The following is a 47869-nucleotide window of genomic DNA, read 5'->3' as shown; positions in this document are numbered from 1 at the left end:
GGGCAGCGCAGCTGACCGCCGCGCCTGCGCCCGGATCGGATCGCTGCGCGATCCGATCCGCCGGTCAAACCGGCGTGATACTGGACTTCAGAAAGGAACGTCGTCGGTGGCAGTCACGAATTTGGCCACCACTTTCTTGGGGCCTGCCTTCTCAAAATCCACTTCCAGCTTGTCGCCTTCGATCCCGGTGATGGCGCCATAGCCGAATTTCTGGTGGAACACCCGCTCCCCCAAGGTGAAGCTGGAGGTGGCGGTGAGGTCGATCACCGTGTTCTTGCTCTCCTTGGGCTGAGACATGCCGTATTGCCCTGCGCGGGCCTGCATCCGCTTCCAGCCCGGGGAATTGTAGCCGTCGGCCTGGGCTACCCTCTCGTCGATCGTCGAGCGGACCTGCCCCGCTCCGGGGGCCGCCGCGCCATAGCCGCCGCCGTAGAGGCCCGGCGGGGTCAGCACCTCGACGTGCTCTTCGGGCAGCTCATCAATGAAGCGCGAGGGCAGCTGCGACTGCCACTGGCCGAAGACCCGGCGGTTGCCGGCAAAGGAAATGGTGCAGATCTGCTCTGCCCTTGTGATGCCCACATAGGCCAGCCTGCGCTCTTCCTCGAGCCCTTTGAGGCCGCTTTCATCCATCGAGCGCTGCGAGGGGAACAGCCCGTCCTCCCAGCCCGGCAGGAATACCGCAGGGAACTCCAGCCCTTTGGCGGCGTGCAGGGTCATGATCGAGACCTTCTCGTCCGCGTCCTGCTTGTCATTGTCCATCACCAGGCTGACGTGTTCGAGGAAGCCCTGCAGGTTCTCGAAGCTTTCCAGCGCCTTCACCAGTTCTTTGAGGTTTTCCAGCCGGCCCGGCGAATCCGGGTTCTTGTCGTTCTGCCACATGGTGGTGTAGCCGCTCTCATCCAAGATGATTTCGGCCAGTTCCATATGGGTCATGTCCGCGTCGCCCGCCATATGGCCCCAGCGGGCGATGCCCTCAACCAGCTGGCGCAGGGCGCCGCCGCCCTTGCCCTTAATCTGGCCCGACTCGACCGCCAGCCGGGCACCCTCCACCAGCGAGACGCCGTTTTCGCGGGCAATGCCCTGGATGGTCTGTTGCGCCTTGTCGCCGAGGCCGCGCTTGGGGGTGTTGACGATGCGTTCAAACGCCAGGTCGTCGTCGGGCGAGACAACAACACGGAAATAGGCCATGGCATCGCGGATCTCCATCCGCTCATAGAACCGCGGGCCGCCGATAACGCGGTACGGCAGGCCGATGGTCAGGAAGCGGTCCTCAAACGCGCGCATCTGGTGGGAGGCACGGACTAGGATGGCCATGCTGTTGAGGCCGATAGGCCGCTGGCCGCGGGTGCCGCGCTGCATCGCCTCGATTTCCTCGCCGATCCAGCGAGCTTCTTCCTCGCCGTCCCAATGGCCGATCAGCCGGACCTTTTCGCCGTCGCCGGCATCGGTCCACAGCTCCTTGCCCAAGCGGCCGGCATTGCCGCGGATCACGTTGGAGGCGGCGGCCAGGATATGGCCGGTGGAACGGTAGTTCTGCTCCAGCCGCACCACCATGGCGCCGGGGAAATCCTTTTCGAACCGCAGGATGTTGCCGACCTCGGCGCCGCGCCAGCCATAGATCGACTGATCGTCGTCGCCAACGCAGCAGACGTTCTTGTGCGCGCCGGCCAGGAGCCGCAGCCATAGGTACTGGGCAACGTTGGTATCCTGGTATTCATCCACCATGATGTAACGGAACCAGCGCTGGTATTGCTCCAGCACGTCCGGATGGTTCTGGAAGATCGTCACCATGTGCAGGAGCAGATCGCCGAAATCCACCGCGTTCAGCTCACGCAGGCGGGTCTGGTACTGGGCGTAGAATTCGGTGCCGCGGCCGTTGTAGGCGCTGGCGTCGGCAACCGGCACCTTCTCCGGCGTCAGGGCGCGGTTTTTCCAGTCGTCAATGATGTTTGCCAGCATCCGCGCGGGCCAGCGCTTGTCGTCGATGCCCGCGGCCTGGATCAGCTGCTTCAAAAGCCGGATCTGGTCGTCGGTGTCAAGAATGGTGAAATTCGATTTCAACCCGGCCAATTCGGCATGGCGGCGCAGCAGTTTCACGCAGATCGAGTGGAAAGTGCCGAGCCAGGGCATCCCCTCGACCGCCTGGCCGAGCATGCCCGCCACCCGCTCCTTCATCTCGCGGGCGGCCTTGTTGGTGAAGGTGACCGACAGAATCTCATTCGGGCGGGCGCGGCCAGTGCTGAGGAGATGCACGATGCGGGTGGTCAGCGCCTTGGTTTTGCCGGTGCCGGCGCCGGCCAGCATCAGCACAGGGCCGTCGAGGCATTCCACCGCCTCCCGCTGGGCGGGGTTCAGCGTGTCCAGATAGGGCATCGGCCGCGCTGCCATGGCGCGGGACGACAGCGATGCGCCCTCAAAGGCGTCCATTTCGTCAAAACTGCTCATGGCCGTGATCCTAGCGTGATTCAGGTCCGGCGGAAAGAGGACGTTCACAGTCTGTTCACCTGCTGGGCGCGCACCCCGCAAGGCCCGGGCCGAAGCAGGTTAAAGCGCGGGCAGCAAAGAAAAATCCCTTCCTGCTTACGGCGGGTTAACGGTCCTGAAAGCAATCCTGTCTACGTTCGCGGAGACACACCGCCACCTTAATATTCATTACTTTAGGCGCAGGAATATGCAAAAAAATTTCAGATCCAGCCTTGCTGAGAAGATCCGCAGCATGTCGCTGATCTTTGTCCTGATTGCGGCAGCTTCCGCATCGGCATGGGCCGTTTTTGCGGTGCCGGAGCCGATCGTGGACCGGATGATTGAAAACGACCTGCGCAAACAGTCGGAGCATTGGCAGCGCCGGGTTGTCTTGCATATGACCAATGTCGAGACCGCCTTTGAGGACGGGCTGATCCAGCCCGAAGACGCCCGGGACCTGCTGCTGCTGCCGGATGAAACGGACGTATTCCGGTTCCGGCTGCTGACCTCCGAGGGGGAGATTTTCTGGTCCACCCGCAGCGATGAGATCGGCGAGTATGAGACCAACGCCTTTTTCAGCACGCAGGTGGCCCGCGGCGAGGTTTATTACATGCATGAGCCATTGCCCGCCTATGAGGTGGACGGGTTCCCGCTGCAATCCAACGGGTTTGACAGCAGCATCAGGCGCGAGGTTGCGCAGCTTTACGTGCCGCTGGTTCACAACGGGCATTTTGACGGCGCGATTGATTTCTACACCGACATCACCGACCTGCGCGACACGTTCATCCGCCGTGCCCGGCTGTCGCTGATTGTTCTGACCTCCATTGCGCTGCTGGCGATGACCGTGGCGGTTTATGTGGTGTTCCGGACCAACCGGTTCAGCATGAACCAGATGCGGCAGCGCAACGAAAAGGAGCGTGACATCCTGGACGAGCAGCTGCGGCTGGCACGGGAGGTGCAGCTGCTGGGGGAACTGAATGAATGGCTGCAGTCGAGCCGCTCTTTGGATGAGCTGTTTGACATGGTTGCCCGCTTCATGACCCATATCCTGCCGACCGCAGAAGGCAGCGTCTATGTTTATTCCAACTCCCGCGATGTACTGGACGGCTGTGCCAGCTGGAACGGCGGCAGCCACAAGGATCATATCCACCCTGAGGAATGCTGGGGCCTGCGCCGGGGCCGCACCTATGAGTTCGGCACATCTGAGATTGATTTTGTCTGCGAGCACGCGGAGCCGCATGACGGGCGCAGCTACTATTGCTTTCCGATTCTGGCCCATGGCGAGACTGTCGGCCTGATGCATTTGCGGGCGATCAAGGACAACTGCCCGGAGTTTGTGTCGAGCAAGAAACTGGCGCAGATGTGCGCGGAGCAGATCTCAATGGCGATTGCCAATGTGCGGATGCGCGACCAGCTGCACGACCAGTCGGTGCGCGACCCGCTGACCGGGCTTTTCAACCGCCGCCACATGACCGAAAGCCTGCGCAAATTCGTGGCCGCGAGCCAGAATAACGGCAAGCCGCTGAGTGTGGTGTCGATCGACGTCGACCATTTCAAGAAGTTCAACGACAACCACGGCCATGATGCCGGCGACATGGTTCTGCGCGCGGTTGGCGCTGCGATGGAGCAGGCTTGCGACGGCGATGAAGTGGCCTGCCGCCCGGGCGGCGAGGAATTTGCGCTGCTCTTGCCCGGCGTGAGCCCGGTGGATGCGGTCACCAAGGCGGAACTGCTGCGGCAGGTGATCGAGGACGTGGTTGTCCGCTATGGCGAAAAGGCGCTGCCGCGGATCTCTATCTCGCTTGGTGTGGCCCACTACCCCGCCCATGGCACCATGCCGCAGGACCTGCTGCGGGCATCCGATGCAGCGCTTTATGAAGCCAAGGCCAAGGGCCGCAACCAGGTTTGCATTGCCGAAGGCGCCATGCCTGAACCGCGCGGCCCGGCGGTGCAGCCGGACGGCGCGGGAAGCACCGGGGAGGACGGACCGGGCAGCAGCCAGGGCGAAGCGGCCTGAACCGCCGCCGCCGGCGGCGCGCCATGCCAGGGCGCAAGCGCGGGCAAGAAGACGGGCAAAGAGCCAGCGCTTTTCCTTGCACATCCGCGCCCGCCGCGTACCAATGCCTGCATGGATTTGCATCAGCGATACCCGGGGCTTGGCGATCTGAAGCACCGCGCCAGGCGGCGGCTGCCGCATTTCGTCTGGGAGTATCTGGACAGCGGCACCGGCACTGAGGCCGCCAAGGCGCAGAACCGGGCCGGGCTGGACCGGATCGGTATGCTGCCCTCGGTGCTGCACGGGCCGCTGGAGACCGATCTGTCTGTGAACCTCCTGGGAACCGTCCACGCCTGCCCCTTCGGCGTCGCCCCCGTGGGCATGTCGGGGCTGATCTGGCCTGATGCAGAGGGCATTCTGGCGCGCAGCGCCGCGGCAGCGGGCATCCCCTATTGCCTGTCCACGGTGGCCAGCCAGTCGCCGGAAGATCTGGCGCCGCATCTGGGAAGGGACGCCTGGTTCCAGCTGTATCCGCCCAAGGATGAAACCATCCGCGCAGACCTGCTGGCACGGGCTCGGGATGCAGGCTTTGGCACGCTGGTGCTGACGGTGGATGTGCCGGTCGCCTCGCGCCGGGAACGGCAAGTGCGTTCGGGCCTGACCCAGCCGCCGCGGCTGACCCCGCGGCTTTTGGCGCAGATTGCACGGCGGCCTGCCTGGGCGCTGGGAATGGTACGGCAGGGCCTGCCGCATATGCGGACATTGGACAAATACGTCAGCGGCGCACAGGCCAACCTGCCGCCAACGGCGCATATCGGCTATCTGCTGCGCACCTCGCCCGGCTGGGAGTATGTGCATTGGCTGCGCCGCAACTGGGATGGGCCGTTTGTCGTCAAGGGTGTGCAGCGGGCCGAGGACGCCCGGCTGCTGCAGGAGGCCGGGGCCGATGCCATCTGGCTTTCGAACCATGGCGGGCGCCAATTCGACGGCTGCCCGCCCGCCATCAGCCTGCTGCCGGAAATCCGCGAGGCCGTTTCCGTGCCAGTGATCTTTGACAGCGGTATCGAGGGCGGGCTGGACATTCTGCGGGCGCTGGCGCTGGGGGCGGATTTCATCATGCTGGGCCGCGCCTTTCACTATGCGCTGGCCGCCCTGGGCAAGGCCGGACCGGCGCATCTGATCAGCCTTCTGGCCAAGGATCTGGAGTCCTGCATGGGTCAGCTAGGTATCGCCGGCCTGGACGGTCTCAGCTCAGTTGAGATACGCGCGCTGTAGGTGTCATGCGGTCTTTTCCAGCCGTTCGAAGGCGGCCAGGAAATCCCGCACCACCTGCCGCACTGCAGTTTCGCTGCCGCGGTCCGGGCTGTTGATCGGAATCAGGTTCTGCAGGGAAAACACGTGTTTGCGCACGCGTTCCGGCAGCATTTGCGGTTCGGAAAAGGCCATCCGCCACTCCGGGAACGCCCGCTCTGCCGCTGTTTCGCTCACCAGTACCCGGATATTGCCGTGGCGCGGGTCCGCGCTGATGCGGTGAAACAGCGCAGCCAGAGCCTCTGCCGGGCCTTCGATGACCTGCAGGAACCAGCCCCTGTGGCCGACCAGCATGCCGGTCACATCCACAGCAGCATTCGCTTCCTGTGCCTTTTTGACGATCCCGCCCAGCTCTGCGCTGGACATCCTGCGGGCGGACTGGCTGACGTAAATGATACGGTGCATGTTCACTCTCCTTTGCTGCTGGCCTGGCCGCAGCCAGGCGGTTTCAGCGGGCAAGCACTTGAAGCCGCGATTGAAATCAGTTTACCCGCCCGGCGGCCGCGCAGGGCCGCCGCAAAAGGACAGGCTACCGGTTCATTGGTTGCAGGCCAGGTCCGCTTTGCTGACCTAAAGTTGAGCCTCAGTGTCCAATGCGGCTGGCGCGCACCTCTTTGCACGCCGAAAATAAGGTGCAAACCGGACCTATTGTCCGTTACCAGCGGGATATTTCCGCCGCCTGGAATGTAACAGAATTGGAAAAACAGGCCGCTTGAGAGCGCAATCATGCCGGAAATACCCAGAACTACGGTTGTGCGGTTCGATAATATCCGCCTAACACTGCACCAACTTGCACGGACCCCGAGGGTGAAATGACCGACTTCAAAAAAATCCTGATTGCCAACCGTGGCGAGATCGCGATCCGCGTGATGCGCGCAGCCAACGAAATGGGCAAACGCACCGTCGCCGTCTATGCCGAGGAAGACAAGCTCGGCCTGCACCGGTTCAAGGCTGACGAGGCCTACCGGATCGGCGAAGGCATGGGCCCGGTGGCGGCCTATCTGTCGATCGAAGAGATCATCCGCGTCGCCAAGGAAAGCGGTGCTGATGCGATCCACCCCGGTTACGGCCTGTTGTCGGAGAACCCGGACTTCGTGGATGCCTGCGCCCGCAACGGCATCACCTTTATCGGCCCCAAGGCCGAAACCATGCGCGCCCTTGGCGACAAGGCCTCTGCCCGCAAGGTGGCGATTGCCGCTGGCGTTCCGGTCATTCCGGCGACCGAAGTGCTGGGCGACGACATGGACGCGATCCGCAAGGAAGCAGCTGAGATTGGCTACCCGCTGATGCTGAAGGCCTCCTGGGGCGGTGGCGGCCGCGGCATGCGTCCGATCCACGCTGATAAAGAGCTGGAAGAGAAAGTGCTGGAAGGCCGCCGCGAAGCGGAAGCCGCCTTTGGCAACGGCGAGGGCTACCTGGAGAAGATGATCACCCGCGCCCGCCACGTCGAGGTTCAGATCCTGGGCGACAAGCACGGCGAGATCTATCACCTCTATGAACGGGATTGCTCGGTTCAGCGCCGCAACCAGAAAGTGGTCGAGCGCGCCCCTGCCCCGTACCTGAGCGAAGAACAGCGTGCGGAACTGTGCGATCTCGGCCGCAAGATCTGCCAGCATGTGAACTATGAATGCGCGGGCACCGTCGAATTCCTGATGGATATGAACGACGGCAAGTTCTACTTCATCGAAGTGAACCCGCGGGTGCAGGTGGAGCATACCGTGACCGAAGAGGTCACCGGCATCGACATCGTGCAGGCGCAGATCCTGATCGCCGAAGGCAAGACCATTGCCGAGGCCACCGGCAAGGCCGGGCAGGACGACATCCGCCTCAACGGCCACGCGCTGCAGACTCGTGTGACCACCGAGGATCCGCTCAATAACTTCATCCCGGACTACGGCCGCATCACCGCCTACCGCTCGGCCACCGGCATGGGCATCCGCCTGGACGGCGGCACCGCTTATGCAGGCGGCGTAATCACCCGTTACTATGACTCGCTTCTGACCAAAGTGACCGCCTGGGCGCCGACGCCCGAGAAGGCGATTGCCCGCATGGACCGTGCGCTGCGCGAATTCCGGGTGCGCGGTGTTTCCACCAACATCGCGTTCGTTGAGAACCTGCTGAAACACCCAACCTTCCTGTCGAATGAATACACCACCAAGTTCATCGACGAGACCCCGGACCTGTTCAGCTTCAAGAAGCGGCGCGACCGCGGCACCAAGGTGCTGACCTATATCGCCGACATCACCGTGAACGGCCACCCGGAGACCGAAGGCCGCGCAGCCCCCGCTGCCGACCTGAAGGAGCCGCGCGCACCGCACGCCGAGCCGGGCAACCTGCCCTATGGCACCCGCAACCTGCTGGAGCAAAAAGGCGCCCAGGCTGTTGCCGACTGGATGAAGGCGCAGCGCCAGCTGCTGCTCACCGACACCACCATGCGCGACGGCCACCAGTCGCTGCTCGCGACCCGGATGCGCTCAATCGACATGATCAAAGTGGCGCCGGCCTATGCGCAGCATCTGAACCAGCTGTTCTCGGTTGAATGCTGGGGCGGTGCGACCTTTGACGTGGCCTACCGCTTCCTGCAGGAATGCCCCTGGCAGCGCTTGCGCGACCTGCGCGAGCGGATGCCGAACCTGATGACCCAGATGCTGCTGCGCGCCTCCAACGGGGTGGGCTACACCAACTATCCCGACAACGTGGTGCAGGAGTTTGTGCGTCAGGCGGCGGAGACCGGTGTGGACGTGTTCCGTGTGTTCGACTCGCTGAACTGGGTTGAGAACATGCGCGTTGCCATGGATGCGGTGGTCGAAAGCGGCAAGGTCTGCGAAGGCACCGTCTGCTATACCGGCGACATCCTGGATCCGAACCGCTCCAAATACGACCTGAAATACTATGTTGGCATGGCTAAGGAGATGGAGGCCGCGGGCGCCCATATCCTGGGCCTGAAGGACATGGCGGGTCTGCTGAAGCCTGCCTCGGCGCGGGTGCTGATCAAGGCGTTGAAGGAAGAGGTCGGCCTGCCGGTCCACTTCCACACCCACGACACCTCCGGCATTGCCGGCGCCACCATCCTGGCGGCAGCGGATGCGGGCGTTGATGCGGTGGATGCAGCCATGGATGCGTTCTCGGGCGGCACCTCGCAGCCCTGCCTGGGCTCGATTGTCGAGGGCCTGCGCAACACCGACCGCGACACTGGCATCGAAATCGCCAAGGTGCGCGAGATCTCAGGCTACTGGGAGCAGGTGCGCGGCCAGTATGCGGCGTTCGAAAGCGGCCTGCAGGCGCCGGCCTCCGAGGTTTACCTGCACGAGATGCCGGGCGGCCAGTTCACCAACCTGAAGGCGCAGGCGCGCTCGCTGGGCTTGGAAGAGAAATGGGCCGACGTGGCGCAGACCTATGCCGATGTGAACCAGATGTTCGGCGACATCGTGAAAGTGACGCCCTCATCCAAGGTTGTTGGCGACATGGCGCTGATGATGGTCAGCCAGGGCCTGACCCGCGACGAGGTGGAGAGCCCGGAAACGGACGTAGCCTTCCCCGACTCGGTGGTCGATATGATGCGCGGCAACCTGGGCCAGCCCCCGGGCGGCTTCCCGGAGAGCATCGTCAGCAAGGTTCTGAAGGGCGAAGCGCCCAACACCGAACGCCCCGGCGCGCATCTGGAGCCGGTCGACCTGGAAGCAGTGCGTGCGGATCTGTCCAAGCAGCTGGAAGGCTTCAAGGTCGATGATGAGGACCTGAACGGCTACCTGATGTATCCGAAGGTGTTCCTGGACTACATGGGCCGCCACCGTCAGTACGGCCCAGTACGCGCCCTGCCGACCAAGACCTTCTTCTATGGCATGGAGCCGGGCGACGAGATCACTGCCGAGATCGATCCGGGCAAAACCTTGGAAATCCGTCTGCAGGCCGTGGGTGAAACGGACGAGAAGGGCGAGGTAAAGGTCTTCTTCGAGCTCAACGGCCAGCCGCGGGTGATCCGGGTGCCGAACCGCCTGGTGAAGGCCTCGACCGAGCAGCGTGCCAAGGCGGAAGCGGGCAATGCCAACCACGTTGGCGCGCCGATGCCGGGTGTAGTGGCCTCAGTCGCGGTACAGGCAGGCCAGCAGGTGCATGAAGGCGACATGCTGCTGACTATCGAAGCGATGAAGATGGAAACCGGCATCCACGCCGAGCGCGACGCGGTTGTGAAGGCCGTGCATGTCCAGGCGGGCGGTCAGATCGACGCCAAGGATCTGCTGATCGAGCTGGAATAAGCCGCAGAACCGGAAAGTTCAGGAAGGGCGCCCAGCCGGCTGGCGGGCGCCCTTTTCCTTTGCACTGGCGATGCGGAATTCTGCGAGAATTCCGGCCCGTTTCCCGGCGCGGAAAACAGGGGCGCCCCTCTGTGCATGACACCCGAAGATCCCCGCAGGGTTCTTGGCCCTTTCCCGCGCCGGGAAACGGGTGGTCACGTGCTGGAAACCTTAGTTTTCTGCAGCATCACGGCCTCAGCCGGACCGGCCCAGTTGTCTGTCCGCGCTGGCTTGCTATGCGCCAGCAATCCAAGGCCAATGGCTGCACCCAGGCATCCGATCCGCAGGAAATCCTTGCAAAGCATCCAGTCAATCTCCCCTGAAATTCCGATTTATGAACGGTGTTACGCGCGCGCCCCGATTCTCCGTCGCGGCCGGTGCAGATTTTTTTCTCCGCTTGCCGATTTTCCTCTTGCGGCCCGCGCGCCCAAGCCCTATTTCACCGCTCACCGGATGGCAGCGCGGGCGTAGCTCAGGGGTAGAGCATTACCTTGCCAAGGTAAGGGTCGTGAGTTCGAATCTCATCGCCCGCTCCATCGGGAAACGGACAGGCCGCCCTTCGGGGCGGCCTTTCGTTTTTCAGCATTTCCGCATAGTCTGACCCGGTGCAGAAAACCTTGTGCGGAATCGCTTTACCGCATAGGAACAGAGCAAGAACGCGAACGGACAGGCAGAGCAGAATGCTGACATCGGTAGAACTATGCGCAGGTGCGGGCGGCCAGGCCCTCGGTCTCGAGGCGGCGGGCTTTGACCACACGGCGCTGGTGGAGATCGACAAGCATTGCTGCGCCACCCTGCGCCACAACCGCCCCCAGTGGAACGTGCTGGAAGAGGACGTGCGCAAGTTCAAGGACGTGGCCGGTGACTATAAGGGCATCGACCTGCTGGCCGGCGGCCTGCCCTGCCCGCCGTTTTCCGTAGCCGGCAAGCAGCTGGGCGAGAAGGACGAGCGCAACCTGTTCGACGATGCGATCGAAATCGTGGATGCCACCCGCCCCCGCGCGGTAATGATCGAAAACGTGCGCGGCTTTCTGGATGCGGTTTTCTCCGACTACCGGGAGAAGCTGAAGAAGCAGCTCTCAAAGCTGGGGTATGAGACTGACTGGCGTTTGCTGAATGCCTCGGACTTTGGCGTGCCGCAGCTGCGGCCGCGGGTGGCGATTGTTGCCCTGCGTAAGGAATTTGCCGGCCAGTTCAACTGGCCCGAGCCGCTGCCGCACAATCCGCCGACCGTCGGGGCAACCCTGATAGATCTGATGAAGGAGCGCGGCTGGCGCGGCGCTGATGACTGGGCGGCCAAGGCAGATGAGATAGCGCCGACCATCGTTGGCGGCTCCAAGAAACATGGCGGCCCGGATCTGGGCCCGACCCGGGCGCGGCGCGCCTGGGCGGCTTTGGGCGTTGAAGGGCGCACCATCGCCAACGAGGCACCGGACCCGTTCCACAACGACATGCCGCGCCTGACGGTGCGGATGGTGGCGCGTATTCAGGGCTTCCCGGATGCCTGGCATTTCACCGGCGCCAAGACCAATGCCTACCGGCAAGTCGGCAACGCCTTCCCGCCGCCAGTGGCCGAGGCGGTGGCGCGCGAGCTGAAGGCGGCGATTGCCAAGCCGAACCTGCATGTTGTGCGGGCGTAGAGCCTCCCCCCTTTCACCTCCCCCTTCCATGACACACGGAGGGCAGCGCGCAACCGCGGGCGGAAGCGCAGCGCCCGCCCGTGGGGGCGGTTGGGCGCTGCCCGGCCTATCGGCCGGGCGGGACATCCAACAAAGTTCCTCTCCATGAAACAAAAGCTCCCTGACAGCCTGGTCCTGCCGGGCCATCCCGACTTCGGCCGCCTCTTCCCGCTGGCCGAAGAGATCGCCACCCGTGCGGGCGGCGCTTTAGCGCTGGAATACGATGTGCCGCAGATGCTGCGCCAATGCATCGACGATGTGATCATGACACCCAAGACCGGGCGGCGTGCCTACGAGGAATTGGAGAAGACTGAAAAGACCTATATCGGCACCCGGGTGGAGATCGAGCTGCGGGCACTGTTGAAACTGCGCAAAGGCCGGCTGGATACAGAGATCCTTGGCCAGGACGTGGACATCAAACACACCATGGGCAGCAACTGGATGATCCCCACCGAGGCACTGGACTGCGCTTGCCTGCTGGTCGCGGCGGATGAGGTACGGGCGCGCTGCTATCTGGGGCTGATCGTGGCCCGGCCGGAGCATTTGACCCAAGGCCAGAACAAGGATGCCAAGCGCAGCATTTCCGCCGAGGGGTTCCGCCATATCCTGTGGCTCTTGAAGGATCAGCCCTACCCCGCCAATTTCTGGCGCACCGCGGATGAGGCGGCGGTGGAGCAGATCTTTGCAGGAGAGACCGGCAACGAGCGCATGGCGCGTCTATTCCGGCTGATCCAGGGCCGCTCGGTTCCCCGCGACGTGGTGGAGGCGGTGGCGCAGCAAAAGGACTTCATGCGCCGGATCCGCGCTGATGGCGGCCACGGCACCCGGGACATTCTGGCGCGCGAGCAGATCGTACTGCTGGAGGGGCAGAAGGATGCCCAGCTGATCAAAGCGCTGGGGCTGCCGCCCTGCCCGGCCAGCGCCTTTGTTTCCTGCCGGATTGAAAGCGGCTACCATGCCCGCATGGTGGAACAATCCAGGCACCATGTGGAATGGCCGACACCCTGACACCGGAACGGCGCAGTGCCAATATGGCCAAGATCCGCGCCAAGCACACCAAGCCGGAGATGCTGGTGCGGCGGCTGGTGCATGGGATGGGCTACCGCTACCGGCTGCACCGCAAGGACCTGCCCGGCAAACCCGATCTGGTGTTTGGGCCGCGGCGCAAGGTGATATTCGTACACGGCTGTTTCTGGCATCTCCATACCTGCCGCGACGGGCGCATCCCGGCCAGCCGCCGCGACTACTGGGAGCCGAAGCTGCGGCGCAATGTCGAGCGCGATACGGAGCATCTGGCCGCGCTGCAGGACGCGGGCTGGCAGGTGCTGACCATCTGGGAATGCGAGACCAAAGATATTGCTGCACTGGAAGTCCGCCTCACGGAGTTCCTCAAAACGGAGGAATAACGCTTATCCACAGATACTTGCGCAGTTTCGAAAATTTCCTCTTGCGGCTTGATTGGGAAAATCCTAAACACCGCCTCACCGAATGGCAGCGCGGGCGTAGCTCAGGGGTAGAGCATTACCTTGCCAAGGTAAGGGTCGTGAGTTCGAATCTCATCGCCCGCTCCATTCGAAAGCGGAAAAGGCCGTCCTCCGGGGCGGCCTTTCGCTTTTGTGCATCACAGCATCGGCGGCTTTTTCTTCACCGGACCGTCATTTTCCGCTTGCGGCCCGCGCCTGGATTTCCTATTCACCGCGTCACCGGATGGCAGCGCGGGCGTAGCTCAGGGGTAGAGCATTACCTTGCCAAGGTAAGGGTCGTGAGTTCGAATCTCATCGCCCGCTCCATCGGGAAACGGACAGGCCGCCCTTCGGGGCGGCCTTTCGCTTTTTCCAATCCTGCGCCATGAATATGATCAAATTCCTTTTGACGCAGCTGTGCTTTCCCGCCAATGCTGGGCGCAACAGCGATTCCGCCCCTCCCGGCGGACCATTGGAGGAGTTTGGCCATGGCCCCAGTCATCTATCCCACTACCAATTTCACCGCGACCGAGCAGCTGTGCCTGGACCGCGGCGAAGGCATCTATGTCTATGACACGAAGGGCAACAAATACATCGAGGGGCTGGCCGGCCTGTGGTGCACCTCTCTGGGTTACAGCAATACCGAGGTGATGGACGCGATCACCGAACAGCTGCACAAGCTGCCGTTCTCGCACACCTTTGGCGGCAAGACCCATGAACCGATCATGGAACTGGCCGAGAAGCTGAAGGCGATGGTGCCGGTGGAGGATGCCTATATCTTCTTTGGCAACTCCGGATCCGACGCCAATGACACCCACTACAAGATGCTGCGCTATTACTTCAACGCCATCGGCAAGCCGGAGAAGCGCAAGATCATCACCCGGGAGCGCGGTTATCACGGGGTGACAGTGGCGGCTGGCTCTCTAACCTCGCTGCCTGCAAACCTGGCCCATTTCGACGCACCGCTGGAGGCGCTGTCGATCCTGCGCTCGGATTCACCGCATTACTACACCGGCCGCCAGGGCAACGAGACCGAAGAGCAGTTCGTCGACCGGATCATCAATAACCTGGAACAACAGATCCTGGCGGAAGACCCGGATACAATTGCGGCGATGATTGTCGAGCCGATCACCGGCGCCTCCGGTGTGATCGTGCCGCCGGAGGGCTATTACGAGAAGCTGCAGGCGCTATTGCGCAAGCATGGCATTCTGGTCTGGGCGGATGAGGTGATCTGCGGTTTTGGCCGCACCGGGGCTGATTTCGGCTGTACCACCATGGGCATCAAGCCGGACCTGATGACCTTTGCCAAGCAGCTGAGCTCAGCCTATTTCCCGATCTCGGCCTCGGTCATTCCGGGATACATGTATGAGGCAATGATCGCCCAGACCAATGAGGTTGGCGTGTTCGGTCACGGCTATACCTATTCGGGCCACCCGGCGGCCTGTGCGGCGGCGCTGAAGACGCTGGAGATCTATGAGCGCGACAACCTGTTTGAGCACGCCGCCGAGGTGGGCGCCTATATGCAGGCGCAGCTGCGCGAGATCTTCACCGATCATCCGCTGGTCGGTGAGGTCCGCGGCAAGGGCCTGATCGCAGCGCTGGAGCTGGTATCGAACAAGACCACCGGCGCCAGCTTTGATAAGGGCGCGGCGGGGGCTGCTGCGCAGAAGGCCTGCGAGGCCAACGGGCTGATCATCCGGGCGGTTGCAGGCAATGCGGTGGCTCTGTGCCCGCCGATCATCATCACCAAGGATGAGGTCGATGACATGCTGGCGCGGATGAGGACCGCGATTGATGCGGCTTATGCGGAGCTGTGGGACAAGGGGCTGATTGCACAGTAAGCCCGGCGGAAAAGATGCGCCGCAGTGGAGCGATGAAACTTTGCGGCGCATTTTCCCCGTGAATTGCAGCCAGGGAGCAGTGAACACCTAATCATTCAAATCAAAAGGTGTTCCATGGTAAAATTTGTCGTCAATGGAAATACGCGAACGGATCAGGCCGGCGGCGGCCTGGGCTGGCTGTCCTTTCAGTTTCAGCTGGGGGCAAGCGTCACCGGCACGTCCAGCACGGGGTTTTCGCTGGTCCGGGACATTTCCACCCCCATCCCCGGCGCCCCTCCGATCCCCGATCCCGCACCGGATGTCTACAGCGGCACCGATCTGCAATTCACCGATATCACCCTGTTCGGCACAACACTGGCAACGCCCAGCAGCGGGCTGATCACCGATGTAACCGAAACCGGGGCGGATTTCACCTCAACCGCGACAGGGCTGAATATCGACGCCGCCGATTTTTTCCGGGTCTCGGCCACGGAAAGCAACCGGGACAACGTCCAGCTTCTGAAGCAGGTGTTCAGCGGGCGGGATGAATTTCAGGGCGGCGGCAAACGCGACAAGTTCAATGGCTTTGGCGGGAACGACAAGATTGACGGGCGGCAGGGCAATGACAAGCTGTGGGGCGGCGGCGGCAGGGACAAGATCCTTGGCGGCAGAGGCGCTGACAGCCTGATCGGAGGCGGCGGCCGCGACACGCTGTCGGGCGGCAAGGGCGATGACACGCTGGTTGGATCCGCGGGGAATGACCGTTTGACTGGCGGCGGCGGGGACGACCGGCTGGAAGGCGGAAAGGGCAACGATATCCTGCGCGGCCAGTCCGGCCGGGACGTGTTTGTCTTCAATGGCGGCAATCTGGGCAGCGACACCATCGAGAATTGGTCCGATGGCAAGGACCGGATCGAAATCGACTATCATGGCGTCACCAGTTTTGCCGATCTGACGCTAACCTCGGACGGGAATGATCTGGAAATCACCTACGGCAGCACCAGCATTCTCATCCTCGGAGGCAGCAACGTTCCAATCGACGCCTCCGATTTCATCTTTTGATTGCTCTCCCCTCCCGCTTGTTCGGGGCGGGAGGGGGCAGCCGTCAAAACACCTTGTAGGTCATCGTGGTCAGCGACCGTTCGATCCCATCGATTTGCAGCAGCTGGTCATTGATAAATTTGCCGACGTCTTCACCTGAGGGGATGTAGAGCTTCATCAAGAGGTCAAAGTTGCCGCTGGTGGAATAAAGCTCGGAGTGGATTTCGCGCAGGGCGATTTCCTCGGCCACCTTGTAAGTGGTGCCGGGCTTGCAGCGGATCTGGACAAAGACGCAGGTGGACATGGGCGGCCCTTTTGAATGGTCACGGAATTTCGCCAAGCTCGCACGCGGCGCAGGCAGGCGCAAGAGACCGGGATCATGCCTGGATTGCTGCAACAGGTTGCCCCCATGCACAATGCCGCACTTGAGCCATGCCCCCTGCCCGCCCTATAAGCGCCCAGGCAGAATTTGAATTCCTGCAGCATGACGAAGGATAAGCCGCTGATGCGTACCGCCAAAGTGACCCGCAAGACCGCGGAAACCGATATCTCGGTTGAGATCAACCTGGATGGCACCGGGGTCTATGACAACCAGACCGGGGTTGGCTTTTTCGACCATATGCTGGACCAGCTGGCGCGCCATTCGCTGATTGACATGACCATCCGCGCCAAGGGCGATTACCACATCGACGACCACCACACGGTGGAGGACACCGGCATCGCGCTGGGTCAGGCGCTGGTGCAGGCGCTGGGGGACAAGAAGGGCATCCGCCGCTATGGCGAGTGCCACCTGCCGATGGACGACACCCAGGTGCGCTGTGCGCTGGACCTGTCGGCGCGCCCCTTCCTGATATGGAATGTGGAGCTGCCGACCCAGAAGATAGGCACGTTTGACACTGAGCTGGTGCGGGAGTTTTTCCAGGCGCTCAGCACTCACGGCGGCATCACCCTGCACATCGACCAGCTGCACGGGTTCAACAGCCACCACATCGCCGAGGCGGCCTTCAAGGCGGTCGCCCGTGCGTTGCGGCTGGCAGTGGAGACCGATCCGCGCAAGGCGGATGCGATCCCGTCGACCAAGGGCGCACTCTAAGATGCTGACCGCGATTATCGACTACGATTCCGGCAACCTGCACTCTGCCGAGAAAGCCTTTCAGCGCATGGCGCGGGAGATGGACGCGGGCGAGGTCGTGGTGACCTCTGACGCCGATGTGGTGGCCCGCGCCGACCGGCTGGTGCTGCCCGGCGATGGTGCCTTTCCGGCTTGCGCGGCGGAGCTGCGCGGCCACAAGGGCATCTATGACGCCATGGTCGAAGCGGTGGAGCAGAAGGGCCGTCCGTTCCTGGGCATCTGCGTCGGCATGCAGCTGATGGCGACCACCGGGCATGAGTATGAAGAGACACCGGGCCTCGGCTGGGTTGGCGGCGATGTGGTGAAGATCGAACCCGCGGATGCGTCGCTGAAGGTGCCGCATATGGGCTGGAACGATCTGGTGATCGACCATGCGCACCCGGTCTTTGACGGCATCCAAAGCGGCGATCACGTGTATTTCGTGCACTCCTACCATTTCCGCGTGGCAAACCCGGCGGAGCGGCTGGCGCATGTGGATTACGCCGGAGATGTCACGGCTGTCATTGGCCGGGACACGATGCTGGGCATGCAGTTCCACCCGGAGAAAAGCCAGGCCACGGGCCTGAGAATGATCGGCAACTTCCTGACCTGGAAACCGTAAGGGGACGGCGCTGAAGCGCCGTTGCCTCCGGCGGGAGTTTTTTCGGAAAGATGAAAGCCGGGACTTTCAGGCGGCCGCGTTGCGCAGGGAAACCGGCGCCACGCCATAGGCCTTGCGGAAGGCACGGGTAAATCCTTCAGGGCTGGTATAGGCATAGCGACGCGCGACGGCCTCTACCCGGTCACCGCGCGCAAGATCCTGATGCGCCAGGATCAGCCGCCAGCGGCGCAGGTAGCCGATCGGGGTTTCGCCCACTTCGGCGGCAAAAAGCTCCGCGAAGCGCGACAGCGACAGACCTGCCTCCTGCGCCAGGTCGGCGTTGGTCCAGAGGCGCCCGGGATGGTCATGCATCGCCACGATGGCACGGCTGAGGCGGGGATCGGCAAGACCCGCCAAGAGCCCCGGCTCTGTCGCGCCTTTCCGGATCTGGTTGCGCAGCAAGCGCACCATCAGAACCTCGCCCAGCCGGTTGATCACCGATTGCGCCCCGCAGTGCTGGCCCTCTGCCTCATCCCGCATCAGCCTGACCAGCCCCTGTGCCTCGGCATTGCCGGAAACACCATACTCCACCACCGGCGGCAAGGCGGCCAGGAAGGGGTTGCTGTGACCCGACCACTCCACTCGCGCTGCCCACATGATCGCGCCCAGAGCCGGATCCGCCAACGGTCCGCGGGTGCTGTAGAGGATCCGCACCGGCTGTCCTGCCGCATCCGCCAGGGCAATAAGGTTGGCCCCGCCCGGGGCAGCGGCCTGCACGGTGAGCTGGAAGCGGTCCATCAATGTGGTGAGGCGATCCATGATTTCGGAGTTTCCATCAGCTTTTTCGGATTTATACAACAGTAAACTGGGCGATACCTTTGGACAAGAACCTCCACTCACATCATTCATAAGGACCAAAAACATGCTGATCCCCCGCCAGAAAACCCCGGACCTGACCCTGCCGACGCTGGACCATGGGCAGTTTAACCTCTCTGCGGAAACCGCCGAGCGCGGCACTGTGATCTGCTTTTACCGCGGTTTGCATTGCCCGATCTGCGCGACCTATCTGAAGGAGTTCGAGAAGAAGGTTCCGGCCTTTGCCGAACGCGGTGTCAACTGCATCGCCATCAGTTCTGACGGCGAGGAGCGCACACGTGCAATGGCCGGCAAGATCGAGGCCAAGGAACTGCGGTTCGGCTACGACCTGCCGCTCACCGTGGCCAAGGAATGGGGGCTTTATATCTCCACCTCGCGCGGCAAGACCTCTATCGGGATCGAGGAGCCTGCGCTGTTCTCAGAGCCCGGCCTGTTCCTGGTAGCACCGGAGCAGACGCTCTATTACGGCTCGGTGCAGACCATGCCTTTCGTGCGCCCGCATTTCGCGGAACTGGTGGCGGCACTGGATTTTGCCATCCCCAACAACTACCCGGCGCGCGGCGAATACACCGGTGAGGTGTAAGCGTTACAGCTGCCGCTGGGGCCAGTGCAATTCGCCGGATTGAACAATAGACAAGGGGTCCGCTTCGTTGCATACGGGGCGGACCTTTTGTCACTGCGGCAGCCCCCATTGCACATCCGTTTCGAGAAATACGACCACGCCGAAGGCAAGCACCGCTATTGCCTGCTGAGCCTGACGCCGACCCTGTTCGGCGACTGGTGTGTTGAGCGTGTATCCGGGCCGCTGAACGCGCCGGGCGGGGTGCAGAAGCGCACGTATTTTGCCGGTCAGGCAGAAGCGCAGGCGATTTTCGAACGCTTCCGGGACCGGCAGCTGAAACGCGGCTATGCGCCGATCCCGGTGCAGCTGGGGCTGCTTTAGGCTTATTCGACGCGGGTCCAGGTTTGTTTCGAGCAGATCAGCCCGCCCGCAACGCAGCCCCGCAAGGCCAAGGAGCTGCCCGCCAGATCCATCTTGCCGATGTAGATCTTGTCGTTGGAGGGCCGCCAGACCTTGCCCTCGTAAGAGCCGTCGCCGTTTGGCACCATGTCGATCACCAGCGTCTTGCCAATGTTCGGGGACTGGTACTCACCATCGCTGTTGAAGGTGCGGGCGATTTTGCCGCAAACCGCGGCGCCGCATTTCGCCATCTGGATGTGGGCATAGGAGCCGTCATCGGGTTCGGTTTTCCAAACACCCAGAACCGGGTCCGCCGCAGCTGCACCTGCCAGCCCCAAGGCCACGGCAATGCCTGCCAGTAGATGTTTCATTCCATTTCCTCCCTGTTTTCAGGCAGCCTGTCCCTGATGCCTGCTTTGAGGCAAGGTTGACTTCGGGTCGCGTTGCAATCTGCCCTTACGTTGTGCAAAACACCGCCAGCTTGATTTCACGAAGGACCGCCCGGATGATCCTCTACCCCGCGATTGACCTCAAAGACGGCCAGGCCGTGCGCCTGCTGCATGGCGAGATGGACAAGACCACAGTGTTCAATGACAACCCCGCCGCGCAGGCGCTGGAGTTTGTCGAGGCGGGCTGTGAGTGGCTGCATCTGGTGGACCTCAATGGCGCCTTTGCCGGCGAGCCGGTCAACGCCGTGCCGGTCGAGGAGATCCTGAAGCAGACCAAGGTGCCCGCGCAGCTGGGTGGCGGTATCCGCGACATGGCAACCATCGAGCGCTGGATCGGCAAGGGCCTGGCCCGGGTCATCCTGGGCACCGTGGCGGTGGAAAACCCGGATCTGGTGCGCGAAGCGGCGCGGGAATTCCCTGGCAAGGTGGCGGTCGGCATCGACGCCCGCAACGGCAAGGTCGCAACCAAGGGCTGGGCCGAGGAAACCGACGTGATGGTCACCGACCTCGCCAAATCCTTTGAGGACGCCGGCGTTGCCGCGATCATCTATACCGACATCCTGCGCGACGGCGCGATGAAGGGCCCGAATGTCGAGGCCACCGCCGGTCTGGCAAATGCGGTCAGCATCCCGGTGATTGCATCCGGCGGCGTGTCCTCGCTGGACGACCTCACGGCGCTGAAATCCTGCGGCGCGCCTTTGAACGGCGCGATTTCAGGCCGGGCGCTCTATGATGGGGCCATTGACCTGAAAGAGGCGCTGGCGGTTCTGAAAGCCTGACGCCGTCCCGGCGAAGGGAAAGCCTATGCGCCTCGTCCGCCGCATTCTTGCCGTCCTCACCATAGGCCCGATTGTCCTGTGGCTGCTGTGTATTGCCTTTGTGGTACTGCTGGGAGCCGGCTTTGATTGCGAAATCCACGAAGGCTTTGCCAACCCCTGCGTGGTGCTGGTCCGCGACCTGGGCGAGACCGCCTATACCATGGGGGTCTTTGCCGCCTGGGGGCCGCTGATCTTCGCCCCGGTCACCATGGGCGCCGGGCTGTTGTGGGCGATTGCAGCCGTGATCGACCGCTACCGGTCCCGCCCGCGCCGGTAAGGCACGGGGCGGCCTGCAGGCGGCCTTCGGGGTTATTGCGCGGCAGCAGCCGTCAGCTTGCCCAGAGCGCCCTGCATCTTGGCAATGAACCCGGCGTCAGCGGGGATATCGAGGCCCGAAAGCATCTCAGCCGGATCCTCATAGGTCAGCCAGACCTGGCCATCCGCATCCTCATACGCCAGCACTTTAAGCGGCAGATAGAGCCCGGCGCGCATGTCCGCCTGCATCGCCGGGGTGCCCAGCTTGGGGTTGCCGAAAATCAGCAGCTGGGACGGCTTCAGCGCCAGTTCCGCCTTTTGCGCGCCCGCGGCATGATCCACCCGGGCAAAGACGGTGGCGCCTGCGCCCTCAACAGCGGCCTGCAGCGCGTCCATGGTTTCCGCCACGGGTTTCTGGCTTGGCACTTTGATCAATTCGGCAGCGGCGGGCAATGCAGACATGAGGGCGATGGCTCCGGTAAGGATAAGGTTTTTCATCATAACAGCTGCTCCAAAATGTGAGGCGATGCGGTGAAAACAAGGCAGCGGGCGCAAACAGGCAAGTCACGTTTGCGGCATTGGCGGTATCTGACTGCCTGCCTCGGTACTGTCTGGCAGGGTAACATAAGCCCGCCCCGGACCAAAACGCGCAGCCGCAGCCATATCTGTTGCGCTTTTGGCAGTCATTGCGTACCCACGGGCGCAAGGAGCAAAAGGCGGATCCCCATGCTGAAAACCCGTATCATTCCCTGTCTCGACGTCGCCGATGGGCGTGTGGTCAAGGGCGTCAACTTTGTCGGCTTGCGCGATGCGGGCGATCCGGTGGAATCGGCCAAGGCCTATGATGCTGCCGGCGCGGATGAGATCTGCTTTCTCGACATTCACGCGACCCATGAAAACCGCGGCACCATGTTCGACGTGGTGCGGCGCACCGCCGAGCAGTGCTTTGTGCCGCTGACCGTGGGCGGCGGGGTGCGCACCAAAGATGATGTGCGGGCGCTTCTGCTGGCGGGCGCCGACAAGGTCTCGTTCAATTCCGCTGCGGTGGCCAACCCGGATGTGATTGCTGAGGCCGCGGATCAGTTCGGCAGCCAGTGCATCGTCTGCGCCATCGACGCCAAGACTGTCGAGCCGGGCCGTTGGGAGATTTTCACCCATGGCGGCCGCAAGCCGACCGGCATCGACGCGGTGGAGTTCGCCAGGCTGGTGACAGCCAAGGGCGCGGGGGAAATCCTGCTAACGTCAATGGACCGCGACGGCACCAAATCCGGCTTCAACCTGCCGCTGACCAAGGCGATTTCCGATGCGGTGGACGTGCCGGTGATTGCATCCGGCGGTGTCGGCAACCTGGATCACCTGGTGGAGGGCGTGACCAAGGGCGGTGCCAGCGCGGTGCTGGCGGCCTCGATTTTCCATTTCGGGGAATTCACCATCCAGGAAGCCAAGGACCACATGGCTGCCGCCGGCATCCCGATGCGGTTGAACTGAAGGGGCATGTGATGAGCCTGCTGCACGATCTCGAAGCCACCATCCTGTCCCGCAAGGGCACCGATCCGGAGACCAGCTGGACGGCCAAGCTGCTGGCCAAAGGGCCGGAGAAATGCGCCGAGAAATTCGGCGAGGAAGCCATTGAGGCGATCATCGAAGCGGTGAAGGCTGACAAAGCCAAGCTGGCCTCGGAAGGCGCTGATGTGCTTTATCATTTCCTGGTGATGCTGGCCGCCCGCGATGTTGCGCTGGACGATGTGCTGCAGGTGCTGGCTGAACGCCAGGGCCTCAGCGGCATTGCCGAGAAAGCCAGCCGTCCCAAGGGCTGACCCCAAGCCCGCTCTCAATATCACAATTGGCCAGACCCTGACGGGCAGACTTGCCCGTCAGGGCCTCTCAGCAAGTTCTTTTGCGCCGCGCAGCGGCGCCCGGCCCAACCGCGCATGACGCCCTTTAGGGCGCCAGCAGCGGGCGGGAGCGCCCCGAACAGCCACAGGCGTCAGAGTTTCGAGGAAATGATGCCGGTGGCAAAACCACCCATGCGCAATTCGCCGAACAAGCGCTGGTATTCAATCTTGGGGCAGCGGTTCTGGATCACCGTCACCCCGCGCGCCTCGGCCCTGGCGGCAGCCTCGGCATGCTCTACCCCTATCTGCATCCAGATGGTCTGCAGCTTGGGAAAAATCTCCAGCGCTTCATCCACGATCGGCGGCACCGCCTCGGAACGGCGGAAGATGTCGACCATGTCCACAGGCAGGTCAATTTCTGAAAGGCTGGCCCGCACTGTTTCGCCGAACAGCATCTTGCCCGCATGGCCGGGATTCACCGGAATCACCCGGTAGCCCTTGAGGCCCAGATAGCGTGCCACATAGTAGCTGGGGCGCACCGGGTTCATCGACACGCCCACCACCGCTACGGTCTTGGCCCTTTGCAGGACCTTCTTCAGATGCTCATCGCTGTAATCTGTCATGCCCGCACCCTAGCCGCGGCATCCGGCACAGAATAGACGGATTCGCTGCCCGGACATAAAAATGCGCCCGGACAAGCCGGGCGCAAGGTATGGAACGAGGGACAGTGAAAAAGATCTGCGGTGGTTCCACTCCGCAGTCTGTATTGAATATGGGTCACAGTCGGAAAAATAAAAGGGGTGCTCTCGCTTTTGTGAGGTGACAGGTTATTTCCGCAGCACTGCAGGCCAATGCGCATGCGCGCTGGCGATCATCTGCACGGTATCAGCCTGCCAAAGGGTGTGGACACGCTGGTTGTTCAACAGGAACAGCTCCCCGTCCACAATCGCCCAAATCTCAGGATTTCCCTGATGCACCAGCCCCTTGGACATCGCATAGGCGCAGTAGCCGCCAAAAACCGGTGCATAGGCACGGGGGTTAGCCTCAAACCGGGCCTGATTCCGTGCGGAAGCGAATCGCCACACGACCCCCTTCCACATCACCGCATGGGAACGCCGCCCCTTCTCTGCCGCCCCCTGCTCAAAGAAGGCCACAGGGTCATATCCCCCAATGGCCACCCCTTCGCGGGAGGAAAAGACAGCCATCTCTGCCCGGGACAGCCCTGGCAGAGACAGGAACAGAACTGCAGCAGCCAACAGGACCAGTCGCAGCACCTTGCTCTTCTCCATTCACGTTTTCCAAATCCGTCCCAGGACTCTGAAGCAGCACCCGGGCCTTGCAAAGGGCGCATACGCAGATGTGATCAGCCCGTGACGGCCCCGGCGCTCTTAGCGCCCGATCGAAGCATAGAGCGCGATCGCCGCTGCGTTCGACACATTGAGCGATCCAAAGCCGCCCGCGGCGCCGATCTTGACCAGGCCATCCACGGTTTCCTTGGTCTTTTGCCGCAGCCCCGGCCCCTCGGCGCCCAGCACCAAGGCTACCGGCAGGTGCTGCTTGCCCGCCAGCGCGGCTTCGATGGTCTGTTCTGCTTCGCCATCGAGACCCAGCACGATGAAACCCATGCTTTGCAGTTCGGTTATGGTGTCGGCGAGGTTGCGCATCCGCAGGTAGGGCTGACGCTCCAGCGCGCCGCTGGCGGTCTTGGCCAGCGCGCCGGTTTCAGGCGCCGAGTGGTGGCGGGTGCCGATCACGGCGCTGGCGCCCAGCACCTCTGCAGAACGCAGGATGGCGCCAACGTTATGCGGGTCAGTGACCCGGTCCAGCAGCAGCACCCGCGGCGCCTCTGCGCCGATGCAGTTTTCGGCCAGCCCACCCCAGTTCAGGGGCTTCACCTCAAGCGCTGCCCCCTGGTGCACCGACTGCGGGTCGATCGGCGGGTTGAACTTGCGCGGGTCGACAACCTCAGCCTCGATACCGGATTGTTCAATTGCATCTGCCAGTTTTGCCTGCGCGTTCATGGTCACCATCAGGCGCAGTTTTTCACGCTTGGGGTTCAGCAGCGCATCGCGCACCGCATGCAGCCCGAACAGCCACACGGTTTCCGCTGCAGCGGCCCGTTTGGCCTGCTCTTTTTCGACGACCCATTTGGGTTTCTTAGCCATATTGCTCTCCGGCAAAAAGAATTTGCGGGGCGCGTGAAAAACTTGCGTTTTTCCTGTTGACGCTCCTTTGGCCTGCTTGTAATCACGCCTCCACATCAGGTGCAACACGCAACTGACAGTGGGCGACAGGCCGCAAGGTGTGGCAGGGGACTGTAACTCCCTCGCGGAGACGCACGCTAGGTTCGATTCCTAGGTCGCCCACCATCTTCTTTCTGCATCACAGATCGGACGATGGTGGTTCAGCAAACCGCTGAATGGGCCGCACGCGGCGCGGTAAAACAAAAAGCCCGCATCAGCTTCGCGGGCCTTTCATCTGATTTCAAACGGTAATCTGCAGATCAGGCGGTTTCAGCCACAGCCTGTTCCGCCCAGGCGACCAGCGCCTCCAGATTCGGGCCAGCCGCCACCGCCATACCGTCCGCAAAGGCCTGGAACGGCTCTACGTTCAGCCTGTTAACGCCGGAAATCACCGGGATGCCAAGCGCCAGCGCCTCGCCGATGATGGGGCGCATACCGCGGCCATCGGCCTCGTGCTTGCCGAATTTATTGACGATCAGCAGCTGCGGCGCCGGGTCTGATTGCAGCACGCCAGAAACTTGCCCGACCGCCTGTTCCAGCGCCTCGGGGTTCAGGCGGCAGCCGCGGGCGCCCGCGCCCAGGGATTGCGAAATGCGGATGGTTTCGCCCGCAGGCAGCACCCGCACATCCATGTCGCACAACTCTTTGTCGTAGCATTCCACATTGGTCTGCACGATACCGGCCAGGCGGATGCCCTTGGCCTGCAGTTTCTCGGCCAGCTCGCTCAGCAGACGGTCGGTGGCGCCGCGTTCTTCGGTCATCACATAGGCCAGGTGCATCAGTCTTATTCTCCAGTCTCGAGTCATTTCATAGGTGGTCATGCGGGCGCCGGGGTCAACCCCTACCAGGGCAGCGGATGGTAGCCGATGACGGGGGCGTGCAGAAGCAGAAGCGCCAGGAACGCTGCCCCGGCAAGCGCGGCCTCGCTGCCCGAGGGCCGCAGCCGGGCGAGGTTCAGCCGCGCGGTGTTGCGGCTGAGGCGGCGCCATTCGCCCTGCCCCATCTGGCGCTGTTTGCGCTTGTCGATCAGCGCCATACCCATCCAGGCAAAGCCCGCAAACAGGCCGAACAGAATCACATGCGCCAGGTCGCCGTTTGCCAGCAGATGCGCCCCGGCCCAAAGCGCCATCGCCGCCAGGAGCGGGTGGCGGCTTACAGCCAAGATACCGGGGGCTGCCGGATCAAAGGGCTTGATGCCAAGCCCGCCAAAGCTGAAGGGGTTCTGCCGCATCATGCCACCCACAGCCAGCAGGCAGGCCAGCGGCATCACCAGCAGCGGCACCCAGCGGAAACCCTCCCAATAGGGCAGCACGCCGACATAAGGCGCCCGCTCCGCCGCCACGATCAGCCAGGCCAGGATAGCCAGCGACAGGACGCTGTAGCCGATGATGTAGCCGCGCAGGCCCAGCCAGGCGACCAGCCAGGGCCGCACCGGCGGCCGCACGGGGATGGCGTGGCTGGCCAGGAACAACAAAAGTGCAGAGGTGAATTCGAGCCAGCCCATTGGGGTCTCTCCGGAAATAGATCAGTCCTTTTTGCAGCTATAGGCGGGATGTCAGCCTAATACGTTGCCCCAGATCAAAAAAGGGCGCCGCTGGGGCGCCCCTTTTCGTGGTTTCGGGGGCAGTTAAAGCCCCAGCGCCTTGCGCCGCTCCTCGGCAAAGCCCTGTACCATGCGGTCGGCGATCAGGGCGAGGATCGCCATTGCAGCACCTGCCGAGATGCCCAGCCCCACATCCGCCTGCCCCAGCGCCAGATAGATCGACTGGCCGAGGCCGGTGGTGCCGATCAGTGCTGCGATCACCAGCATCGCAAAGGCATAGAGGATGGTCTGGTTGAGCCCCAGGAGAATCGACGGCGCCGCATAAGGCGCGCGGATGTCCTTGAGCATCTGCCACTTGGTGGCGCCGGAGGCGGTCGCAGCCTCGATCATCTCGTCAGGGGTCGAGACCAGCCCATGCCGGGTGTAGCGGATCATCGGCACGATGGCATAGGCGATGATCGCCAGGAAGGCCGAGAACTCGCCGATCTGGAACACCATCAGGACCGGGATCAGGAACACGAACAGCGGGATTGTCTGCAGCATGTCGCAGACCGGCCGCACCAGGCGCCAGACCCCGGGCGAAACCGCCGAAGCCAGCCCCACGGCACCGCCCATCACCGCGCAGGCAAACACCGCAGCACCGGAGAGGTAAAGCGACAGAAGCGCCCGCTCCCAGAGGCCGGAGAGCAGGATGGTGCCGAGCAGGATCACCGTCAGGACCGCCAGATTGCGCCCGCCTGCAACCCAGGCCAGGGCCCCCGCGCCCACCAGCACAAAGGGCCACGGAAGCTGCGAAACACCGGTTTCCAGAATACCTGCCGCGATCAGCAGCATCACGCCCAGCGCCAGCCGGCCGCGAAGGGCACAGACCGTACCTGCGGCGGCGCCCGCCGCAAACAGCCACAGGCTCATTGCCGGGGTCCAGGCAAAACCCCAAGTGAAAGGCAGCACCGCTTGATCGAGGCCAATGCGGATCGGCAGCAGCACGTAGAACAGCACGTTGTTCTTGAGTGCGGTCAGGAACTCCGCATTGGCGCTGGTAAAGGACGAGAGCCCCCGGTCGACACTGTCCGCCACCGGGTTGAACAGGGCATAGGTGCCGGGCTGCTGGAGCTGGCTCCAGAAGATCGCGCTGACAGCTGCGCCCAGCGCCAGGATGCCCCAGGCGACGCGCGGGTCATGATTGTCGCGGCGGTCCTGAGTCAGGGTGCCGCTCATCCGGTCAATGAGGATGGCAAAGATCACGATCACCGAACCGGCCAGCAGGCTTTCGCCGAATTGCGCCTTGCGCATGGTGAGGAGGACTTCCCAGCCGATGTCGTCAAAGCCGCCGATCACCGCCGCGATGATCACCATCGACAGCGCTGCCATCAGGCACTGGTTAACGCCCACCATGATCTGCTGCCCGGCGGAGGGGATCTCGCATTGGAACAACTGCTGCAGGCGTGTGCCGCCGGCCATTATGGCAGCTTCCTTGATTTCGGGTTCGACCCGTTCGAGGCCCAGCAGCACGTTGCGCGCCATCGGAGGCGCGGCGTAGATGGCCGAGGCAATGAGACCCACCACCGGGCCAAAGCCGAACAGCACCAGCAACGGCGTCAGGTAAGCAAAGGTCGGCACTGTCTGCATGATGTCCAGCACCGCCTGCACCGGCTGGCGGATGCGGGGGTATTCATTGGCAAGGATACCGATGCCGCCGCCGATGATCAGCGCCAAGGGAACCGAGACGGCGACCAGCGCCAGGGTGTTCATGCTTTCGGGCCAGTAGCCCGACGCCAGCACAAAGCCGAGGCCCACCACCGCCATCAGTGCCATACGCACCCCGCCCAGGATCCAGGCCAGCGCCGTGGTGGCGCAGATGACCAGCGGCCAGGGGGTGCTGCTCAGCACATAGTTGGCGGCTTCCATCGGGTAGAACATCAGCGCCGAGAAGCTGCGGGCGGCGGGCTTGATCAACGCCAGGAACCACTCCAGCCCTGCCCCCACCCAATCGGTTGCGGGCAGCACCCAGGCAGCAGGAAACTTGACCAGCCACGGCACGCTGTTTTCCAGAAGAAGACACAAGGCGCCTGCCGCCGCTGCAATCAGCGCCGCGACGGCGCCTTTTGACAGTCCCGCCATCAGCCCTGCTCCACCTGCAAAGCGGCGGCCAGATCTGCCGGGTTTACCACCCCCACCAATTTTCCCTCCGGCGTGCGCACCGGCACCGGCTCATAAAGCTCCATGCAGCGTGCGAGGGCGGCATCCAGCGTCATGTCTTCGCGCAAGCCCGGATCGTCGGCGCCGTAGACATGGTGCTCACCCGCCTGCATCACCGAAGCAACGCGGGCGTGCTGACCCTTAGCCACGTCCTTGGAGAACTCGCGCACGTAGTCGTTGACCGGGTGCAGCACGATGTCGGCGGGGGTGCCGACCTGCACCACCTGGCCGTCGCGCATGATGGCGATGCGGTCGGCCAGCTTCAGCGCTTCGTTGATGTCATGGGTGATGAAGACGATGGTGGTCTTGAGCTTCGCCTGGATCTCCAGGAACTCATCCTGCAGCTGCCGCCGGATCAGCGGATCGAGCGCCGAGAAGGGCTCATCCAGGAACCAGACCGAGCAATCCGCCACCAGCGAACGGGCGATGCCGACCCGCTGGCGCTGGCCGCCCGACAGCTCGCGCGGGTAGTTGGTTTCGCGGCCGCCAAGGCCCACCAGCTTGATCACCTCCTGCGCCTTGGCCAGCCGCTGTTTCTTCTTCACCCCTTGCACCCGCAGCGGATAGGCCACGTTCTCGGCCACGGTCATGTGCGGGAACAGGCCAAAGTGCTGGAACACCATGCCCAGCTTCTTGCGGCGCAGTTCGATCAGCCGCTTGGGGCTGGCCTCGACAATATTCTCGCCGTCGATGCGGATTTCGCCGCCGGTGGCGTGCAGCAGGTGCGAGATGCATCGGATCAGGGTAGACTTGCCGGAGCCCGACAGGCCCATGATCACAAACAGCTCCCCCTCCTTCACGTCAAAGGAGGCGTCCTGCACCGCCGGGATCAGCCCCTTGCCGCGCAAGTCCTGTGCTGCTGCTTCAGGTGTTTCGTGCTGCGACAGCGCCTCTTTCAAAGCGCTGTCTGCGTTGTTGCCAAACACCTGCCAGACATTCCGGCAGGTGATGGCAGGCGTCTCTGAGCCGCTCACTGGGCTGTGCTCAGTTGATGGCGGCGTCGACAACCGGGCGCCACTTGTCCTCGTTGGCGGCCATCCATTCGGCAACCACCTCTTCGACCTTGCCGCCGTCCACGTCGACCGCGCCCATCATTGGCTGCTGGTCCTCAACGGCCAGGGTGTAGTTCGACAGGATCTCAAAGGCTGCAGGCCAGGTTTCCTCGGTGCCGGACCAGGCGGCCTTGAAGATGCGCGAGGGCGAGAAGTCGCAGTCGTTCACCGCATTGGGGTTCGGCCCCCAGGCCGGATCGCTGAAACAGGCGTCCTCGCCTGCCGGCAGGTCGACAAACTGCACGTCATAGGCGGACATCGCCCAATGCGGCTGCCAGAAAGTGATCAACAGCGGCGTCTTACGCTCCGTCGCGGCGCGCAGCTCGACGATCAAAGCTGCCTCAGAACCCGCAGGCACGGCCTTGAACGGCAGCTCAAGTCCCGTCATACGGTCGGCACCGGGCGTGCCCCAGTCGGCCGGGTAGTCGACCAGGCGGCCATTCGGCAGGGTTTCGGCGGTGGCGAATTGCATCGCGCAATCCTTCAGCGCCTCCCAGGCCGGCAGGCCGGGGCAGATTTCGGCCACATGGGCCGGGTAGGCAATACCTTCACGCGCGTTCAGCTCCAGGTCGCCCAGTTCGACAACAGTGCCCTCTTCCACCTTCTTGGCGTATTCATCCGAGACATTGGAGGACCAGATTTCCAGCGTCGCGTGGATGTCGCCATCGGCGATGGCCTGGAACTGGTTCATCATGCCCGCGGACACATATTCCACGTCATAGCCAGCGGCCTTGAGCATTTCGCCTGCAATATGAGTGGTCACATGCTGGCCGGTCCATTCGTTCACCGCCAGCTTAATCGGCTTGCCGGTGTCGCCCAGCTCCGCCGCAGAGGCGATGCCCGCTGCAACCGTCATCGTTGCGGCGCCCAGCGCCAGCGCATATCCCTTGAAGTTCATCCTTCTACTCCCTGTCATTGTTGTTGCGCGGCCCGTTTTCCGGCCTAGCGCGTCTTTTGGAACCCGGCGGCTCATGGCAGCTGCCTGGCCTTACGGCCGCTCTTTACCTTTGTCAGCAGATGCCCATGGCCCAAGTGTGGCCGGGGATAATGCAAGTATTGGAACATATTGCGACCTCTTGTCGAGCAAATGCGGCACAAAAGGCAAAAAAATCTGATTGACGGTTTAAGTTTTTGTGCAAACAGACAAGTTCCGGAATCAACATCCCGCCCTCCGGGCTTATACCAGCGGCGGGTCGAGCAGCAAGGCAGATGCGCTGAAACAGAAACAGCGCCCCTGCATAGCAGGCGCGCTGTTCTTTGTGCATGAGCGGATTACGCGGCTTCAGGACCGGCCCTTGCCGGTGGCCTCCTCGACAACCGGCATCCACTTGGCGCGGTTGACCGCCAGCCAGCCGCGGGCGGCACCCCGCGGGGTTTCGCCGCGGACATCCACCAGGCCGATCAGCGGCTGCTGGTCCCAAATGCTCAGCTCATAGTTCTTGAGGATTTCATAGGCAGCAGGCCAGCGCTCTTTGAACCCGTTCCAGCTCGCCTTGACCACGCCGCCGCGGTAGAAATCGCAATCGCCGGTGGCCTTGGGGTTCGGCCCCCAGGACGGATCGGTGTAGCAGGCTGGCTCCGGCTTAGGCAGGCGCACGAATTGCAACGCATAGGACGACATTGCCCAATGCGGCGCCCAGAAGGTGGAAATCACCGGGCGTCTTTCGCGGTAGGCCTCCTGAAACGCCTCAATCATCGCGGCCTCGGACTCTGCCGCAACCACGTCAAACGGCAGGTCCAGGGCCCGGATCCGGTCGGCGCCGGGCGAGCCCCAGGATTCCGGGTAAGCCAGGTAAATGCCGCGCTTGCCCTTGCCATCCTTAGAGAAGATGGCCGCGCAGCTGCGCAGTGCTTCCCAGTTGGGAAGACCCGGGCACATCTGCGCCACATAAGGCGGGAAAACCACCCCGTTGCGGGCATCCAGGCCCAGATCGCCCAGTTCCTCGATCCGGCCCTCGTCTCGGGCTGCAAAATAGCTGGCCGGGTTGCTGGTGGTCCAGATCTCAACCATCGCATGAACATCGCCTGAGGCGATTTCTTCATACATGGCGCCCTGGTCGGCCTCTACGTATTCGACGGTATAGCCCGCCTCCTCCAGCATGCCGCCGGCGATATAGGTCGACAAGTGCTGGCCGGTCCAATTGTTCAGGGACAGCCGGATTGGCGTTCCAACGTCGCCCATGTCAGCTGCATGAACAGCCCCCGAAACCGCCAGCGCCCCCAGCGCTGCAACAAACGCTTTGAATGTCATGGCGTAACTCCCGTTCTGCCAGTATTCCCACATGCCGACCCCTAAGGGCGCAGCTCTGGTTCCGGCATATCAGGGGGACGTTGACAAAGATTAACGCGGCAGCGGATCACCTCCGCCGGCGCGCTGGAAAAAACCTAAAACTTGCCCTAAGCGCGCATTGCGCACGGAAACCGCCGCAATGCGGCTACCGGGTCCTGCGCGCGACCAGCAGCACAGGGTCATAGGTCAGCGGCAAGGCGCCATTGCAACCGAAACGGGCCTGGTAGGCTGCTTCGAACTCCCGCAGGCGGCGGCGGCTCCAATTTTGCCGGGCATGGCCGTTGACCCCGGTCTGGCGCAAATGCCGCAGCAGGTCCAGCGCACTGCCAAATGACAGCACGGCCGGGCGCTGCTCTACCGCCAAAAGCTCCATCCCTTCCGGCAGCAGGGCGGCCCATTCCCCGGCATCCAGGCAGCTTGGCGCTGCCGCGGCGGACCCCAGCGCCGCCAGTTCGCGGAACTGGTTGCGGCCAAAGCCCGACAGCGCCAGCCAGCCGCCGGGTTTCAGATGCCGTGCCAGCCGCGCAAGCAAGACCGGCAGGTCCGGTATCCATTGCACGGCAGAGGCCGAGGCGATCAGTTCCAGCCGCCGCGGCAGCTCTATGCTCTCGATAGGGCCTGCCGCGAACCGGGCCTGCGCTGCCCCGCGACCTTTCAGCCCCTTCAGCGTCAGCGCCGCCTCCGGCACCAGATCATTGAGGATCAGGTTTTCCACCTCGAACCGCCGCAGCATCTGCCGGGTCAGGTGCCCGGTTCCGCAGCCGAACTCCAGCGCCGTGCCGAAACGCCGCGGCGCGCCTTGAGCCTGAAGCATAGCCGCAAGCCGGGCGGCAGTTTCCGCCTGCACCGAGGCCGCGCCGTGGTAACTTTGCAGCCCGCGGCGGAAGCTGTGCAGGACGCGGGGCTGGTCCAGCCCATGGGACACAAGATCTTTCATCAGAACAGCGCCTCCCATTCTGAAAACCTGTCAAAGGGGGCGTGGGCGGCGTCGATCCTGGAGATATCCTGCCCGGCCCAGGCCCGTGCCAGATTGGCTGGCGGGAAAATCCTGTCGCCGGAGCTGATCCAGATCCGGTCGAACCGCATACGAGAAGCATCGCCGCGCTGCTCCACTGCCAGCAGTTCTGCGCGGCGCGCGTCCACATCCAGCGGCTCGGCGGGCTGCGGCGCGCCGAACACCCGTGTCAGGAAGTCCTGGTAGGCTTGCAGGCTCAGGCGCTCGACTGTCTTGCGGAAGACGGCAGGAGGGATGCCCGCGGCCCGGTGCACCGGCTGCAGGCTGCCGTTCACCGCGGCCTTGCGGTGGAACGGATCAGGGCGCCCCTGCTGCCAATGGGCATAAGCCGCCACACCAAAAGACCAGGCCAGCAGGCTGAGCCGCTCATAGCCGGAAAGATCCGGCAAGCCGGCGTCCAGATTGGTGTAATCACTGGCAAACAAGATGTCTTGCGGGCCATCCAAGTGCCAGAACACTTCCGGCCCCACGGCCCAGCCGCCGAAAACCACGATGACCTCGGCTGCCTGGTTCTGTTTGAGCCAGCGGAACTCCACGGTTACAGTTTCCGCGCCAGCCGCAGCATGCCTGCGGTGATTTCGCTCAGCTGATCCGGCGTCGTGATGAACGGGGGCATGGTATAGATATTGCGCCCGAAGGGGCGCAGGAAGACGCCCATTTCATGGGCGCGCGCGTGGGCCTCGTCCGCCGAGACCCGGTGCTTCATTGCGATAACCCCGATGGCACCCAGCACCCGCACGTCCGCCACATTGGGCAGATCGCGGGCCGGGGCCAGTTCGGCCTGCATCTGTTCGCCGATTGCCGCCACCGTGCCGCGCCAGTCCTGCCCGGTCAGCAGGTCCAGCGAAGCCTTGGCCGCCGCGCAGGCCAGCGGGTTGCCCATATAGGTCGGCCCGTGCATGAACAGGCCGGGATTGCCGCCGCCGATGCCTTCCGCCACGCGGTCGTTGGTCATGGTGCAGGCAAAGGAGATATGACCGCCGGTTAGCCCCTTGCCGAGGCAAATGATATCCGGCTCCACCGAACAGAAATTGGTGGCAAACAATTCGCCCGTGCGGCCAAAGCCGGTGGCGATCTCGTCGAAGATCAGCAGGATGCCCAGCTCATCGCACATGGCACGGGCCTGATTGAGATATTCGGGGTGATAGAAATACATGCCGCCGGTGCCTTGCACGACGGGTTCCAGGATGAAGGCGGCGATCCTATCGGCGGTGGCTTCCAGCACATTGCGCAACTCGCCCAACCCGTTTTGCGCCGGGTCGTCGCTCCACTCCTCGTGGATGCGGACCGGCGGGCGGGAGACGAAATGCTGCACGCTCAGCGCGCCCTGGAACAGGTGGTGCATGCCGGTGTCCGGGTCGCAGACGCTCATCGCCTTCCAGGTATCTCCGTGATAGCCAGAGCGGATGGTGGCAAACTCCTTGCGGTCCGGCTGGCCGATAGCATGCTGGTACTGCACCGCCATCTTCATCGCCACCTCGACCGAGACAGACCCGCTGTCGCAGTAGAAGATGCGGGTGAGGCCTTCAGGTGTGATCTCCAAGAGTTTGCGGCCCAGGTCGATGGCCGGATCATGGGTCAGCCCGCCGAACATCACATGCGGCAGGGTGTCGAGCTGGTCATGAATGGCTTTGGTGATCGCTGGGTTTTTATGTCCATGCATCATGCACCACCAGGACGACATGGCGTCGATCAGCCGGGTTCCGTCGTCCAGCGTGATATAAACCCCCTCGCTTTCCTTCACCACAAAGGTGGGCCCGGGCTTGGCAACATTGGTGTAGGGGTGCCAAAGGTGCTGCTGGTCAAACTCCAGCTGGGTGAGGTCTGCCGCGCTCATGCCGTCTCACCTTTGGCCAGCGCCTCCTCGATCAGGTCCACCCGGATGCTGGCCTGAAAGGCCACCGCCAGCGCGTCGGAGGTCAGCTCCACTAGCACCGGCAGCCGCCCCAGATGCGCCACTTGGCCGAACTGGCAGATGGTTTCCTCCACCGCCGGTTCCGCGTCGCCGATGAAAGCAACGCCCACAACGGTGCAGCCCGCATCCCGAAGCGCTTTCAGCGACAGCAGCGTGTGGTTGATCGTCCCCAGCTGCGTCCGCGCACACAGGATCACCGGCGCTCGCCAGCGGGCGACGAGGTCGAGATACAGCATCTCACGGTTCAGAGGCACCATCAGCCCGCCTGCCCCCTCGGCCACCAGCACGCCATCGACTTTAGGCAAAGACAGCGCATCCGGGTCGATCTCCAAACCCTCGGCCTCCGCCGACAGATGCGGCGAGGCGGGCAGCTGCAGTAGGTAGCCCTCCGGCAATGCCCGACGGCCCGACAGGCGGGCCACTGTCTGGCTGTCGGTCTCCTCTTCCAGGCCCGATTGCACCGGCTTCCAATAAGCTGCGCCCAGCGCCTGCACCAGGCCGGCGGAAAAGATGGTCTTGCCAATGCCGGTGTCGGTTCCGGTGACAATCAGCGCGCTCATGCTGCACTCTCCATTTCCCGGGCGAGGTCTTCAAACATCCGGGTGATGACCCCTGCCGCCGTATTCAAAGTGATCGACAACCGCAGCCGCGAAGTGCCGCGGGGCACCGTCGGCGGGCGGATGCCGCGGATGTCATAGCCGCGGGCCTGCATCGCAGCGGCCAGCGCCATGGTGCGTTTGTCGTCGCCAATCACCACCGGCAGGATCTGGCTTTGAACCCCCTCCAGCCCGCAAAGGCGCTTGGCCTCGCCTTGGGCATGGGTGATCCCCTGCCAAGCCTGTTCCCGACGGCCCGGGTTCTGCTGAAGTTCCTGCAAGGCCGCCCGCACCAGTGCCGCGTTCAGCGGCGACGGGGCAGTGGCAAAGATAAACCCGCGGGCCTTGTTGATCAGCGTCTCGATCAGCACCCGCTGACCGCAGATCAGCGCGCCCGAGGCGCCCAGCGCCTTGCCGCAGGTGTGTAAGGAAAGGACGTTGGGGCGGTGGGCGATGCCTTGCGCCAGTCCGCGACCCAGATCGCCGAACACACCCGTCGAATGGGCCTCGTCCACCACCAGAACAGCACCGGTGACATCCGCCAGCGCAATAAGCGTCTCCAGCGGGGCGAGGTCTCCATCCATCGAATAGACCGCCTCAACCGCGATCCAGACCTGGCCTGCGCCGCCTGACGAGCGCCAGTCCTTCAGCACCCGCGCAGCGTCTTCCGCATCGCCATGGGCAAAACTGCGCGTCTCAGCCCGGCCCAGCCGCATCCCGTCATGGGTGCTGGCATGGATCAGCGCGTCATACAGCACCAGGTCGCCCTGCTGCGGCAGGGTGGAGAAGATCGCCTGATTAGCGTTGAAGCCGCCGCCCATGAACAGTGCCGCCTCAGTGCCGAAGAACTCCGCAGCCTCCGTCTCCAGCAGCTGGTGTTCCGCGTCATTGCCGCGCAAGAGGCGCGAGCCGCCTGCCCCAACCGGCACCCCGCGGGCCAGCGCATCGGCAGCGGCGGCACGCAGCACATCGCTGCCTGCCAGCCCGAGATAGTCATTGGAGGCAAAGTCATAACCGTCCCGCGGCATCAGCTGCCGGTAGCGCCCGCGCGAGCGCAGCGCTTCCAGCGATTTCTCATGCCTCGGAAAGGCGCTTGCCATCAGCGGCTGCCGTCGCAGCCTGCCGCCATCGCGGTGATGCCCAGACGGTCGAAGAGCTGCTGGTCCTTGTCCTCTTCCGGGTTGTCCGCGGTCAGCAGCGTGTCGCCCACAAAGATCGAGTTGGCACCGGCAAAGAAGCACATTGCTTGCATCTCGTCCGACATGTCGGTGCGGCCTGCGGACAGGCGCACATGCGATTTCGGCATCAGGATGCGGGCCAGCGCCACGGAGCGGACGAATTCGATCGGATCCAGTTTTTCGACATCGGCCAGCGGCGTGTCGGCAATCGGGATCAGCATGTTCACCGGCACCGAATCCGGATGCTCCTCCAGCGTTGCCAGTGCCAGCATCATGTCGATGCGGTCCAGCTGCTGCTCGCCCATGCCGACGATGCCGCCCGAGCACACCTTGATGCCTGCCTCGCGCACCCGGTTCAGGGTGTCGATACGGTCGGCAAAGGTGCGGGTGGTGATGATCTCAGAGTAGTAGCGCTCGGAGGTGTCGATGTTGTGGTTGTAGTAATCGAGACCGGCATCCCGCAGGCGGAACACCTGCTCTTCGTCCAACATGCCAAGGGTCATGCAGGTTTCCATGCCAAGATCCTTTACCCCCTGCACCATCGCCTCCAGCGCGGCCATGTCGCGGTCCTTGGGCGAGCGCCAGGCGGCGCCCATGCAGTAGCGGGTCGCGCCGCCTTCCTTGGCTTTCTTGGCCTCGGCGATCACCCGCTGCACTTCGATCAGCTTGGACGCCTGCAGCTGGGCGCCGTTCCTCGCCGACTGGGAGCAATAGGCGCAATCCTCGGCGCAGCCGCCGGTTTTGATGCTGAGGAGCTTGGATTTCTGCACCTGGTTGGGGTCGAAATACTGCCGGTGCACGCTGTGCGCCTGGAACAGCAAGTCCATGAAAGGCTTGTTGTAAATCGCTTCCGCTTCCTCGCGGGTCCAGTCGGTGCGGATGGGTGCAGCGTCCAGCATGCTGTCTCCTGTTCTCGTATACCTGACGGCCATGCGCGGATGGCGTTGCGGCGTTTTATAGATAATTTCAATGCCGCCGATCAAGCGCCAAAGCCGCGCTGCAGCGATTTGCCTCAATTCGGCACCGGTATCGCCCGCAGAGCGCTGATACTAATAAAGAAAAATAATCTACAAAATTTTCAGTTGACGGAAGGCCCGCGCCTCCCCTACCCCTAAAGCCACGCAGGGGAGTCCCGCCTAAGGGACTGAGAGGCGTCATGGTGCGGGGCATCCCGGACCGGCGGTGCGACCCTTTGAACCTGACCCAGTTGATACTGGCGTAGGAAGCAAGAAGCATCGCACGGCGCCCCGGCGGCAAGCGGTGTTTCGGACAGGCAGCATGCGTGCACCGGCCGTACACCGGCTGTACACCCCCCTGCCCGTTTTCCTCCGTCCCGGCTCAATTGGTGTTTTTGAACCGAAGGCCCGGAGGAACACCAGATGAACGTCCCCAACCCCAAGATCACCACCGGCGCATTGCCCGCATCGCGCAAGATCTACGTCAGCGGCGAGGTCCATGAGGACATCCGCGTGCCGATGCGCGAGATCGCCACCCACCCCACCGCGGGCGAGGCGCCGCTGCCGGTCTATGACAGTTCCGGCCCCTACACCGACCCGGACGTGCTGACCGATATCCGCCAGGGGCTGCCCGCCCTGCGCCGCCAGTGGACCCTCGCCCGCGGCGACGTCGAGAGCTATCAGGGCCGCGATGTGAAGCCCGAGGACAACGGCTTTGTCGAGGGCGACCGGCTGGTGCCGGAGTTCCCGGTGAAACCTGCGCCGTTGCGCGGCAAGGACGGCAAGGCGCCAACCCAGCTGGCCTATGCACGGGCAGGCATCGTCACCCCGGAGATGGAATACGTCGCGATCCGCGAAAACCAGCTGCGCGAGCTGTCGCCCTGCCATGCAAACCGCGACGGCAATGACTTTGGCGCCAACATCCCGGACTACGTGACGCCGGAATTCGTGCGCCAGGAAATTGCCGCGGGCCGCGCCATCATCCCGGCCAACATCAACCATCCGGAAATCGAGCCGATGATCATCGGCCGCAATTTCAAGGTGAAGATCAACGCCAATATGGGCACCTCTGCCGTCACCTCCTCGATGGAGGAAGAGGTGGACAAACTGGTCTGGGCGATCCGCTGGGGCGCCGACACGGTGATGGATCTGTCCACGGGCCGCAACATTCACAACACCCGAGAATGGATCGTGCGCAATTCGCCGGTGCCGATCGGCACCGTGCCGATCTACCAGGCGCTGGAGAAGGTGAACGGCATTGCCGAGGATCTGACCTGGGAAGTGTTCCGCGACACGCTGATTGAGCAGGCGGAACAGGGCGTCGATTATTTCACCATCCATGCGGGCGTACGGCTGCACATGGTGCCGATGACGGTGAACCGGGTGACGGGGATTGTTTCACGCGGCGGCTCGATCATGGCGAAGTGGTGCCTGCATCACCACAAGGAGAGCTTCCTCTACGAGCATTTCGAGGAAATCTGCGACATCTGCCGCCAGTATGACGTCTCCTTCTCGCTTGGCGACGGGCTGCGCCCCGGCTCCATCGCGGACGCCAATGACGAGGCGCAGTTTGCCGAGCTGGAAACCCTCGGTGAACTGACCAAGACTGCCTGGGCCAAGGACTGCCAGGTGATGATCGAAGGGCCGGGCCATGTCGCCATGCACAAGATCAAGGAGAACATGGACAAGCAGCTGGAGTGCTGCCACGAGGCGCCGTTCTACACGCTGGGGCCGCTGACCACTGACATCGCGCCGGGCTATGACCACATCACCAGCGGTATCGGTGCGGCGATGATCGGCTGGTTCGGCTGCGCGATGTTGTGTTACGTGACGCCGAAGGAGCACCTGGGCCTGCCCGACCGGGACGACGTGAAGACCGGTGTGATCACCTACAAGATCGCCGCCCATGCTGCCGACCTCGCCAAGGGTCTGCCGGGCGCCCAGCGCCGCGACGATGCGCTGAGCCGGGCGCGCTTCGAGTTCCGCTGGGAGGACCAGTTCAACCTGTCGCTGGACCCGGACACCGCGCGCGAGTTCCACGACCAGACCCTGCCGAAACAAGCCCACAAGGTCGCGCATTTCTGCTCCATGTGCGGGCCGAAGTTCTGCTCGATGCGGATTTCGCACGACATCCGCTCCGAGGCGCAGAAAGAAGGTATGGAGGCGATGGCCGCTAAGTTCCGCGAGGGCGGCGAGCTGTATGTGCCTGCCGCCGAGGCTGCGGAGCCCGCGGAATGATCACCATCGCAGGCGCGGGCCTTGCCGGTCTCGCCTGCGCCTATGAACTGGCGCAGCGCGGGGCGGCAGTCACCGTCTATGAGCGGGGCGAAGCACCCGGAGCCGGCAGCGTTGCGCGTTTTGCGGGCGGTATGCTGGCGCCCTGGTGCGAACGCGAAAGCGCCGAGGAAGAGGTGATCACCCTCGGCAGCCGCGCCTTCGGCTGGTGGGCCAAGGTCACGGCCGTGCACAGGCGCGGCACGCTGGTGGTGGCGCCTGCCCGCGACCGGGCGGAGCTGACCCGCTTTGCCCGCCGCACCCGCGGCCACCGGGGCGTGAAGGGGGCAGAGATCGGCGCGCTGGAGCCGGCACTGGCGGGGCGGTTTGCGCAGGGGCTGTTCTTTAAGGGCGAGGCGCATCTGGACCCGCGGCGGGCGCTGCGGGACCTGAGCGCCAAGGTGCAGGAACTGGGGGTCAAGATCCGCTATGGCGCCCCCGCCCCGGGCCGGGTCACGCTGGATTGCACCGGGATGGCGGCGCCGCTGCCCGGTTTGCGCCCGGTGCGCGGCGAGATGGCGATCCTGCATTGCCCGCAGGTGGAGATCCGCCGCACCCTGCGCCTGCTGCACCCGCGGATGCCGCTGTACCTCGTGCCGCGCGGCGACGGGCATTTCATGATCGGCGGCACCATGATCGAGAGCAGCTCTGACCGCGCCATCAGCCTGCGCTCGCTGAGCGAGCTTTTGAGCGCGGCCTTTGCTTTGCACCCGGGCTTTGCCGAAGCCAGCGTGGTGGAAACCGGCGCGGGCCTGCGCCCGGCCTTCCCTGACAACCTGCCGCGGCTGACTGATCAGGACGGCACGCTTTACCTCAACGGGTTGTACCGCCATGGCTTTCTGCTGGCGCCCGCGATGGCGCAGCAGGCCGCAGACCGATTATTACCGGAGACCACGGATGAAGATCATCGTAAACGCCAAACCGCATGAGGTGACGGGACCCACTCTGGCCGCCGCACTGGAGGAACTGGGGTTTACCAGCCCCGCTGTCGCCACGGCGCTGAACGGCGCCTTTGTCGCCCGCGGCAAGCGCGGCGATGTGCAGCTGGCCGAGGGCGACCGGCTGGAAGTTCTTGCGCCGATGCAGGGAGGCTGAGATGAAGTTCTACGATACAGAGATCACTTCGCGGCTGCTGCTGGGCACCGCGCAATACCCGTCGCCTGCGGTGCTGGCGGAGGCGGTGAAGGCCAGCGGCACGGAGATCATCACCGTGTCCTTGCGCCGGGAAACCGCAGATGGCTCCGGCGCCGGCTTTTGGCAGAGCCTGCGCGGCGCCGGCTGCCGCATTCTGCCCAACACGGCGGGCTGCCATTCGGTGCAGGAGGCAGTGACCACTGCCCATATGGCGCGGGAGCTGTTCGGCACCCATTGGATCAAGCTGGAGGTGATCGGCCATTCCGACACGCTGCAGCCGGATGTGTTCGGGCTGGTGGAGGCCGCGCAGGTGCTGAGCAGCGAAGGGTTCCAGGTGTTCCCCTATACCACCGATGATCTGGTGGTGGGCGAAAAGCTCTTGGACGCGGGCTGCGAGGTGCTGATGCCCTGGGGTGCGCCGATCGGCTCCGGCCAGGGGCTGCGCAACCCGGATGCGCTGCGGGCGATGCGGGCGCATTTTCCGGAGGTGCCGCTGATTGTGGACGCCGGCATCGGGCGCCCTTCGGACGCGGCCCAGGCGATGGAGCTGGGCATGGATGCGGTGCTGCTGAACACCGCCGTCGCGAAGGCCGGCGACCCTGCCGGGATGGCCCGCGCAATGGCGCTGGCGGTTGAGGCCGGGCGGCTTGGCTATGAGGCCGATCCGATGGAGCGCCGCGACATGGCGGTGCCATCGACCCCGGTTCTGGGCCTGGCGGAGTTTGCATGATGGAGCGTTTTTACCTGATCGTGGGCCATGTGGCCCGGCTGGAGCTGCTGGTGCCGCAGGGGGCCAGGCTGGTGCAGCTGCGTATCAAGGACGCGCCGGAAGGTGAGGTTCGCCGCCAGATCGCCCGGGCGCGGGATTTCTGCGCGGTGCATGAGGCGCAGCTGGTGGTGAATGACTACTGGCAGGCGGCGCTGGATCTGAACTGCAGCTTCGTGCATCTGGGGCAGGAGGATATGGATACCGCCGATTTCGCCGCCCTGCGCCGCAGGGGCGTGCGGTTCGGCCTGTCGACCCATAACGAGAGCGAGCTGGAGCGGGCATTGTCGTTTGACCCGGCCTATGTCGCCTTGGGACCGGTCTATCCGACGCTTCTGAAAAAGATGAAATGGGGCCCGCAGGGGCTGGAGCGGGTCGCGCGCTGGAAGCGGATGGCGGGAAAGACCCCGCTGGTTGCCATTGGCGGGCTGACCCCGGAGCGGCTGCCGGGGGTCTTCGCCGCGGGCGCAGACAGCGCTGCGGTGGTGACAGACATCCAGCTGGCAGACGACCCCGAGGCCCGCACCCGGGAATGGGCTGAGGCCTGCCGGGCCCGGGAAGACGCATGAGCCGCTATGCCCGCCAGATGATCCTGCCGGAGGTCGGCGCGCAGGGCCAGGACGTGCTGGCCCGCTCCCATGTGCTGGTGATTGGCGCCGGGGGGCTTGGCTGCCCGGTGCTGCAATACCTGGGCGGCGCGGGTGTCGGGCGGATCACGGTGATGGATGGCGACCTGGTGGAGGAGAGCAACCTGCACCGGCAGGTGCTTTATGCCATGGAGGATCTGGGGCGGCCCAAGGCCGAAGCGGCCCGGCGGCGCCTGCTGGCTGCCAATCCGAACCTGGATGCAACCGCCCTGGTCCAGACCCTGGATGCCGCCAACGCGCCGGAGCTGGCGGCCGAAGCGGATTTGGTTGTCGATGCGGCAGACAGCTTTGCCGTTTCCTATATCCTGTCGGACGAATGCCTGCGGCAAGGCAAGACGCTGATCTCTGCCTCTGCCCTGGGCCAGTCCGGTTATGCCGGAGGCTTCTGCGGCGGCGCGCCCTCGCTTCGCGCCGTTTTCCCGGATCTGCCGGCACGGGCCGCGACCTGCGCAACTGCCGGCGTCATGGGGCCGGCCGTGGGCATGATCGGCGCGCTGCAGGCGCAGCTGGCCCTGAAGGCGCTGCTGGACCATCAGCCATCCCCCAAGGGCCAGCTTTTCATTTTCCGCCTGGAAGACCTGCAGCTCAGCAGCTTCCGCTTTGACGGCGCGGAGGAACCGGAACAGGCTTTGCCTTTCATCGCGCCCCGGCAGGTCACACCCGCGGACACCGTGATCGAGCTGCGTGATGCGGCTGAGGCGCCGCAGCTGCCGCTGCCGCAGGCCCGCAGGATTGCGCGCGCGCAATTGCTGGCCGCCGGCCTGCCGCGCACAGGGCGTATCGTGCTGTGCTGCCGAACCGGACTGCGCGCCTGGGGCGCAGCATCGGACCTGCATCTGGCGGGGTACCGCAATCTGGCGCTGATGGCCGCAGGAAACTGAAACCGGCACCATGGCGTAAGTCGCTGACAGGCGGTTTTGAGGCCGGTTTCAGGAAGGAGACTGCCCGGAAGGCTTTCTAACTTGGTGCCCAGAACCTGTGCCAATTGCTTCCGGGAGCCTCTGCGCATGACCGATATTCTATCTCTGAGTGCTGTGGAAATGGCCCGGCAGATCCGCTCACGCAGTCTGAGCGCTGCCGAAGTTCTGCACGCCCACCGGGCACGGACCGAAGCGCTGGAACCCGCTGTCAACGCCTTTGTCACGCTGGACTGGGAGGCCGCTGAGGCACGCGCGGCGGAACTGGATGCGCTGGCCGCTGCGGGGCGGTTTGCAGGTCCCCTGCACGGGCTGCCCATCGCCATCAAGGACTGTTTCGAAACCAAAGGCCTGCGCACGACCTGGGGCTCCAGGAGCTTTGCCCGGCATGTGCCGGACTATGACGCCCTGCACGTTGCCCGGCTGCGGGCGTCGGGCGCGGTGATCATTGGCAAGAGCAACACGCCCGAATTCACCTTTTCCGGCCAGACCTCCAACCTGGTGGCCGGTACCACCCGCAACCCGCTGAACCCGGACAAGACGGTGGCAGGCAGTTCCGGCGGTGCAGCCGCGGCACTGGCGGCCCGCATGGTGGCACTGGCCGATGGCTCCGACCTCGGCGGCAGCACCCGCACACCGGCGGCCTGGTGCGGCATTACCGGGATGCGTCCGACCTCCGGGCTGATTCCCTATGAACCGAACCCCGCGCCTTTTGACGGGCTATCGGTGCCTGGCCCCATGGCACGCACCGTGCCTGACCTGCTGCTGCTGCTGGAGGCGATGCAAGGCAATGCTGCCAGCCAGCCGCTGGGCTACTGGCAGGATCTGCCGCAGCTGGCAAAGCTGGAAAACGCCCCTGCCCGCTGCACGGGCCGGGTTGCCCTGTCGCTGGCCCCCTTCGGAGCCCGCGTGGACCCATCCGTGCAGGCCGCGGCCGCCCGGGCAGAGCCGCTGTGCCGCGAATTGGGCTGGCAAGTGGCAGAGGATGCGCCGGACCTGGCGCCGCTGCTGGATCATGGCGACATAATCCGCGGTCAATGCGCGCTGCAGATCCGCGCTGCGCTGTCGCCGGATATGGGACTGGCAGGCGAAAGCTTCCGCACCGCCTGTGCGCAGGCTGAGGGCCGCAGCCTGGCAGAGCTGGTCGCCTATCAGCACACCCGCACCCAGGTCTGGCAGCACACTGCAGCTTTTTTCGAGCGCTATGACTTTGCCCTGTGGCCAACAGCCACCGGCCTGCCGTTCTCCGCGGACCTGCGCGACGGGGAAATCACCGAAGACTGGCGCACTGTCACCCTCACCCCGCCGCTGGAGCTGCCCTCCGTTTCCATTCCCTTCGGAACGTCCTCTGACGGAATGCCCGCGGGGCTGCACATCACCGGCCCCAAAGGCTCCGACGCCCGGCTGCTGCAATTCGCCCGCAGCATTGAACGGGCAATCCAGCTTGGCTAGGCTTTTGACCGCCAGGAGCGCCCGCCGCCGCCACTGAAGAAAACCCTCACGGAGGGCTGCGGAGCGGGACAGAATGATGCGAAAACCGCAACACCCGGAAATCATTCGAACTTTGGGAAAAGTTGGTGCGAACGAAAAGAGTTTCTTCGAACAGCTCTGACAGCCATTCTCAGCCCGATTTCGAAGAAGTCTTTGAAGAACTCGAACGTTGGAACGACATCCTAAAAGATGACAGAAACATCTTGCGGGGGCCACGTCCATGACCCGCCCTGCCCCCTTCTCACTTCGCCTTACACCTGAGGAACGCCAGCAGCTTGAAGTCCAAGCTGGGGCCATGCCGCTGGCATCCTATATCAAGTCTGTGGTTTTGGCCGACGAAGCTCCTAAATATCGTAGTCGGCGGAAACCACCTGTTGCGGAGCAACAGCTCTTGGCTGAGGTGCTAGCACGCCTTGGGCAGACTCGTCAGGCCAATAACCTCAACCAGATCGCCAAACATCTCAACCAAGGCACATTGGTTGTTGATCCAGATTTGGAAGAGGACCTTAAGCGTGCCGTGGCCGAAGTCGCATGGATGCGTACAAAGCTGATGGAAGCCTTGGGGGTGTCGGTATGATCCTCAAGGCTTCACAACGCTCAGGTGCCGTGGCGCTCGCTGATCACTTGATGAATAACCGAGATAACGATCATGTCGAGGTGATCAATATCAACGGGTTCATAGCAGATGATCTGCACGGGGCATTCAAGGAAGCCCATGCGATTTCCAAAGCGACCCAATGTAAGCAGTTCTTGTTCTCGGTTTCGCTGAACCCGCCAGAACATGTGGTTGCCACGGATGATGATTTCCGTGATGCGGCAGACCGTGTGGCGAATGCCGTCGGCCTGAGTGATCAGCCCCGCGCAATTGTCATTCATGAGAAAAATGGCCGTCGCCATGCTCATGCGGTGTGGTCTCGCATTGATGGCGATGAGCTGAAGGCAATCAACCTGCCGCATTTCAAGAACAAGCTGAGAGATGTGTCTCGTGATCTGTTCCTAGATCATGGCTGGGCATTGCCAGATGGACTCGCCACCTACGGCAACAAAAGCCCTCTGAACTTCACGTTGGAGGAATGGCAGCAAGCCAAACGCCAGAACCTCGATCCTCGTGAAATCAAACAGGTGTTTCAAGAGGCATGGGATAGATCTGACAGCCAAGCCAGCTTCAACAACGCTCTGGAAGAACGCGGGTACTTCCTCGCTCGCGGTGATCGGCGTGGGTTCGTGGCGTTGGATATCGATGGCAATGTCCACGCCATTGCCAAATGGACGGGTGTTAAAACCAAGGACGTGAAAGCCAAACTCGGTTCGCCTGAAGACCTGCCTTCCGTCGATGAAACAAAATCACAGATCCGCTCGAAGGTTTCAGGTCAGATGCGCGACTTCATCACCAAGGCCAAGGACAGACATACGACTGAGATGTGCCCACTCCGTGAAGAAGTCACATCCGTGGTTCAAGCACATCGACAGGAGCGACAGGCTTTGAAAGATGGCCAAGCCAAACGCTGGGCAGAAGAAACCAAGGTGCGTGCCCGCCGCCTGAATGGCGGTCTTCGAGGCCTATTGGACAAGGTGACAGGCAAATCCAAAGCGACAAGGCAACAGAACGAAAGAGAAGCATTGATGGCAGCCAAACGTGACCAGCAGCAGCGGGACTTCATGATCCAAGAACAGATGAAAGAGCGGCAGAAGCTCCAAGAACGGATCACTAAACTAAAGGCAACACAAAGGGTCGAACGTCAAAATCTTGCCCGCGACATTGCTAGTATTCTTCGCCCAAAACTGAAACCTGAAATGGTTGAGCAACAACAGAAAAACTTGGCCACACAGCATGGTACACGCCCCCACCGCAATAGAGGTCCAAGCTTTACGCCCTAGAGCTGAATGAAGCCCCAAAAGGTTGATTTTTTGAAGTTTTTCGATTATAATTGGGTATGAAATCAAACCTTTGGTACAAGCATTTTTCCGAAGACCCCGATGAGGAAGTTGGACGCTACGTGGAAGGCGTGTTTGACGAGAAAGTCCTGATCGTTTTGCCAAGATCGTCTTGGGCATACCTTGATTGGATGGAAGATGAACTCAAAGGCGATGTTGTTGGTTTTTTCAAGAAGGTTGAAGCGGTAAGAACACCTGACCATGGTGATACGACCGATGCATACAAAAACGCTGTTTACTTCAACCTTTATGAGCGAGAAAGAAAAGGTCTATCGCGCCCTGAATGGCTCAACCCAATATCGAAAGAAGACATGCTAATCTTCGAAGACCGTTTGACGGACAAAGAATAATTCTCAGCCTTACTACATCAGTCAAATAACGTTCAAAAAATAGGATCTTTGTGGTGCCTAATGATGACGAGAAGAATCCCCGCGACAACGTATCCCCCAAACTTAAGCCTAAGGAAGCGAAGAGCGAAAACACAGCTCCCGCAGGCCATCTAGGTATTGCCACACAAGGGATAGACCTCGGCTTGGGCAACAATACTAGAATTGTACGCATGACCGTGGATGTGGCGGTCCAAGAAAACGAACCAGATCTAGCCCCCGAACTCAGTCCCGAAGAACAACGCGCCGCGTATCTTGAAAGCTTGCCTAGGCTCTGGACTCATTGAGTTTCAAAGCCAGTAGATTACGAGGGCTGCAAGCGCGATTGCTGACAGGAAGACCTTTGGGCATCTGTCGT

General features: G+C 63.1%; 48 protein-coding genes, 4 tRNA genes and 1 riboswitch. Of the genes, 30 read left to right on the top strand and 22 right to left on the bottom strand.

The window, feature by feature from the left end; translation table 11 throughout:
* Positions 1 to 87: 87 nt before the first annotated feature.
* Positions 88 to 2445, bottom strand: coding sequence for an ATP-dependent helicase (locus tag ACXAHG_RS19765; RefSeq protein WP_475060070.1), 2358 nt, complete (start codon positions 2443 to 2445; stop codon positions 88 to 90).
* A 226-nt stretch (positions 2446 to 2671) separates the two neighbouring features.
* Here ACXAHG_RS19765 and ACXAHG_RS19760 point away from each other — a divergent pair, with 226 nt between their 5' ends.
* Both ACXAHG_RS19760 and ACXAHG_RS19755 read left to right on the top strand, forming a co-directional pair.
* Positions 2672 to 4480, top strand: a complete 1809-nt coding sequence (locus tag ACXAHG_RS19760) for a sensor domain-containing diguanylate cyclase (protein WP_475044237.1) — start codon at positions 2672 to 2674, stop codon at positions 4478 to 4480.
* A 111-nt stretch (positions 4481 to 4591) separates the two neighbouring features.
* Positions 4592 to 5734, top strand: a complete 1143-nt coding sequence (locus ACXAHG_RS19755) for an alpha-hydroxy acid oxidase (protein ID WP_475060067.1) — start codon at positions 4592 to 4594, stop codon at positions 5732 to 5734.
* A gap of 3 nt (positions 5735 to 5737) precedes the next feature.
* Here ACXAHG_RS19755 and ACXAHG_RS19750 read toward each other — a convergent pair whose 3' ends face one another.
* The gene (locus tag ACXAHG_RS19750) at positions 5738 to 6175 is read right to left on the bottom strand and encodes a BLUF domain-containing protein (protein WP_475060064.1); all 438 of its coding nucleotides are present in this window, start codon (positions 6173 to 6175) and stop codon (positions 5738 to 5740) included.
* Positions 6176 to 6582: 407 nt separating this feature from the next.
* Between ACXAHG_RS19750 and ACXAHG_RS19745 the strand changes: the two genes are divergently transcribed.
* From ACXAHG_RS19745 to ACXAHG_RS19705, 9 genes are all read left to right on the top strand, one after another.
* Positions 6583 to 10026 carry a pyruvate carboxylase gene (locus ACXAHG_RS19745; protein WP_475060062.1) on the top strand — a complete coding sequence of 1148 codons (3444 nt, stop codon included), beginning with the start codon at positions 6583 to 6585 and terminating at the stop codon, positions 10024 to 10026.
* Between the two features lie 500 nt (positions 10027 to 10526).
* Positions 10527 to 10601, top strand: a tRNA-Gly gene (locus ACXAHG_RS19740).
* A gap of 144 nt (positions 10602 to 10745) precedes the next feature.
* Positions 10746 to 11705 (top strand): DNA cytosine methyltransferase, encoded by a 960-nt coding sequence (locus tag ACXAHG_RS19735; RefSeq protein WP_475044245.1) that lies wholly within the window; start codon positions 10746 to 10748, stop codon positions 11703 to 11705.
* A 144-nt stretch (positions 11706 to 11849) separates the two neighbouring features.
* Positions 11850 to 12752: a NaeI family type II restriction endonuclease gene (locus ACXAHG_RS19730; protein ID WP_475044247.1), complete on the top strand. Its 903-nt coding sequence runs from the start codon at positions 11850 to 11852 to the stop codon at positions 12750 to 12752.
* A complete protein-coding gene (locus ACXAHG_RS19725) occupies positions 12737 to 13150 on the top strand; it encodes a very short patch repair endonuclease (RefSeq protein WP_475044249.1) in 414 nt (137 codons plus the stop codon). Before ACXAHG_RS19730 ends, ACXAHG_RS19725 begins: the two co-directional genes overlap by 16 nt.
* A gap of 90 nt (positions 13151 to 13240) precedes the next feature.
* Positions 13241 to 13315 (top strand) — tRNA-Gly (locus ACXAHG_RS19720).
* A gap of 144 nt (positions 13316 to 13459) precedes the next feature.
* A tRNA-Gly gene (locus ACXAHG_RS19715) sits at positions 13460 to 13534 on the top strand.
* Positions 13535 to 13695: 161 nt separating this feature from the next.
* Positions 13696 to 15048, top strand: a complete 1353-nt coding sequence (locus ACXAHG_RS19710; RefSeq protein ID WP_475060059.1) for an aminotransferase — start codon at positions 13696 to 13698, stop codon at positions 15046 to 15048.
* A gap of 114 nt (positions 15049 to 15162) precedes the next feature.
* On the top strand, positions 15163 to 16089 hold the full coding sequence (locus ACXAHG_RS19705; protein ID WP_475044253.1) for a calcium-binding protein: 927 nt from the start codon (positions 15163 to 15165) through the stop codon (positions 16087 to 16089).
* Between the two features lie 43 nt (positions 16090 to 16132).
* Here the strand turns inward: ACXAHG_RS19705 and ACXAHG_RS19700 are convergent, their stop codons facing one another.
* A complete protein-coding gene (locus ACXAHG_RS19700; protein WP_475044255.1) occupies positions 16133 to 16372 on the bottom strand; it encodes an Lrp/AsnC family transcriptional regulator in 240 nt (79 codons plus the stop codon).
* 201 nt (positions 16373 to 16573) lie between these two features.
* Here ACXAHG_RS19700 and hisB point away from each other — a divergent pair, with 201 nt between their 5' ends.
* Positions 16574 to 17161, top strand: coding sequence for an imidazoleglycerol-phosphate dehydratase HisB (gene hisB / locus ACXAHG_RS19695; protein ID WP_475044257.1), 588 nt, complete (start codon positions 16574 to 16576; stop codon positions 17159 to 17161).
* Between the two features lies 1 nt (position 17162).
* A complete protein-coding gene (hisH, locus tag ACXAHG_RS19690; RefSeq protein WP_475044259.1) occupies positions 17163 to 17801 on the top strand; it encodes an imidazole glycerol phosphate synthase subunit HisH in 639 nt (212 codons plus the stop codon).
* 66 nt (positions 17802 to 17867) lie between these two features.
* Here the strand turns inward: hisH and ACXAHG_RS19685 are convergent, their stop codons facing one another.
* Positions 17868 to 18599: a helix-turn-helix transcriptional regulator gene (locus ACXAHG_RS19685; protein WP_475060057.1), complete on the bottom strand. Its 732-nt coding sequence runs from the start codon at positions 18597 to 18599 to the stop codon at positions 17868 to 17870.
* A gap of 103 nt (positions 18600 to 18702) precedes the next feature.
* Here ACXAHG_RS19685 and ACXAHG_RS19680 point away from each other — a divergent pair, with 103 nt between their 5' ends.
* Both ACXAHG_RS19680 and ACXAHG_RS19675 read left to right on the top strand, forming a co-directional pair.
* Entirely contained in the window at positions 18703 to 19239 is a 537-nt protein-coding gene (locus ACXAHG_RS19680; protein WP_475060055.1) for a peroxiredoxin-like family protein, read from the top strand.
* 108 nt (positions 19240 to 19347) lie between these two features.
* Entirely contained in the window at positions 19348 to 19599 is a 252-nt protein-coding gene (locus ACXAHG_RS19675; RefSeq protein ID WP_475044266.1) for a WGR domain-containing protein, read from the top strand.
* Between the two features lie 2 nt (positions 19600 to 19601).
* On the opposite strand, the gene ACXAHG_RS19670 is transcribed toward ACXAHG_RS19675, so the two are convergent.
* Positions 19602 to 19988 (bottom strand): DUF2147 domain-containing protein, encoded by a 387-nt coding sequence (locus ACXAHG_RS19670; protein WP_475044268.1) that lies wholly within the window; start codon positions 19986 to 19988, stop codon positions 19602 to 19604.
* 134 nt (positions 19989 to 20122) lie between these two features.
* On the opposite strand from ACXAHG_RS19670, the gene hisA reads away from it, so the two are divergent.
* Together hisA and ACXAHG_RS19660 are read left to right on the top strand one after the other, a co-directional pair.
* Positions 20123 to 20845 carry a 1-(5-phosphoribosyl)-5-[(5-phosphoribosylamino)methylideneamino]imidazole-4-carboxamide isomerase gene (gene hisA, locus ACXAHG_RS19665; RefSeq protein WP_475044270.1) on the top strand — a complete coding sequence of 241 codons (723 nt, stop codon included), beginning with the start codon at positions 20123 to 20125 and terminating at the stop codon, positions 20843 to 20845.
* Between the two features lie 25 nt (positions 20846 to 20870).
* Positions 20871 to 21161: a hypothetical protein gene (locus tag ACXAHG_RS19660; protein WP_475060053.1), complete on the top strand. Its 291-nt coding sequence runs from the start codon at positions 20871 to 20873 to the stop codon at positions 21159 to 21161.
* A gap of 32 nt (positions 21162 to 21193) precedes the next feature.
* On the opposite strand, the gene ACXAHG_RS19655 is transcribed toward ACXAHG_RS19660, so the two are convergent.
* Positions 21194 to 21640 (bottom strand): DUF302 domain-containing protein, encoded by a 447-nt coding sequence (locus ACXAHG_RS19655; RefSeq protein ID WP_475060051.1) that lies wholly within the window; start codon positions 21638 to 21640, stop codon positions 21194 to 21196.
* A gap of 225 nt (positions 21641 to 21865) precedes the next feature.
* On the opposite strand from ACXAHG_RS19655, the gene hisF reads away from it, so the two are divergent.
* Entirely contained in the window at positions 21866 to 22627 is a 762-nt protein-coding gene (gene hisF / locus ACXAHG_RS19650) for an imidazole glycerol phosphate synthase subunit HisF (RefSeq protein WP_475060049.1), read from the top strand.
* 11 nt (positions 22628 to 22638) lie between these two features.
* Positions 22639 to 22956 (top strand): phosphoribosyl-ATP diphosphatase, encoded by a 318-nt coding sequence (locus ACXAHG_RS19645; RefSeq protein WP_475060046.1) that lies wholly within the window; start codon positions 22639 to 22641, stop codon positions 22954 to 22956.
* A gap of 170 nt (positions 22957 to 23126) precedes the next feature.
* Here the strand turns inward: ACXAHG_RS19645 and ACXAHG_RS19640 are convergent, their stop codons facing one another.
* From ACXAHG_RS19640 to rlmB, 3 genes are all read right to left on the bottom strand, one after another.
* Positions 23127 to 23597 (bottom strand): CoA-binding protein, encoded by a 471-nt coding sequence (locus ACXAHG_RS19640; protein ID WP_475044279.1) that lies wholly within the window; start codon positions 23595 to 23597, stop codon positions 23127 to 23129.
* A gap of 204 nt (positions 23598 to 23801) precedes the next feature.
* Positions 23802 to 24263, bottom strand: coding sequence for a YHS domain-containing (seleno)protein (locus ACXAHG_RS19635; RefSeq protein WP_475044280.1), 462 nt, complete (start codon positions 24261 to 24263; stop codon positions 23802 to 23804).
* Between the two features lie 99 nt (positions 24264 to 24362).
* Positions 24363 to 25139, bottom strand: a complete 777-nt coding sequence (gene rlmB, locus ACXAHG_RS19630) for a 23S rRNA (guanosine(2251)-2'-O)-methyltransferase RlmB (RefSeq protein ID WP_475044282.1) — start codon at positions 25137 to 25139, stop codon at positions 24363 to 24365.
* A 120-nt stretch (positions 25140 to 25259) separates the two neighbouring features.
* Here rlmB and ACXAHG_RS19625 point away from each other — a divergent pair.
* Positions 25260 to 25343: transfer RNA gene (locus ACXAHG_RS19625), tRNA-Tyr, on the top strand.
* Between the two features lie 134 nt (positions 25344 to 25477).
* Here the strand turns inward: ACXAHG_RS19625 and ACXAHG_RS19620 are convergent.
* From ACXAHG_RS19620 to bioB, 13 genes are all read right to left on the bottom strand, one after another.
* Entirely contained in the window at positions 25478 to 25996 is a 519-nt protein-coding gene (locus ACXAHG_RS19620; protein ID WP_475045312.1) for a DUF2478 domain-containing protein, read from the bottom strand.
* Between the two features lie 62 nt (positions 25997 to 26058).
* Positions 26059 to 26721 (bottom strand): NnrU family protein, encoded by a 663-nt coding sequence (locus tag ACXAHG_RS19615; protein ID WP_475060044.1) that lies wholly within the window; start codon positions 26719 to 26721, stop codon positions 26059 to 26061.
* 123 nt (positions 26722 to 26844) lie between these two features.
* Complete coding sequence (locus ACXAHG_RS19610) at positions 26845 to 28881, bottom strand: ABC transporter permease (protein WP_475060042.1); 2037 nt, start codon at positions 28879 to 28881, stop codon at positions 26845 to 26847.
* Positions 28881 to 29933, bottom strand: a complete 1053-nt coding sequence (locus tag ACXAHG_RS19605; protein WP_475060039.1) for a quaternary amine ABC transporter ATP-binding protein — start codon at positions 29931 to 29933, stop codon at positions 28881 to 28883. The genes ACXAHG_RS19610 and ACXAHG_RS19605 overlap by 1 nt, the downstream gene beginning before the upstream one ends.
* Positions 29934 to 29943: 10 nt before the next feature.
* Complete coding sequence (locus tag ACXAHG_RS19600) at positions 29944 to 30909, bottom strand: ABC transporter substrate-binding protein (RefSeq protein WP_475044288.1); 966 nt, start codon at positions 30907 to 30909, stop codon at positions 29944 to 29946.
* A gap of 112 nt (positions 30910 to 31021) precedes the next feature.
* The gene (locus ACXAHG_RS19595; RefSeq protein WP_475060037.1) at positions 31022 to 31276 is read right to left on the bottom strand and encodes a hypothetical protein; all 255 of its coding nucleotides are present in this window, start codon (positions 31274 to 31276) and stop codon (positions 31022 to 31024) included.
* A 17-nt stretch (positions 31277 to 31293) separates the two neighbouring features.
* On the bottom strand, positions 31294 to 32262 hold the full coding sequence (locus ACXAHG_RS19590; protein ID WP_475060035.1) for an ABC transporter substrate-binding protein: 969 nt from the start codon (positions 32260 to 32262) through the stop codon (positions 31294 to 31296).
* A 184-nt stretch (positions 32263 to 32446) separates the two neighbouring features.
* A complete protein-coding gene (locus ACXAHG_RS19585) occupies positions 32447 to 33238 on the bottom strand; it encodes a methyltransferase domain-containing protein (protein WP_475060033.1) in 792 nt (263 codons plus the stop codon).
* A complete protein-coding gene (locus ACXAHG_RS19580) occupies positions 33238 to 33852 on the bottom strand; it encodes a pimeloyl-ACP methyl esterase BioG family protein (protein ID WP_475060032.1) in 615 nt (204 codons plus the stop codon). The genes ACXAHG_RS19585 and ACXAHG_RS19580 overlap by 1 nt, the downstream gene beginning before the upstream one ends.
* Before the next feature lie 2 nt (positions 33853 to 33854).
* Positions 33855 to 35153, bottom strand: coding sequence for an adenosylmethionine--8-amino-7-oxononanoate transaminase (bioA, locus tag ACXAHG_RS19575; RefSeq protein WP_475060029.1), 1299 nt, complete (start codon positions 35151 to 35153; stop codon positions 33855 to 33857).
* Complete coding sequence (gene bioD, locus ACXAHG_RS19570) at positions 35150 to 35791, bottom strand: dethiobiotin synthase (protein ID WP_475044295.1); 642 nt, start codon at positions 35789 to 35791, stop codon at positions 35150 to 35152. Before bioD ends, bioA begins: the two co-directional genes overlap by 4 nt.
* Positions 35788 to 36927, bottom strand: a complete 1140-nt coding sequence (locus ACXAHG_RS19565) for an 8-amino-7-oxononanoate synthase (protein WP_475044296.1) — start codon at positions 36925 to 36927, stop codon at positions 35788 to 35790. Before ACXAHG_RS19565 ends, bioD begins: the two co-directional genes overlap by 4 nt.
* Complete coding sequence (bioB, locus tag ACXAHG_RS19560) at positions 36927 to 37904, bottom strand: biotin synthase BioB (RefSeq protein ID WP_475044298.1); 978 nt, start codon at positions 37902 to 37904, stop codon at positions 36927 to 36929. Before bioB ends, ACXAHG_RS19565 begins: the two co-directional genes overlap by 1 nt.
* 214 nt (positions 37905 to 38118) lie before the next feature.
* A riboswitch (TPP riboswitch) is annotated at positions 38119 to 38247 on the top strand.
* Between the two features lie 137 nt (positions 38248 to 38384).
* On the opposite strand from bioB, the gene thiC reads away from it, so the two are divergent.
* From thiC to ACXAHG_RS19510, 10 genes are all read left to right on the top strand, one after another.
* The gene (gene thiC / locus ACXAHG_RS19555) at positions 38385 to 40199 is read left to right on the top strand and encodes a phosphomethylpyrimidine synthase ThiC (protein WP_475060026.1); all 1815 of its coding nucleotides are present in this window, start codon (positions 38385 to 38387) and stop codon (positions 40197 to 40199) included.
* Entirely contained in the window at positions 40196 to 41164 is a 969-nt protein-coding gene (locus tag ACXAHG_RS19550; protein ID WP_475060024.1) for an FAD-dependent oxidoreductase, read from the top strand. Before thiC ends, ACXAHG_RS19550 begins: the two co-directional genes overlap by 4 nt.
* Positions 41133 to 41330, top strand: coding sequence for a sulfur carrier protein ThiS (thiS, locus tag ACXAHG_RS19545; protein ID WP_475044303.1), 198 nt, complete (start codon positions 41133 to 41135; stop codon positions 41328 to 41330). The genes ACXAHG_RS19550 and thiS overlap by 32 nt, the downstream gene beginning before the upstream one ends.
* A 1-nt stretch (position 41331) precedes the next feature.
* Positions 41332 to 42099, top strand: coding sequence for a thiazole synthase (locus ACXAHG_RS19540; protein ID WP_475060022.1), 768 nt, complete (start codon positions 41332 to 41334; stop codon positions 42097 to 42099).
* A complete protein-coding gene (locus ACXAHG_RS19535) occupies positions 42099 to 42704 on the top strand; it encodes a thiamine phosphate synthase (RefSeq protein WP_475060072.1) in 606 nt (201 codons plus the stop codon). Before ACXAHG_RS19540 ends, ACXAHG_RS19535 begins: the two co-directional genes overlap by 1 nt.
* Positions 42701 to 43663, top strand: coding sequence for a ThiF family adenylyltransferase (locus tag ACXAHG_RS19530; RefSeq protein WP_475060019.1), 963 nt, complete (start codon positions 42701 to 42703; stop codon positions 43661 to 43663). The genes ACXAHG_RS19535 and ACXAHG_RS19530 overlap by 4 nt, the downstream gene beginning before the upstream one ends.
* Positions 43664 to 43789: 126 nt before the next feature.
* Entirely contained in the window at positions 43790 to 45151 is a 1362-nt protein-coding gene (locus tag ACXAHG_RS19525) for an amidase (RefSeq protein ID WP_475060017.1), read from the top strand.
* Positions 45152 to 45410: 259 nt separating this feature from the next.
* The gene (mobC, locus tag ACXAHG_RS19520; RefSeq protein ID WP_475060015.1) at positions 45411 to 45767 is read left to right on the top strand and encodes a plasmid mobilization relaxosome protein MobC; all 357 of its coding nucleotides are present in this window, start codon (positions 45411 to 45413) and stop codon (positions 45765 to 45767) included.
* On the top strand, positions 45764 to 47068 hold the full coding sequence (locus tag ACXAHG_RS19515) for a relaxase/mobilization nuclease domain-containing protein (protein WP_475060012.1): 1305 nt from the start codon (positions 45764 to 45766) through the stop codon (positions 47066 to 47068). Before mobC ends, ACXAHG_RS19515 begins: the two co-directional genes overlap by 4 nt.
* A gap of 56 nt (positions 47069 to 47124) precedes the next feature.
* On the top strand, positions 47125 to 47475 hold the full coding sequence (locus ACXAHG_RS19510; RefSeq protein ID WP_475060010.1) for a hypothetical protein: 351 nt from the start codon (positions 47125 to 47127) through the stop codon (positions 47473 to 47475).
* The last annotated feature ends 394 nt before the right edge of the window (positions 47476 to 47869 follow it).

The organism is Leisingera sp. ABD4_442 (assembly GCF_056160905.1).
Note: the sequence above shows the minus strand (reverse complement) of the source record. Positions and strands in the feature narration are given on the sequence as shown.

Bases quoted from the DNA above. Each gene is read 5' to 3' on its own strand.
- ACXAHG_RS19765 (WP_475060070.1), bottom strand. From the start codon at position 2,445: ATGAGCAGTTTTGACGAAATGGACGCCTTTGAGGGCGCATCGCTGTCG.
- ACXAHG_RS19760 (WP_475044237.1), top strand. From the start codon at position 2,672: ATGCAAAAAAATTTCAGATCCAGCCTTGCTGAGAAGATCCGCAGCATG.
- ACXAHG_RS19755 (WP_475060067.1), top strand. From the start codon at position 4,592: ATGGATTTGCATCAGCGATACCCGGGGCTTGGCGATCTGAAGCACCGC.
- ACXAHG_RS19750 (WP_475060064.1), bottom strand. From the start codon at position 6,175: ATGCACCGTATCATTTACGTCAGCCAGTCCGCCCGCAGGATGTCCAGC.
- ACXAHG_RS19745 (WP_475060062.1), top strand. From the start codon at position 6,583: ATGACCGACTTCAAAAAAATCCTGATTGCCAACCGTGGCGAGATCGCG.
- ACXAHG_RS19735 (WP_475044245.1), top strand. From the start codon at position 10,746: ATGCTGACATCGGTAGAACTATGCGCAGGTGCGGGCGGCCAGGCCCTC.
- ACXAHG_RS19730 (WP_475044247.1), top strand. From the start codon at position 11,850: ATGAAACAAAAGCTCCCTGACAGCCTGGTCCTGCCGGGCCATCCCGAC.
- ACXAHG_RS19725 (WP_475044249.1), top strand. From the start codon at position 12,737: ATGGCCGACACCCTGACACCGGAACGGCGCAGTGCCAATATGGCCAAG.
- ACXAHG_RS19710 (WP_475060059.1), top strand. From the start codon at position 13,696: ATGGCCCCAGTCATCTATCCCACTACCAATTTCACCGCGACCGAGCAG.
- ACXAHG_RS19705 (WP_475044253.1), top strand. From the start codon at position 15,163: ATGGTAAAATTTGTCGTCAATGGAAATACGCGAACGGATCAGGCCGGC.
- ACXAHG_RS19700 (WP_475044255.1), bottom strand. From the start codon at position 16,372: ATGTCCACCTGCGTCTTTGTCCAGATCCGCTGCAAGCCCGGCACCACT.
- hisB (WP_475044257.1), top strand. From the start codon at position 16,574: ATGCGTACCGCCAAAGTGACCCGCAAGACCGCGGAAACCGATATCTCG.
- hisH (WP_475044259.1), top strand. From the start codon at position 17,163: ATGCTGACCGCGATTATCGACTACGATTCCGGCAACCTGCACTCTGCC.
- ACXAHG_RS19685 (WP_475060057.1), bottom strand. From the start codon at position 18,599: ATGGATCGCCTCACCACATTGATGGACCGCTTCCAGCTCACCGTGCAG.
- ACXAHG_RS19680 (WP_475060055.1), top strand. From the start codon at position 18,703: ATGCTGATCCCCCGCCAGAAAACCCCGGACCTGACCCTGCCGACGCTG.
- ACXAHG_RS19670 (WP_475044268.1), bottom strand. From the start codon at position 19,988: ATGAAACATCTACTGGCAGGCATTGCCGTGGCCTTGGGGCTGGCAGGT.
- hisA (WP_475044270.1), top strand. From the start codon at position 20,123: ATGATCCTCTACCCCGCGATTGACCTCAAAGACGGCCAGGCCGTGCGC.
- ACXAHG_RS19660 (WP_475060053.1), top strand. From the start codon at position 20,871: ATGCGCCTCGTCCGCCGCATTCTTGCCGTCCTCACCATAGGCCCGATT.
- ACXAHG_RS19655 (WP_475060051.1), bottom strand. From the start codon at position 21,640: ATGATGAAAAACCTTATCCTTACCGGAGCCATCGCCCTCATGTCTGCA.
- hisF (WP_475060049.1), top strand. From the start codon at position 21,866: ATGCTGAAAACCCGTATCATTCCCTGTCTCGACGTCGCCGATGGGCGT.
- ACXAHG_RS19645 (WP_475060046.1), top strand. From the start codon at position 22,639: ATGAGCCTGCTGCACGATCTCGAAGCCACCATCCTGTCCCGCAAGGGC.
- ACXAHG_RS19640 (WP_475044279.1), bottom strand. From the start codon at position 23,597: ATGACAGATTACAGCGATGAGCATCTGAAGAAGGTCCTGCAAAGGGCC.
- ACXAHG_RS19635 (WP_475044280.1), bottom strand. From the start codon at position 24,263: ATGGAGAAGAGCAAGGTGCTGCGACTGGTCCTGTTGGCTGCTGCAGTT.
- rlmB (WP_475044282.1), bottom strand. From the start codon at position 25,139: ATGGCTAAGAAACCCAAATGGGTCGTCGAAAAAGAGCAGGCCAAACGG.
- ACXAHG_RS19620 (WP_475045312.1), bottom strand. From the start codon at position 25,996: ATGCACCTGGCCTATGTGATGACCGAAGAACGCGGCGCCACCGACCGT.
- ACXAHG_RS19615 (WP_475060044.1), bottom strand. From the start codon at position 26,721: ATGGGCTGGCTCGAATTCACCTCTGCACTTTTGTTGTTCCTGGCCAGC.
- ACXAHG_RS19610 (WP_475060042.1), bottom strand. From the start codon at position 28,881: ATGGCGGGACTGTCAAAAGGCGCCGTCGCGGCGCTGATTGCAGCGGCG.
- ACXAHG_RS19600 (WP_475044288.1), bottom strand. From the start codon at position 30,909: ATGAACTTCAAGGGATATGCGCTGGCGCTGGGCGCCGCAACGATGACG.
- ACXAHG_RS19595 (WP_475060037.1), bottom strand. From the start codon at position 31,276: ATGCACAAAGAACAGCGCGCCTGCTATGCAGGGGCGCTGTTTCTGTTT.
- ACXAHG_RS19590 (WP_475060035.1), bottom strand. From the start codon at position 32,262: ATGACATTCAAAGCGTTTGTTGCAGCGCTGGGGGCGCTGGCGGTTTCG.
- ACXAHG_RS19585 (WP_475060033.1), bottom strand. From the start codon at position 33,238: ATGAAAGATCTTGTGTCCCATGGGCTGGACCAGCCCCGCGTCCTGCAC.
- bioA (WP_475060029.1), bottom strand. From the start codon at position 35,153: ATGAGCGCGGCAGACCTCACCCAGCTGGAGTTTGACCAGCAGCACCTT.
- bioD (WP_475044295.1), bottom strand. From the start codon at position 35,791: ATGAGCGCGCTGATTGTCACCGGAACCGACACCGGCATTGGCAAGACC.
- ACXAHG_RS19565 (WP_475044296.1), bottom strand. From the start codon at position 36,927: ATGGCAAGCGCCTTTCCGAGGCATGAGAAATCGCTGGAAGCGCTGCGC.
- bioB (WP_475044298.1), bottom strand. From the start codon at position 37,904: ATGCTGGACGCTGCACCCATCCGCACCGACTGGACCCGCGAGGAAGCG.
- thiC (WP_475060026.1), top strand. From the start codon at position 38,385: ATGAACGTCCCCAACCCCAAGATCACCACCGGCGCATTGCCCGCATCG.
- ACXAHG_RS19550 (WP_475060024.1), top strand. From the start codon at position 40,196: ATGATCACCATCGCAGGCGCGGGCCTTGCCGGTCTCGCCTGCGCCTAT.
- thiS (WP_475044303.1), top strand. From the start codon at position 41,133: ATGAAGATCATCGTAAACGCCAAACCGCATGAGGTGACGGGACCCACT.
- ACXAHG_RS19540 (WP_475060022.1), top strand. From the start codon at position 41,332: ATGAAGTTCTACGATACAGAGATCACTTCGCGGCTGCTGCTGGGCACC.
- ACXAHG_RS19535 (WP_475060072.1), top strand. From the start codon at position 42,099: ATGGAGCGTTTTTACCTGATCGTGGGCCATGTGGCCCGGCTGGAGCTG.
- ACXAHG_RS19530 (WP_475060019.1), top strand. From the start codon at position 42,701: ATGAGCCGCTATGCCCGCCAGATGATCCTGCCGGAGGTCGGCGCGCAG.
- ACXAHG_RS19525 (WP_475060017.1), top strand. From the start codon at position 43,790: ATGACCGATATTCTATCTCTGAGTGCTGTGGAAATGGCCCGGCAGATC.
- mobC (WP_475060015.1), top strand. From the start codon at position 45,411: ATGACCCGCCCTGCCCCCTTCTCACTTCGCCTTACACCTGAGGAACGC.
- ACXAHG_RS19515 (WP_475060012.1), top strand. From the start codon at position 45,764: ATGATCCTCAAGGCTTCACAACGCTCAGGTGCCGTGGCGCTCGCTGAT.
- ACXAHG_RS19510 (WP_475060010.1), top strand. From the start codon at position 47,125: ATGAAATCAAACCTTTGGTACAAGCATTTTTCCGAAGACCCCGATGAG.